We start from the raw sequence: 57,537 nt of genomic DNA, 5'->3' as shown, positions 1-57,537 counted from the left end.
TTCGACAGCACGTTGATTGGCGACGAATCGCTGTCCAGGCGGCCGATGCGCCGCGTCACCGACCCGCTGGCACTGATGGGTGCACGGATCGACAGCCAGGACGGCCTGCCGCCCCTGCAGGTGCATGGCGGGCAACCCCTGCATGGCATCCAGTACACGCTGCCGGTGGCCAGTGCCCAGGTGAAATCGGCGCTGCTGTTGGCGGGCCTGTATGCGCAAGGCGACACCGAGGTGATCGAGCCGCATCCGACGCGCGACTACACCGAGCGCATGCTGGCGGCCTTCGGCTGGCCGATCGACTTCGCCCCCGGGCGTGCGCGCCTCAGCGGCGGTCATACGCTGCATGCCACGGACGTGGAGGTGCCGGCGGATTTTTCCTCGGCCGCGTTCTTCCTGGTGGCCGCGAGCATCGTGCCGGGGTCGGAGCTGCGCCTGCCATCGGTGGGTTTGAACCCGCGCCGCACCGGCCTGCTGCAGGCATTGCGCCTGATGGGGGCGGATATCCGCATCGACAACCAGCGCGAGAGCGGCGGTGAGCCGGTGGGTGACCTGGTGGTGCGCCACGCGCCGTTGCATGGCATCGAACTGCCCGAGGCGCTGGTGCCTGACATGATCGACGAATTCCCGGTGTTGTTCGTGGCGGCTGCCGCTGCGAAAGGGCGCACGGTGGTGCGCGGCGCCGCCGAATTGCGCGTGAAGGAGTCGGACCGTCTGGCGGCCATGGCGACCGGCTTGCGCACGCTGGGCGTGGCGGTCGACGAGGCGCCCGATGGTGCGGCCATCGATGGCGGTGCCATGAGTGGCGGCATCATCGACAGTCATGGTGATCACCGCATCGCGATGAGCTTTGCGGTGGCCGGGTTGATCGCTGGCGGCCCCGTTCGCGTCAACGACTGCAACAATGTGGCCACCTCGTTTCCTGGTTTTCTTGAACTGGCCAATGGTTGCGGGTTCGCGCTGGCGACTGTTTGATGCGGGACGCGCTTCTGCCTGGCCTCGCTAGCGGTTAGGCTTCGCGCTTCGCACCGAGGTCGCCATGTCCACCGATACCCTGCCATTCATCGTCGCCATTCCTGCCCGCTACGGCTCCACGCGCCTGCCGGCCAAGCCGTTGCGCGAAATTGCGGGCGTGCCGATGGTGGTGCGGGTGGCGCAGCGGGCCTTGCTGGCAGGTGCCACGCAGGTAGTGGTGGCGGTGGACGATCCACGCATCGTCGAGGCGCTGGCCGGGCGGGGCGTGGACATATGCATGACGCGCAGTGACCACGCCTCGGGCAGCGATCGCCTGGCCGAATGCGCCGACCATTATGGCTGGGCCGATGACGCCATCGTGGTAAACCTGCAGGGCGACGAGCCTTTCGCACCCGCAGCAGGTATTCGCGAGGTGGCCCGCGCGCTGGCAGATGACGATGCCCCGATGGCCACGCTGGCGACGCCGATTACCGAAGCCCATGAGGTGTTCGATCCGAATGTGGTGAAGCTGGTGCGCAGCGCCAACGGCCGTGCCTTGTACTTCAGTCGCGCGCCGCTGCCCTGGGCGCGTGATGCGTTCGCGGTGCATCGCCATGCGTTGCCGGCCGATGTGCCGTTCCTGCGCCATATCGGCATCTATGCCTATCGCGCGGGCTTTCTCAAGCGCTATACGCAGCTGGCGCGCACGCCGCTGGAGCAGGCCGAGTCGCTGGAACAATTGCGCGTGCTCGAACATGGCTACCCGATCGCCGTGCGCCTGACGCCGGAGCCGTTTCCGCCGGGCATCGATACCCAGGCCGACCTGGAGCGTGCCGAGCAGTGGCTGGCCCAGCAGTGATCATCTAGCTCATCCCGCCCCGGCAAGACTTGCGCGTCACTTGGCTCAGCGCCGGCGCCGAACCAGTGCAACGAAAATACCCGCCAGCACCAGCCCTGTCGCCAACCCGATGCCTGCACCCCACAGTGCGCCATCGGTGCCGCCCACGGCGCGGCCGATCAGAAAGCCCAGCACGAAAAGTATAGGTAGCGGCAGACAGCCCATGGTCGATCCTCCGCCGCTATCGTCGCAGTGTCGAGTTGGACGCCGCAATGCTGCGCTTGCATCGTCGTACCGGCGCCCTTACTCATCATCGGTCGCGTCACTCGGGTTTATCGGCCATGCCAGCGAAAGATCGCCCCACCTCCATCTTGTTCGTGTGCTTGGGCAACATTTGCCGTTCTCCCCTGGTGGAGGCCGTCGCGCGTCAGCGGTGCGCGAAAGCCGGGCTCGCCGTGTCGCTGGCCTCCTGTGGTACCGGCAACTGGCATGTGGGCAAGGGCGCCGATCCCCGGATGGTGAAAGCCGCCGCAGATGCCGGATACGACCTCTCGCTGCACCGGGCACGACAGGCGCGAGCAACCGATTTCGAGGATTTCGATTGGGTGCTGGCGATGGACCAGGACAACCTGGAGACGCTGGAAGGTCTGCGACGTGGCCGCGGGGTGGAGCCCGTGCTCTTCCTGCCGTGGACAGGCATGGTCACGCCCGATGAGTTTCCCGACCCGTACTTTGGCGACGCGGGCGGCTTTCGCGAGGCCGTGGCCTTGGCGGAGCAGGGCGTGGATGGCCTGATTGCCCGTCTGCGCGCGGGCCGAAACGGCTAGAATCCACCGATGCAGCCATCATCGCCGCAAGCCTTCGACGGCAAGGCTTTCGTCAAGAACCTCACCACCTCGCCCGGCGTCTATCGTTATTTCGACGCAGACGGTGACCTGTTGTATGTCGGCAAGGCCGGCAACCTGAAGAAGCGCGTCGGCAGCTACTTCCTGAAGCCCAGGATGGAGCCGCGCATTGCCGCCATGGTGTCGCAGATCGCGCGGGTCGAGATTACCCTGACGCGTACCGAGGGCGAGGCGCTGCTGCTGGAATCGCAGCTGATCAAATCGCTCAAGCCGCGCTACAACATCCTGCTGCGCGACGACAAAAGCTACCCCTATATCTATCTGTCTGGCGGGGAGGATTACCCGCGGCTCGCTTTCCATCGCGGTGCGCGCAACATGCCGGGGCGCTATTTCGGGCCATACCCCAGCACGTTCGCGGTGCGCGAGAGCCTCAACCTGATGCAGAAGCTGTTCAAGGTGCGCCAGTGCGAGGACAGTTATTTCAAGAACCGCTCGCGTCCCTGCCTGCAGCATCAGATCGGTCGCTGCACGGCGCCCTGCGTCAAGCTGATCACGGTCGGCGACTATCGCAACGACGTGCGCCATGCCGAGATGTTTCTGGAGGGCCGCAGCAGCGCGGTGATCGACGAACTGGCCAGTTCGATGGAGCAGGCCAGCAAGGCGCTGGAGTTCGAGCGCGCCGCCGCCATGCGCGACCAGGTGGCCGCGCTGCGCAAGCTGCAGGCACAGCATCATGTGCAGGGCGCCAGTGCGGATATGGACGTGCTGGCCTGCCGCATCGAGGCGGGCATGGCCTGCGTCAGCGTGCTGTTCTTCCGCGACGGCATCAGCCTGGGCACGCGCGATTTCTTCCCGCGCCTGCCGCTGGATGCCGAGCCGTCGGATGTGCTGGAGCAGTTCATCGCGCAGTACTACCTGGACCGCCCGGTGCCGCGCGAACTGATCCTGGGCGAAACGCTGCCCGACCAGCAGATTCTCGGTGAGATGCTGAGCGGGCAATCCGGCCATGCGGTGGAGTTGAAATCCAGCGTGCGCGGCGAGCGCGCCCGTTTCCTGCAGATGGCCGAGCGCAATGCACAGGCCTCGCTCACCGCGCGGCTGGCCAGCCGGCAGACGCTGGGCGCGCGTTTCGACGACCTGCAGAAGTTGCTGGAGCTGGACGAACCCCCGCGTCGCATCGAGTGTTTCGATATCAGCCATACCCTGGGCGAGTTGACCGTCGCCTCATGCGTGGTATTCGGGCCGGAAGGTCCGGAAAAATCCCATTACCGTCGCTTCAATATCAGCGGCATCACCCCGGGCGACGACTACGCCGCGATGCATCAGGCGCTGGTGCGGCGCTTCCGCAAGGTGGCCGAGGGCGAAGGGGCCAAGCCGGACGTGTTGCTGATCGATGGCGGCAGTGGTCAGGTGGCCCAGGCGCTGGATGTGCTAAAGGAGCTGGGCGTCGCCGGCATCCATGTGGTGGGCGTGGCCAAGGGGCCGGGGCGGCGGGCCGGCGAGGAAACCCTGGTGCTGGCCGATTCCGGTCGCAGCTTGCATCCGGGGCCGGCCTCGCCTGCGCTGCATCTGGTCGCGGCGGTGCGTGACGAAGCGCACCGTTTCGCCATCAGCGGGCATCGCAAACGCCGCGAGAAGGCCAGGGAGCGCAGCGTGCTGGAGGATGTGCCCGGAATCGGCGCGCGACGTCGTACCGCCTTGCTCAAGGCGTTCGGCGGCCTGGCCGGGGTGGAGGCCGCCGGCGTGGAAGAACTGATGCAGGTGAAGGGCATTGATCGCGGCTTGGCCGAACGCATTTATGCTGTGCTACACGGTTAACCGGCGTTGATGCGGTTGCGCCACTGAATATCGACTCGGAAAGGATTTATGCGCATCAACCTGCCTACCTGGCTCACCCTGTTTCGCGTGCTGCTATTGCCGGTCATGGTGGTGGTGTTCTATTGGCAGTTTCCGGGTCACAACATCACCGCTGCCATCGTGTTCGTGCTGGCGGCGCTCACCGACTGGCTGGACGGTTACCTGGCGCGCCGCATGAACCTCACCTCGGCATTCGGCGCCTTTCTCGACCCCGTCGCCGACAAGCTGATGGTGGCCGTGACGCTGTTCCTGCTGGTGGAAACGCATCGCGGTGGCTGGCCGGGCATCCTGATGGCGGTGACGGCGGCGATTATCGTCGGTCGTGAGATCAGCGTTTCCGCGCTGCGCGAGTGGATGGCCGAGATCGGCATGCGCTCCACCGTCAGGGTGGCCTTCATCGGCAAGCTCAAGACGGTGATGCAGATGGTGGCGCTGGTGGTGCTGATCGTGCAGCACGAGAAAAGCGCCGAAGCCCTGCGTCTTTACCACATCGGCGAGGCGCTGCTGGTGATCGCCGGCATCCTCACCATCTGGTCGGGCCTTTACTATCTGCGCGCCGCATGGCCCAGCCTGCGCGGCGACGGGCCGATTCCGGCGCCTCGCGACGATGAATGATTTTTTTTACGAAGGCTTGACGGCGGTCCTTTAATCGCTAAAATGCGCGACTCCGATGCGGGAATAGCTCAGTTGGTAGAGCACGACCTTGCCAAGGTCGGGGTCGCGAGTTCGAGTCTCGTTTCCCGCTCCAAGATTTGGATAGACGAACCATCGGTTCGCGCATCGATAAAAAAAGAGGCTTCGGCCTCTTTTTTGTGCCTGGCATAGACGTCGTCCCTGGCGACGCGTAACGCCGACGGTGCTCGCTATCCCGCCATCGTCGAGCGCCATCGCGTTGGCGTCTCGCCTTCCCATTGCCGGAAGGCGCGGTTGAACGAGTTGAGCTCCTCGAAACCGAGCAGGAAGGCGATTTCGCCCGTATCCAGGTCGGTGGCATCGAGCAATCGGCGCGCAAGGTGGCGCCGTACCTGGTCCAGCAACTCCTGATAGCTGGTGCCTGCCTCGCCCAGCTTGCGCTGCAGCGTGCGCGGACTCAGGTGCAGGGCATCGGCTACCTGGGCCATGCGCAGATGACCGCCGCGCATGCCTCGCGCCAACACATTCCACACCTTGTCGCGCAACGAGGTGGTAGCCGTCAGTTCTTGCAGTGATGCTTCCAGCGTCGGCAGCAGGATCGCCAGGTGATCCTGGTCATGCGTGACGAAGGGCAGGTCGAGGTCGGCCCGGTCGTACACGATGCGATCCTGCGCGGCGTTGAAGCGCAGCTCGCAGCGGAAGTGCGCAGACAACACCTCGGGAGCGAAGGGGCGGCGCGTCAATTCCAGCCGGCGCAACCGGATGCCGCGGCCGGTGCCGCGCTCGGCCAGCGCCAGATGCGACGCGAACATCGCATCGATCAGGAAATGCGGCGTGTGACCTTCCGCCAGCATCCAGCGCATGCTCACGGCCGCCTCGTCGCGACTCAATTCGATGTTGATGTCCTCCGGGCAGGTAAGACGCTTGTAACGGGCCAGCTTCTGCATGGCCTCGCCCAGATTGGCCGAATGCAGTGCTGCCAGCGAGACGACGTCATAGACTTCCGTTCGCGTGTCGTCGCCCAGGCGCAAGCCCAGGGTCGGATCGCCATGCAGCGCTTCGACGGATCGCCACAGCGCGAAAAACTGTGCCGTGGTGAGCGTCGGGCGGGCTTGCCCGAACAGATCGTCGGGCAAACCCGCATGCGTCAGCACCGCGGACACATCCAGTCCAAGTGCCGTCATCCGTTCGAACGCGTCACGGCTTAGCGGGATCTGGTCGGCTCTCACGCGTATACGCTCACTTTCCGATGCTTCAGCCCAGCGATCGCAGCATGCGGAAGCGTTCCTCGATGGCCTCCGGCGTGCTGTCGAAGTCGGTCGACAGGCTGAGCGTACGCCACTTCGCATCTTCGTCCGCCATGCGCGCGGCTTGCTGCTCGGCGAGGAACACGGCGTCGGACCCCAGCAGCAGGCGCAGCGGGGGCTCGGGCGTGTTGGCGAGGGTGAGAATGGCCTGCGCGGCCTTGGCCGGATCGCCGGTCTCGTGTCCGGCGATGGCCTGCATCATGCCGATCATCGGGCCGAGGATCGGTGCATATTCCGAATCGGCGGCGGGTGCATGGATGGTCATGGACGGCCCAGCCCAATCGGTGCGAAAACCGCCTGGCTCGATCAGCGTCACATGGATGCCGAACGGTGCTACCTCCTTGGCCAGCACTTCGGAGAAACCTTCCACCGCCCACTTGGCGCCTTGATAGGCGGCCAGGCCCGGCACGCCGATGCGTCCGCCGATGGAGGAGAACTGGATGACGTGGCCGCTTCGCTGCTTGCGCAGCACGGGCAGGGCGGCGCGGGTGACATTCACCACGCCGAAGAAGTTGGTTTCAAGTTGCGCGCGGAAGTCGGCGCCGTCGCCTTCCTCGATGGTGGCCAGGTTGCCGTAGCCGGCGTTGTTGACCACCACGTCCAGCCGGCCGAACGCATCCACCGCTGCCTGCACGGCGGCATGGGCCGCGCTTGCGTCGGTGACGTCCAGCGCCACCGTGCGCACGCGGTCGCCGTAACGCTCCGCCAGCGAGGCGAGTTGGGCGGGGTTGCGCGCGGTGGCGATCAACGAATGGCCGGCGGCAAGTACCGCTTCTGCCAGCGCCTTGCCGAAGCCTCGCGAGCTGCCGGTAATAAGCCAAACCTGGGACATGGAAGTCTCCTAACGTAGGTCATGCGGGCGGGAGGGTAGCCCGGGATGTGCAGACCTTAGGAGGCTGGCGGCTGGAGCGAATAATCCGATGGCGCCAAAAACGCTGGAACAGAAAAATGGCGCCGTATCGCTACGGCGCCATTTTCACTTGCAGCCTGGCTGGGCCGATCAGAGCGCTTCGAACACGCCCGCCGCGCCCATGCCGGTGCCGATGCACATGGTCACCATGCCGTACTTCTGCTTGCGGCGACGCAGGCCGTGGATCAGCGTGGCGGCGCGGATGGCACCGGTGGCGCCCAGCGGGTGGCCCAGGGCGATGGCGCCGCCCAGCGGGTTGACCTTGCTCGGGTCGAGGCCGAGGTCGCCGATCACCGCCAGCGCCTGCGCGGCGAAGGCTTCGTTGAGCTCGATCCAGTCCAGCTGGTCCTGCTTGATGCCGGTCTGCTTGAGCGCCTTGGGAATCGCTTCCTTCGGGCCGATGCCCATGATCTCCGGCTTCACGCCGGCGACGGAGAAGCCGACGTAGCGGGCGATCGGGGTGAGGTTGAAGTCCTTGATGGCCTTCTCGCTGGCCAGCAGCAGGGCGCCGGCGCCGTCGGACATCTGCGAGGAGTTGCCGGCCGTCACGCTGCCGCCGAACTTGTCGTTGCGGAACACCGTGCGCAGCTTGCCCAGCACTTCCAGCGTGGTGCCGGCGCGCGGGCCCTCGTCGGTGTCGATCAGGCGGCTGTCGGTGACGATGCCGCGGGTGGCGAGGTTGGGATAGTGGTCGTCGAGCTGGAACGGGGTGATTTCTTCCTTGAACTCGCCGGCCGCGATGGCGGCGAGGGCGCGACGATGGCTTTCCACCGCGAAGGCGTCCTGCTGCTCGCGCGTGACCTTCCACTGCTCGGCCACCTTCTCGGCGGTGATGCCCATGCCGTAGGCGATGGCGCGGTCTTCGTCGTGGGCGAAGATGGCGGGGTTCATCGCCACCTTGTGGCCCATCATCGGCACCATGCTCATGCTCTCGGTGCCGCCGGCGATCATCAGATCGGCGACGCCCAGCTGGATGCGGTCGGCGGCCATGGCAATGGCCTGCACGCCCGACGAGCAGAAGCGGTTGATGGTGACGCCCGGCACGGTGTACGGCAGGCCGGCGAGCAGGGCGCCGATGCGGGCGACGTTCATGCCCTGCTCGGCTTCCGGCATGGCGCAGCCGACGATGACGTCTTCGATGCGATGCGGATCGATGCCCGGCGCCTGCGCCATCACGGCGCGGATCACGTGGGCGAGCATGTCGTCCGGACGGGTGTTGCGGAACACGCCGCGCGGCGCCTTGCCGACCGGCGTGCGGGTGGCGGCGACGATGTAGGCGTCTTGCACTTGCTTGGTCATGGTTTTGCTCCGTTACGTCGCGCGGTTCGCAGCGACGCTAGTGGTTTTTGATCGTCACTCGAATTGCAGTGAGTGACGAGCCATAGCGAGCTTCAGCTGTTTGCCCGTCATTCCCGCGAAAGCGGGAATCCAGTGCCGTTGAGTCGCTGGATCCCCGCTTTCGCGGGGATGACGGGCCTTGAAGCGATCAGTTCCTCAGCGGCTTGCCGGTGGTCATGGTGTGGGCGATGCGGGCCTGGGTCTTCTCGGTCTTGGCCAGCTCCACGAAGTGCTTGCGCTCCAGCGTCAGCAGCCATTCCTCATCGACCTGCGAACCGCGCTCGATCTTGCCGCCGCACAGCGTGTCGGCGATGCGGGTGGCGATCTGCACATCGTGCGGGGACGCGAAGTAGCCTTCCTGCAGGTTGGCCAGCGAGGCCTGGAACGTGGCGGTGCCCACGTCGCCGGCCACCGGGATGGTGCGTGCCGGCAGCGGCGGGCGATAGCCGCTCTCGGCCAGCGCCAGCGCCACCTTCTTGGCCACGTACAGCAGTTCGTAGGCGTTGAACACCACCACGTCGCTGTCGCGCAGCAGGCCCAGCTGCTTGGCTTCCATCGCGCTGCCGGAGACCTTGGCCATGGCGATCGTCTCGAACACCTTCTTCAGTGCCTCGAACGGATCTTCCGGGTTGGCCTTGGCGGCCCGCACAGCCAGTTCCTTCAGGCCGCCACCGGCCGGCAGCAGGCCCACGCCGGCCTCGACCAGGCCGATGTAGCTTTCCAGCGCGGCCACGGTGCGGGCCGAGTGCATCTGGAATTCGCAGCCGCCGCCCAGGGCGAGGCCGCGCACGGCCGACACCACCGGCACCAGCGAGTACTTGATGGTCATGCTGGTGCGCTGGAAGTTGGCGACCATCTTGTCGAAGTCGTCGAACTTGCCGGCCTGCAACAGGCCCAGCGCGCCCTTCAGGTCGGCGCCCGCCGAGAACGGCTCGCCGGTCTGCCAGATCACCACGGCCTTGAGCTTTTCCTCGGCCACACGGATGGCGTGCTGCACACCGTCGAGCACCTGGTCGTTGACCGTGTTCATCTTGGTCTTGAACGAGATGATGCCCACGCCGTCGTCGCCCAGCGTCCACAGGCGGATGCCGTCGTTTTCCCAGACGGTGGTGCCCTGGTCGAACTTCTCGCCCAGGATCGGATCGGGGAACAGCTGGCGCTGGTACACCGAGTGCTGCGAACGCGGCTTGTAGCTGCCCGACGCGGCGGACCAGGAGCCTTCCTTGCCGTGCACGCCGTTGCGGCCGTCGGTGACCCACGCCGGCAGCGGCGCCTTGCTCATGGCCTTGCCGGCGGCGATGTCCTCGGCGATCCAACCGGCCACCTGCTGCCAACCGGCGGCCTGCCAGGTCTCGAACGGGCCGAGCTTCCAGCCGTAGCCCCAGCGGATGGCGAAATCTACGTCGCGCGCGGTGTCGGCGATGTCGGCCAGGTGGTAGGCGGCGTAGTGGAACAGGTCGCGGTAGGTAGCCCACAGGAACTGCGCCTGCGGATCGGTCGAGGCGCGCAGCTTGCCGAACTTCTCGGCTGGGTCCTTGATGGCGAGGATGGCGGACACTTCGTCCGACGTCTTCTGCTCGGACGGGCGGTAGTCCTGCTTGGCCACGTCGAGCACGACGATGTCCTTGCCGGCCTTGCGGTAGAAGCCCGCGCCGTTCTTCTGGCCCAGCGCGCCCTTGGCGATCAGGCCCTGCAACCACACCGGCGCCTGGAAGTACGGGTGCCACGGGTCATCGGCCAGCGTGTCGGCCATGGTCTTGATCACGTGCGCCATGGTGTCCAGGCCGACCACGTCGGCGGTGCGGTAGGTCGCACTCTTGGGGCGGCCCACGGCCGGGCCGGTCAGCGCATCGACGGTGTCGAAGCCCAGCTTGAACTGCTCGGTGTGGTACATGGTGGCCAGCATCGAAAACACGCCGATGCGGTTGCCGATGAAGTTCGGCGTGTCCTTGGCGATCACCACGCCCTTGCCCAGCGTGGTGGTGAGGAAGGCTTCGAGGCCATCCACCACGGTCTGGTTGGTGAGCCGGGTCGGGATCACTTCGACCAGGTGCATGTAGCGCGGCGGGTTGAAGAAATGCACGCCGCTGAAGCGATGGCGCATTTCTTCCGGCAGCGCCTCGGCCAGGCCGTTGATCGACAGGCCCGAGGTGTTGGAGGCAAGGACGGCGGTGGGTGACAGGTGCGAGGCGATCTTCTTGTACAGGTCGAGCTTCCAGTCCATCCGTTCGGCGATGGCCTCGATCACCAGGTCGACGTCCTTGAGATGATCCAGGTCCTCGTCGTAGTTGGCGGGGATGATCGCCGCGGCGACGTTCTTGTCCGCCAGCGGGGCAGGCGACAGCTTCTGCAGGTTGGCGATGGCCTTCAGCGCGATGCCGCTCTTGGGACCTTCCTTGGCGGCAAGGTCGAACAGCACGGTTTCGACGCCGGCATTGGTCAGGTGCGCAGCAATCTGCGCGCCCATGACACCGGCGCCGAGTACCGCGGCCTTGCGGATACGTAGTGGTGTTGCAGTCATTGGCTTCTCCGTAGTGCGAGACACTTCAGGGTGAGACTGGCGGCCGTTACCGGCCGGGGGATGTTCAAGGACAACGAATTCAGGGTGACTTGAGGCCTGCGGCAGCGAAGCGGATCAGGTGCTGGGCGGTCTGCTCCCGGTGCTGTTGCTCGGGCACGTCGCTTTTGCGCTGGATCATGCCGAAGCCGGACATGGCGTGGGTCAGCGCGCCGGTTACCAGGTCCACCCGCCAGTACAGCTCCTCCTTGCTCAGGTGGGGCAGCAGGCGGGCGAATTCGGCGGTGAACTGGCGCATCACGTGGCCGTAGTTTTCCGATAGGAACCTGCGCAGGGTGTCGTCGTGTTCGGCGAAGGCCCGGGCCAGCACGCGCATGAACAGCGAACCGCTGCCATCGTGGGAAAGCTCCAGTGCAGGCACGATGAAGGCCGCCAGCACGCCCTCGATGGTGGTGTCCGGCTGGCCGGACACTTCCTGCAGGGCGGCCATGCGGCGACCGTTCAGCTGGTCAAGGCGGCGGCGGAACACCTCTTCGATGAGCCGGTCCTTGGAGCCGAAGTGGTAGTTCACGGCGGCCAGGTTGACCCCGGCGGCGGCTGTCAGTTGCCGTAGGGAGGCACCTTCGAAGCCATGCCGGGCAAACAACTCCTCCGCGGCGCCCAGGATGCGCTCCTTGGTCGGCAGGACGGCTTGGGATGCTGGCATGGTCCGTGGGCCTCGGCGAGGAATCAAACGATCGTTTGAGCATACGCGGGTCGATTTGCGCCCGTCAAACGAACGTTGGGTTTTCCCCTGCGTCCGGTTTGCGTATGGGTTAGAATCTGTCAAACTTTCGTGAGCTAAATCCGCATATCTCGGCGGGATTTGGCTTAACTTCGCCGGCATAGACCGGACCGCCCATTCAGATACCCGTTTTCCCGGAGCAGACCCTCATGGCGCTGGAGCGCACCCTTTCCATTATCAAGCCCGACGCAGTTGCCAAGAACGTGATCGGCGAAATCTATGCACGCTTCGAAAAGGCCGGCCTGAAGGTCGTCGCCGCCAAGATGAAGCATCTGTCGCGCCAGGAAGCCGAGGGCTTCTACGCCGTGCATCGCGAACGCCCGTTCTTCAAGGCGCTGGTCGAGTTCATGATCTCTGGTCCGGTGATGATCCAGGTGCTCGAGGGCGAGAACGCCATCCTCAAGCATCGTGACCTGATGGGCGCCACCAACCCGAAGGACGCCGCGCCGGGCACCATCCGCGCCGACTTCGCCGACTCCATCGACGCCAATGCGGTGCACGGTTCGGACGCCGCCGACACGGCGCAGGTCGAGATCGCGTACTTCTTCGCGACGACCGAAATCTTTACCAGGTAAGCGCGCTCATCCGTGAGCGCGAGAGTCAAGAAGCGGCCGTCCATGGCCGCACTCTTCACCAAAACCGCGTTCCATCGGATGGCGAAAGGAAAACGAGGGCGGCATTGAGCCGCAATATTTCAAGATGACTGATCAGGCAAATCCCACCATCACCGACAAGGTCAACCTGCTCGATTTCGATCGGCAGGGGCTGCGTGATTTCTTTGCGCAGCTCGGCGAGAAGCCGTATCGCGCCGAGCAGGTGATGAAGTGGATCTACCACCGCCTGGAAGACAACTTCGAAAACATGACCGACGTCGGCAAGGCGCTTCGAGCCAAGCTCGAAGCGTCCTGCTATGTCGGGCCGCCGAAGACCCTGTTCGACAAGGGCGCGGCCGACGGCACCCACAAGTGGCTGCTCGGCATGGATGGCGGCAACGCCATCGAGGCGGTGTACATCCCGGAGCCGACCCGCGGCACGCTGTGCGTGTCCTCGCAGGTCGGCTGCGGCCTCAACTGCCAGTTCTGCTCCACCGCGACGCAGGGCTTCAACCGCAACCTGTCCACCGCCGAAGTCATCGGCCAGATGTGGGTGGCGGCCAAACACCTCGGCAACGTCACGCACCAGAACCGTCGCATCACCAACGTGGTGATGATGGGCATGGGCGAGCCGCTGCTGAACTTCGACAACGTCACCAAGGCAATGAGCCTGATGCGCGATGACCTGGGCTTCGGCCTGGCCTCCAAGCGCGTCACGCTGTCCACGGCCGGGCTGGTGCCGATGATCGACAAGCTGTCGGAAACCATCGATGTGTCGCTGGCCGTGTCGCTGCACGCGGCCAACGACGAGCTGCGCACCGAGCTGGTGCCGCTCAACAAGCGCTACCCGATCGCCGAGCTGATGGCTTCATGCCAACGCTGGCTGGATCGCAAGCCGCGCACCTCGATCACCTTCGAGTACACCCTGATGAAGGGTGTCAACGACCAGCCCGAGCATGCTCGCCAGTTGATCAAGCTGATGCGCCGCATGCCTACCTGCAAGGTCAACCTGATTCCGTTCAATCCTTTTCCTGGCACGCGTTTCGAGCGCTCCGACGCCGAGACCATTCGCGCCTTCCAGACCCAGTTGCTCAACGCCAACGTGCTGACCATGCTGCGCCGTACCCGCGGCGACGACATCGACGCGGCATGTGGCCAGCTCAAGGGGCAGGTATTGGATCGCACCCGTCGCCAGGCCGAATTTCGCAAGCGTCTGGACGAAGGGGCGAGTCATGCGGCTTGATCGAATCCTGCTGAGCGCGGGCCTGGCCATGCTGATGGCCGGTTGCGTCACCACCACGACCACCGACGCCGGCGGCGTGTCCACCAAGATCCCGCGCACGACCAAGGCCGAGCAGGCGCAGGACGGCGCCCGCATCCATACCGAGCTGGCCCAGCAGTACATGGCCAACGGTGACCTGCAGGATGCGCTGGTGAAGCTCAACAAGGCGTTGCAGTTCGATCCCAACTACGTGCCCGCGCACACCGTGATGGCCGTGCTGTACGAGCGCATCAACGACATGCCCAATGCCGAGCTGCACTACCGCAAGGCCGTGGAGCTGGCGCCGGGCAAGGGCGACACCAACAACAATCTCGGCTGGTTCCTGTGCCGGGAAGGCAAGGCCGCCGAGGCCATGCCGTACTTCCAGAAGGCCGTGGCCGACCCGTTCTACCAGACGCCGGCGATGGCCTGGACCAATGCCGGCACCTGCCTGTCGACCACGCGGGACTATGCCGGCGCCGAAGTGGACTTCCGCAAGGCCATCCAGATCGACCCGCAGAACGGCGAGGCGTTGTATCAGCTGGCCAATGTGCTTTATCTTCAGAACGATGCGTTCCGCGCGCGTGCTTTCATCCAGCGTTTCGATGCGCTGGGCAAGCCCACGGCGCCGGCGCTCAAGCTAGGCCACGACATTGAATCCCGGTTGGGCAACAGGGATGCTGCTCTCAACTACAGCAGGCGACTGCAAAGCCAGTTCCCGGATTCGGAGCAGGCGCGCGCCCTCGACGCAACTGCAAGCCAATGACCTCTCAGCAGTCAAATTCGGCCGACAGCGGCAACCGAGCACTCACCTTTACTGAAACACCCGACGTCACCATGGATACGGAACACTCCTCGTTGGAAGCGATCACTGGCAGTCTGGGCGGGCGCTTGCGGGCTGCGCGCGAAAAGCGCGGTATCGATATCGAAACGTGCGCCAACGCCCTGCGCCTGCCTACGCGGGTGGTTCGCCAGCTTGAAGGCAACGAATACAACGGCATCGACTACCAGGTGTACCTGGGCGGCTATCTCACCAAGTACGCACGCTATCTGGGCATCGACGAAGCCGAGGTGAAGGCCGAGCTGGAGCGCATCAAGCCCAGCCAGCCCACCCTGGTGGCTACGGGCGGCATCTCGCATTCGCGTTACCTGCTGGAAAACTACGCACGCGCCGCGACCTATGTCGTGCTGACCGCCGCCATCGTGGTGCCCACCATCTGGCTTGGCGTGCGTGGCACGCTGGATCGTGACGTAAGCCATCTCGCGCCGCTCGATGCGACCCCGGTCGCCCAGGTGGATGCTCCGGCTGGTGCAGGCAGCGCGGCGGCGCCCGCGACGGCGTCGGTCGGCACGGATGGCACCCCTGCGGTGGCCGCCGCCGCTCCGGCTGCTGCGCAGTCCGTGGCCACGCCGCCGAGTCCGGCGCAGGATCAGCAGCCGCTGATGGCGTCCATGGCGCCGTTTCCCAGTCTTGGCAACGATGCCGCGCATGCGGCGCCGGCGGCCACGGATGCCGGCACCGGCGCCCATAGCCTGGTGTTGAGCCTGGAGAGTGCCAGCTGGGTGGAAGTCACCACCAAGGATGGCGCGCGCCTCGAATACGGCTTGCTGCCCGCCGGCAGCTCCAAGACCTACCACAGCGACCAACCGCTGGAAGTGCGCATTGGCAATGCCAATGGCGCCCAGGTCACGCTGGATGGCCAGCCGATGGCGCTGGACAGCTTCCGCCGCTCCAACGTCGCCCATTTCCGCATCGAAGTGCGCGACGGCAAGGCCGCCCCGACCGGCGCCTGATCCTCACGCCGGTCCTGTGCGGTCCGGCGCAATCGGTTATGCTTGCCCATTGTCCGCTCGCCAGCGAGCGGGCAGGTCGGGCTGATTTCTTTTTCCGCATGGCAGGCACGTTCGAAAGTGCTTTCGATGTGCGGTTCCCCAAGGGTGATTGCATGGCATTTGAAGCGTACGACGATTACGAACAGAGCGAACGCGTACAGCAGTGGCTGCGGCAGAACGGCCTGTCCATCATCGTCGGCATTGCGATCGGCCTGGTCGGTATCTTCGGCTGGCAGCAGTGGAACAAGCACAAGGCCGGCCATCAGGCCGACGCCGCCAACATCTACCAGCAGATCCAGTCCGCGGTGGCCTCGGGCAAGAACGACAGCGCCGACACGCTGACCGAGCAACTGGTCAAGGATTACACCGACACGCCGTACGCGATGTTCGCCATGAGCGATCGCGCCCAGCGCCAGGCGCAGGCCAAGCAGCTGGACAAGGCGATTGAATCGCTCAGCTGGGCCGAGGCCCATGCCAGCGACGCCTCGCTGAAGTCTTTGGCCCAGCTGCGCACCGCGCAGGTGTTGCTGGCGCAGGGCAAGGCTGCCGACGCGCTCGCTGCGCTCGATCGCATGCCGCCCAATAGCTATCCGAGCGTGGCGCAGGAACTACGCGGCGATGTTCTGGTCAAGCTTGGGCGTCCAGACGATGCCCGCAAGGCGTACATAGCCGCCAAGGCGGCGCTGGGTGAGAACGCGCCTCAGAGCGTGCAGATGAAAATTGACGATCTGGCCGTGGCCGGGAAGCAGGGTGCATGAAAGCGGAAGTGATGAAACGCGGCGCGATGAAGCGCGTCTTGCTGGTTGCGCTGACCTCCCTGGTGGCCCTTGCCGGCTGCCATTCGTTCAAGAAGGAAAACGTCCAGCCGCCGACGCCGCTGGCCAAGGACTTCAAGCCGACCGTTCAGGTGACCCGCATCTGGACGAACCGGGTGGGCGAGGGCGCTGGTGACAGCGGCGTGCGCCTGCGTCCGGCCTTTGCCGATGGCGTGCTGTATGCCGCCAGCACCGATGGCAAGCTGGCGGCGTTCGATGCGGCCAGCGGCAAAACCGTCTGGACCAAGAGTTCGCGTACCCATGGCTGGTTTGGCTGGGGCGACAAGAAGCGCGCCGACGCCCTCTATGCCGGTGGCCCGATGGTGGCGGGCGACCTGCTGGTGGTGGGCACGCTCGACGGCCACATCTACGGCATCAACGCGAAGGACGGCAGCCCGCGCTGGGAGTCGGTGGTCAATTCCGAGGTGATCTCCTCGCCGGTGGTCGCCGGCAACCTGGTCATCGCCCGCACCCAGGACGGCCGCCTCTACGGTTTCGATAGCTCCAACGGCGAACGTCGCTGGGTCTACGACCAGGACGTCGTGCCGCTGCTGAGCCTGCGCGGCAATGGTCCGCTGCTGGTGGCCAACGGCGTGGTGTTCTACGGCAGCGATGCCGGCAAGCTGGTGGCCCTGCGCCTGGACAACGGCGAGAAGCTGTGGGAACAGACGCTCGCCAGCGGCGATGGCCGTACCGAAATCGACCGCCTCGCCGATGCCGATGGCGCCATCCTGCTCGATGGCACCACGCTCTACAGCGCGGCTTACCACGGCAACCTGGCTGCCATCGACGGTCCCAGCGGTCGTCCGCTGTGGGGGCGTCCGTTCTCCACCTTCACCTCGCTCGACATCAGCAACAACGCCATTTACGGCGTCAACGATGATTCGCAGGTGTGGGCGTTCGACAAGAGCGGCGGCGCCGACATGTGGAAGAACGACGCACTGAAGTACCGCTGGCTCACCGGGCCGGCGGTGCAGGGTGACTACGTCGTGGTCGGTGATGTCGAGGGCTACGTACACTGGCTGCAGACCGGCGACGGCGCGCTGGCCGGGCGCGAGCGCCTCTCCAAGAAGCCCATTCGCGCCCAGCCGCTGGTCGTGGGTGACACCGTGTACGTCGAAGACGTGAAGGGCCGCATCGGCGCTTATCGTCTCGGCGCGCGCTGATCGCGCAAAGGTTGTATTCGCTCATGCTGCCCGTCGTTGCCCTGGTCGGTCGTCCCAATGTCGGTAAATCGACCCTCTTCAACGCACTGACGCGCAGCCGTGACGCCCTGGTGGCCGATATGCCGGGCGTCACGCGAGATCGTCACTACGGCGTGTGCCGCACCGGTGCGCGCCCGTTCGTGGTGGTGGATACCGGTGGCCTGTCCGGTGTCGAGGACGGCCTGGATGCGCTGACCGCGCAGCAGGTACGCCTCGCCATCGAAGAGGCGAACGTGCTGGTGTTCGTGGTGGATGCGCGCGACGGCCTGCTGCCGCAGGATCGCACCATCCTCGACGAGCTGCGCCGCAGCGGCAAACCCATCATCACCGCCGTCAACAAGACCGACGGCCTCGATATCCAGAACGCGCTGGCCGAGTTCTCGGTGTTCGGCATCGCCGCGACGCTGCCGCTGTCGGCTGCGCACAATCGCGGTACCGAAGAGCTGGTCGGGACGATCCTGCCGCTGCTGCCCGAGGAGGTCGAGGAAGTCCTCGATGAGGGCGAGGCGGGCAGTATCCGCGTCGCCATCGTGGGCCGCCCCAACGCGGGCAAGTCCACCCTGATCAATCGCCTGCTGGGCGAGGATCGCCTGATCGTCTCCAGTGTCGCCGGCACCACGCGCGATCCCATCCGCGTGCCGCTGGAGCGTGACGGCAAGCGCTACACCCTGATCGACACCGCCGGCGTGCGCCGCAAGGCGCGCGTGGAGGAGGCGGTGGAGAAGTTCAGCGTCATCAAGACGCTGCAGTCGATGGCTGCCGCCCAGGTGGTGGTGGTGCTGATCGACGCGCGCGAGAACCTGGCCGACCAGGATCTCACCCTGATCGGCCACGCCGTGGACGAAGGCAGGGCGCTGGTGATCGCCGTCAACAAGTGGGACGGCATGGACCAGTACCAGCGCGAGCAGTGCCAGCGCGCACTCGAGCGCCGGCTGGCCTTCGTCGACTGGGCCAAGACCGTCTTTATTTCGGCGTTGCATGGCTCGGGCCTGCGCGAGCTGATGAAGGCCATCGTGCGCGCGCACCATGCCGCGACGAAGGAGCTGGGTTCCTCCGAGCTCACCAAGACGCTCGAGCGCGCCTACGAAAGCTACCAGCCGCCGCTGGTGCGTGGCCACGCGCCCAAGCTGCGTTTCGCGCATCCGGGGGGCAGCAACCCGCCGACGATCGTGATCCACGGCAGTCGCACCAAGCATATTGCCCCGGCCTATCGACGCTATCTGGAGGGCTTCTTCCGCAAGCGCTTCAAGCTGGAAGGCACGCCGGTGCGCATCGACTTCCGCGACGGCGAGAACCCGTTTGCCGGGAAGAAGAACGTGCTGACCGAGGCCCAGGTGCGCAAGCGCCAGCGCATGATCCGTGAGATGAAGAAGCGCAAGTGACGTTTGGACGGCCCGCGCACGGTGGGCCGTCGGCCGGCATAGGTTCTATGCTAGCGGTATGAGTACGCGCAACGATCGTGACACCTGGCTGGCCGAACTGGGTCGGCGCATTCCTGGCGTGACCCCGGCCGAGGCGCTGGCGCGCCAGGCGCAAGGCGCCTTGCTGATAGACGTCCGTGAAGATAACGAGCGAGCCGCGGGTACGCCGGCCGGATCGCTCGGCTTGTCGCGCGGTTTCCTTGAACTGCGCATCGAACAGGTGGAGCCCGATCGCGCGCGTCCGCTGATCGCGCTATGCGGCAGCGGCCAGCGTTCGCTGCTGGCCGCCGAGGCGTTGCTTCGGCTCGGATACCGCGACGTCAGTTCGGTGGACGGTGGCTTCAATCGCTGGAAGGTCGAAGGGTTGCCGGTCGTGGCCGGGGCGTTGGATGCGGATGCGGCGGAACGTTACGCCCGCCAGCTGCGCCTGCCCCAGGTCGGCGAGGAAGGGCAGGCCCGCTTGTCCCGCGCCAGCATCGCGTTGCTGGGTGCGGGCGGCCTGGGTGCACCCGCGGCGCTCTATCTCGCCGCGGCTGGCGTGGGCCAGCTCACCCTGATCGATGACGACAGGGTCGAACGTTCCAACCTGCATCGGCAGGTGATCCATGCCGATGCGCGGGTCGGCATGCCGAAGACCGAATCGGCGCGCATCGCGCTGGCGGCGCTCAATCCGCGCGTGCGCGTCGAGACGCGCAACGAGCGTCTGCAGGCGGACAACGTCGAACGTCTGCTCGCCGGCCACGACCTGGTGATCGACGGCGCTGATAATTTCCCGGCGCGCTATCTGGTGGCGGCGGCATCGCAGCGCCTGCGGTTGCCGATGGTCTACGGTGCGGTCGAGCGCTTTAGCGGACAGGTCAGCGTGTTCGATCCCCGGCGCGCGGATTCGCCGTGCTACCGCTGCCTGTTTCCCGAACCGCCAGCGGCGGCCGAGGCGCCCAATTGCAGCGAGGCGGGCGTGCTGGGCGTGCTGCCGGGCATCGTCGGCCTGCTGCAGGCCACCGAGGCACTCAAGCTGTTGCTGGATATTGGCGAGCCACTGGTGGGGCGCTTGCTGAGCTTCGATGCGCTCGCCATGCATTTCCGTGAGACACGGCTGCCGCGCGACCCCGCTTGTCCGGGGTGCGGTGCGGGCGCCGCATTCCACGGTTATCACGATATCCAGCAACTGTGCGCCGCCGCGGGTTGAGCGCGCTCAACCCAGATCGGCAGCGATCAGCGAGTACATGGCCGCGTCCTGCGGCTGCCCATGCAAGGTAAGGCGACTGCGCGCGATGCCCTCGAAGCGCGCGCCGGCTTTCTCGGCCACCCGGCGGCTGGGCTGGTTGTCCGCGGCGGCGACGATCTCCAGCCGTTGCAGTTCGGTCGATTGCAGTGCGTGCCGCGCCAACATGCGTACGGCCAACGGCGCCGCGCCCTGGCCTTGGCGCGATTGGCGGATCCAGTAACCGATGTTGGCCATGCGATAGGCCGGCTGCCAATGGTTGATGGAGATGCTGCCGATCAGCTCGTCATCATGCCGGTCGGCGATGACCAGGGCGCATTCGTCGCCCACGCCGCGCCAGGAGAGACGCGCCTTGGCCATCCAGCGGCGGCCGTCCTCGTGGCTGTAGTCCGGCGTGCACCAGTCCTGCCAGCGGCCGATGCTGTCCATGGATTCGTGCAGCGATGCGACCAGCGCATCCAGGTCCCGGTTGTGGAAAGGACGCAACCGCAACGGGCCTTCCTCGAGAATGGGGCCGAAGGGGGGCGCGTCGTCATCCGGAGGCAGCAGCGAATAGACCGCCGCGGCGACCACCTCCCCCTGGTGCCAGAGACGATTGGGCGAGATGCCATCCAGATGGGCGCCGGCACGCTCGGCGGTGCGTCGGCTGGCCTGGTTGTCGACGTCCGCGACGATTTCGATGCGCTGCAGCCCCAGGGTCTGGAAGCCGAACTTGGCAATGGCGGCGACAGCGGCCGAGGCCACGCCTTGGCCTTGTGCCAGCTCGCGCACCCAGTAGCCGAGGTTGGCGCTGCGATGATCCCGGTCCAGCCGGCTCAACCCGATGCCGCCCAGCAGCCGGTCCTGGGTGTCGAGGATGGCAAAGGCATACGGTTCGCCGCGTATCCAGCCTGACTGGCAGCGCTCGATCCAGGCCACGCTGTCCTCCCAGCAGTAGCCCTCGTGGCACCAGGGCAGCCACCTGCCCACCGTCGCCATCGATTCGCGAGCCGCCTCGTAAAGCGCTTCGGCATGGCCGGGCTGCCAGGGGCGCAACCGCAGGGTGGGCGCCACGAGTTCCAGTGAAGCGGGCAGGCTTTTGATGGCGACCATGCGATCCCAAGTTTGTGTGCGTGCGGGTGAGCCGGGATAATACGTCTCTTTGCAGGCAGGGCCGCTCATGACCGCACGTATCCTCGACGGTAAACGTATTGCGCAGGAACTGATGGGGCGGATCGAGCAGCGCGTCGCCGATCGCAAGGCCAGGGGGCTTGCCGAGCCCGGTCTGGCCGTGGTCCTGGTGGGCGACGACGCCGCATCTTCGGTGTACGTGCGCAACAAGCGCAAGGCCTGTCACCAGGTGGGCTTCCGCTCGTTCGATTTCGACCTGCCGTCGAGCACCACGCAGGAAGAGCTGATCGCACTGATCGATCGCCTCAATGCCGATCCGGCCGTGCATGGCATCCTGGTGCAGTCGCCGCTGCCGGATCATATCGACGAAGACGCGCTGGTCGATCGCATCGATCCCAACAAGGACGTCGATGGTTTCCAGGCGGTCAACGTGGGTCGCCTGGCATTGCGTCGCTTTGGCCTGCGCCCGTGCACGCCGCGCGGCGTGATGACCCTGCTTGGGCACACCGATCGTCCGGTTCGCGGGCAGCATGCGGTGGTGGTGGGCGTGTCCAATCATGTCGGTCGGCCGCTTGCGCTCGAGCTGTTGATCGCCGGCTGCACCACCACCTGCTGCCATCGCTTCACGCGTGACCTGGAGCAGTTCGTGCGGCAGGCCGATATCGTGATCGTGGCGGTGGGCAAGCCCGGCCTGGTCAAGGGCGAATGGATCAAGCCCGGCGCGGTGGTGGTGGATGTCGGCATCAACCGCCTGGAAGACGGCCGGCTGGTGGGCGACGTGGATTTCGACGCGGCCGCCGAGCGCGCCAGCTGGATCACGCCGGTGCCCGGCGGCGTCGGCCCGATGACGGTGGCGACGCTGCTGGAAAACACGCTGGAAGCCGCCGAGGCACGCGCACTCCCGCATCGCGGCGGCTGATGCGGCGAGGCGATCGTCGCGCCTGCGGCAACCCACCGTTCATGCAACGTGTGGCGAGCGGGTCGGCTTCCGCGTATAATTTCCTCTTTGCAGCGGGACTTTCGCATGCGCATCCTCGCCGAGGCTCTCACCTACGACGACGTTTACCTCGTTCCGGCCCATTCGGCCGTTCTGCCCCGTGACGTAGACACTTCCACGCGGCTGACCCGAAACCTGCGCCTGAACATCCCCATCGTGTCCGCCGCCATGGACACGGTCACCGAAGCCCGCCTCGCCATCACCATGGCCCAGCAGGGCGGCATCGGCATCATCCACAAGAACATGACCGCCGAGCAGCAGGCCGCCGAAGTGCGCCTGGTGAAGAAATTCGAGGCGGGCGTCATCCGCAGCCCCATCACGGTCGGCCCCAACACCTCCATCCGCGAAGTGCTGCAGCTCACCCGCGCGCACAACATCTCCGGCGTGCCGGTGGTGGATGGCGAGAAGCTGGTCGGCATCGTGACCAGCCGCGACCTGCGCTTCGAGCGCAAGCACGAGGACCCGGTGCGCAACATCATGACGCGCCAGGACAAGCTGGTGACGGTGGGCGAGGGCGCCAGCCAGGACGAAGTGCTGCAGCTGTTGCACAAGCACCGCATCGAGAAGGTGCTGGTGGTCAACAGCGATTACCAGCTGCGTGGCCTGATCACCGTCAAGGACATCCAGAAAGCCCGTGACAACCCGAACGCCGCCAAGGATCGCCACGAGCGCCTGGTGGTCGGCGCCGCGGTGGGCGTGGGCGGCGATACCGAGCAGCGCGTGGAAGCGCTGGTCGATGCCGGCGTGGACGTGCTGGTGGTGGACACCGCGCACGGCCATTCGCAGGGCGTGATCGAACGCGCCGCGTGGGTGAAGAAGCACTACCCGCAGGTGCAGGTGATCGCCGGCAACATCGTCACCGGCGAGGCGGCGCGCGCGCTGCTCGATGCCGGCGTGGACGCGGTGAAGGTGGGCGTGGGCCCGGGCTCGATCTGCACCACGCGCGTGGTCGCGGGCGTGGGCGTGCCGCAGATCACCGCCATCGACCTGGTGGCCACCGCGCTGAAGGACGAGATTCCCCTGATCGCCGATGGCGGCATCCGTTATTCGGGCGACATCCCCAAGGCGCTGGCCGCCGGTGCCTCCACCGTGATGCTCGGCTCGATGTTCGCTGGCACTGAGGAATCGCCGGGCGAGGTGGAGCTGTTCCAGGGCCGCTCGTACAAGAGCTATCGCGGCATGGGCTCGCTGGGCGCGATGGCGCTGGGTTCCAAGGACCGCTATTTCCAGGACGAGGCGGATGCCGACAAGCTGGTGCCGGAAGGTATCGAGGGTCGTGTGCCGTATCGTGGTCCGCTGAGCAACATCATCCATCAGCTGATCGGCGGCCTGCGTGCCTCGATGGGTTACCTGGGGGCGGCCACCGTCGACGACGTGCGCCACAAGGCGCAGTTCGTGAAGGTGACCAGCGCAGGTGTCACCGAAGCGCATCCGCACGACATCCAGATCACGAAGGAAGCGCCGAACTATCGGCTCAATTCGTGAGTGATACGCGCCGGCCTCAAGGCCGGCGCATCGTTTCAACGGAAGGCGACGCTCCCCGGCGTCGCCTTTGCATTCCAAGATTCACGCGCAGGGCAGGCTAGTCCCGCCGCGCATCGGAGCCGGACCGTGACCGACATCCATAGCGACAAAATCCTCATCCTCGATTTCGGCGCGCAGTACACCCAGCTGATCGCCCGCCGCGTGCGCGAGATCGGCGTGTACTGCGAAATCTGGGCATGGGACCACGACCCGGCCGAGATCGCCGCGTTTGGCGCCAAGGGCATCATCCTTTCCGGCGGTCCGGAATCGACCACGCTGCCGGGGGCGCCCGCAGCGCCGCAGCAGGTGTTCGACTCGGGCCTGCCGATTCTCGGCATCTGCTACGGCATGCAGACGCTGGCGGCCCAGCTGGGCGGCGCCACCGAAGCGGCCGATGCACGCGAGTTCGGCCATGCGGAAGTGGATATCACCGCGACGAGCCGCCTGTTCGCCGGTTTGAGCGATCACGCCGGCTCGCATCGCCTGGACGTGTGGATGAGCCATGGCGACCATGTTTCCAAGGCGCCGCCGGGCTTCGTCATCACCGGCACCACCGACCGCATCCCGGTCGCGGTGATGGAGAACGAGGACAAGCGCTGGTACGGCGTGCAATTCCATCCGGAAGTGACGCATACCAAGCAGGGCACCGCGCTGCTCAAGCGTTTCGTCACGGAAATCTGCGGCTGCCGGACGCTGTGGACCGCCGCGCACATCATCGAAGACCAGATCGAGCGCGTGCGTACCCAGGTGGGTGGCGATCACGTGCTGCTGGGCCTGTCCGGTGGCGTGGATTCGTCCGTCGTCGCCGCGCTGCTGCACCGGGCCATCGGCAAGCAGCTGACCTGCGTGTTCGTCGACACCGGCCTGCTGCGCTGGAAGGAAGGCGACCAGGTGATGGCCACCATGGCCGAGCACATGGGCGTCAAGGTGATCCGCGTGAACGCCGCCGAGCGCTACTTCAAGGCGCTGGAAGGCGTGGCCGACCCGGAGGCCAAGCGCAAGATCATCGGCCGCCTGTTCGTGGAGATCTTCGACGAAGAGTCGGCCAAGGTCACCGCGGCGGGCGACGGCCATGTGAAGTGGCTGGCGCAAGGCACCATCTATCCCGACGTGATCGAGTCGGCCGGCAGCAAGACCGGCAAGGCCCACGTCATCAAGAGCCACCACAACGTGGGCGGCCTGCCTGAGCACATGAAGCTCAAGCTGATCGAGCCGTTGCGCGAGCTGTTCAAGGACGAGGTACGCCGCATCGGCGTGGAGCTGGGCCTGCCGCGCGAGATGGTCTATCGCCATCCGTTCCCGGGCCCCGGCCTGGGCGTGCGCATCCTGGGCGAGGTGAAGCCGGAGTACGCCGAACTGCTGGCCCGCGCCGACGCCATCTTCATCGAAGAGCTGCGCGCCTGGGACCTTTACGACAAGACCAGCCAGGCCTTCGCGGTGTTCCTGCCGGTGAAGTCGGTGGGCGTGGTGGGCGATGCCCGCGCCTATGAATGGGTGATCGCGCTGCGCGCGGTAGAGACCATCGACTTCATGACCGCCCACTGGGCGCACTTGCCGTATGACTTCCTTGGCAAGGTTTCCAATCGAATTATCAATGAGTTGCGTGGTGTTTCTCGTGTCGTTTATGACATCAGTGGCAAGCCACCCGCAACCATTGAGTGGGAGTGATCCCGGCTAACTGGCGTCTGCGCCGGCTTTCCCGGGAAAGCCGGTTATGGCGTTGATTAATCGGTAACTTTTTCTCGGCCCAACTCACCTGATGAGCGACGATACGCCCCCTTCGGCCACGGCCTTTTCCGCGGACGACGAATGCTACATGCGGCGCGCGCTGCAGCTGGCCGCGCATGCGCGCGATGCCGAGAATGAAGTGCCGGTGGGCGCGGTGCTGGTGCAGGGCGATGACATCATCGGCCTGGGCTGGAACCGCAACATCACGCTCAATGATCCCAGCGCGCACGCCGAGATCATGGCCTTGCGCGCGGCTGGCGAGAAGCTCTCAAACTACCGCATGCCCGGCGCCACCTTGTATGTGACGCTGGAGCCGTGCGCGATGTGTGCGATGGCGCTGGTGCATGCGCGCATCGGCCGGGTGGTTTACGCCGCGACCGATCCCAAGACCGGCGCAGCGGGCAGTGTGTTCGATACGCTGGTGTCCGATCGCCACAATCACCGCGTGGCAGTGGAAGGTGGGCTGCTGGCCGAGGCGTCGTCGACCATGTTGCGCGACTTTTTCCGCTCGCGCCGGTGAGCAGGCTTGTCGCCTGACTTGCGCCAGTAATGGCTGAGGTGGTCGAGTCGGGCCAGCGAATGCGTGGCTTTCTCCGAGGCTTCGTAAGCCGTGCGCTTGCCCCAGCGGCGGAAGGGCTTGGCCAGTGGCGCATCGTCTTCCGCGTTGGCGACCATCGCCCATAGCTGGCGTCCCATCATGCGGTCGTGGGCCAGGCCCAGGTGGCCCTGCAGGTCGGCCAACTGTTTCAGCCACGCATTCGATACCTGCTTGGGAAAAGCGTGCCGGTACAGGTCGATGCTGTAGCGCAGCTTCTTGATGGCGCTGCGCAGGCGGTGCAGCCGCTTCTGGCTGCCATCGAGCTTGGCGACGCGCTTCTTTACCGTGCCGTAGCGCTGCTCGATGGCGGCGGCAGCGGTCTTGCGCACGCGGTTGTCGGTGGGGGGCTCAAGCGTGGCCACCCAGTGTCGCCAGGATCGCAGTGGCATGGCGAGGCTGTTCTTCTTCAGTGCGGCGACGGCCAGCTGGTGGGCTTCTTCCTGTCGGCCGGCGAGTGACTTTTGCGCGGCGCTGGCCATGGTGGCCTGGTCACCGTTTTCATCGATGAATGCAGGAAGCGTTTCCTGCGCCAGGATGTCGATATCGCGGCACTGGCCGGTGGCTTCGCGGCAGTGGCGCAGGTAATCCCGGACGTCGCGCAGGTCATCGTCATCGGAGAGTCTTGCCACATCCTTGAGCGTGGCGGTGACGCGACGCAGGTTCACGCGCCAGGCGTGCAGCAGCTTGGTGTCGTAGGGCTCTTCCAGCAATCGCTTGCGGGCGTCGGCCGCCTTGGCGAGATAGCCCTCCAGCGCTTGGCGGACGTAGTCGAACTGGGAGTGCGGGCCGCTTGAGGCTGGGGCGCGGGCTCGTGAAACACGTGACGGCATGGCTCGATGCTGCAGCCTGGCATTCATGAAGTGACACCCAGATGACCGGGATACCTACTCTGCATCAATTTATGACAATGCGCGAGCGGCTCGCCACGGGGGCTCAGGCGATAAAGGCAAGTGCCTCGGCGCAGGGCTGTTCGATCTTCAGGCTGAGCAGGGGGTCGGCCCGCGTGCGGCCCAGGTTGACTGCCGCTATCGGCTTGCCTTCGCGCGCCGCGGCGGCCACGAAGCGATAGCCCGAGAAGACCATCAGCGACGAGCCCACCACGAGTACGGCGTCCGACTCATTCAGCGATGTGACGGCAGCGTCAACCCGTTCGCGGGGTACGCTCTCGCCGAAAAACACCACGTCGGGCTTGATGATGCCGCCGCAGTGCGGGCAGGGCGGAATGTCGAAGCGGGAAAAATCCTGCCCTTCCAGATCGGCGTCGCCATCGGGTGCGTCATGCGCATCCAGCGTGGCCCAGGCGGGGTTGCGTTGCTCCAGCAGGCGCTGGAAGGTTTCGCGTGGCATGCGCTGCGCGCAGCTCATGCAGCGCACTTCGTCCAGCCGGCCGTGCAGGTCGATGACCGCCTGCTGGCCGGCCGCCTGGTGCAGGCCGTCGACGTTCTGGGTGAGCAGGGTGGCCACGCGCCCCTGCCGTTCCAGGCGAGCCAGTGCGAGATGGGTGGCATTGGGCCTGGCCCTGCCGAAGCGACGCCAGCCCACCAGGCTGCGTGCCCAGTAGCGCTGGCGCGTGCCGCGCTCGCCCATGAAGGCCTGATAGGTCACCGGCTGGGGGCGCTTCCAGCCACCTTCGGCATCCCGATAGTCGGGGATGCCGGAATCGGTGCTGCAGCCTGCGCCGGTGAGCACGAACAAACGCGGATGCGCTTCGATGAAATCGCGAAGCCGCGTCCGATCATGCTCAAGGCTTGCCAGCCGAGGCGGCAGCGGCGCGGCGTCGACGGCGGTGACGGATTCAGGCGGCAGCACGGGCCTGCAGCTCCTCGACGGCGCGGGCGATGCCGCGCGGTTCTTCCACTTGCACCACGCGCGAGGCGCTGTCGACGAAATCCGTATCCTTTTCGTGCGCCCAGGTCACGTGGTACGGCATGTACACGCCCCAACCTCCCAGCTGCACCACCGGGGCGATATCCGAACGCAGCGAATTGCCCACCATGGCGAAGTGCTGCGGGCTCACTTCGCATTCGCCGAGCACGCGGCGATAGGCGCGATCGTCTTTTTCCGAGACGATTTCGATGCGATGGAACAGGTCGGCCAGGCCGCTGCTTGCTACCTTCTGCTCCTGGTGGAACAGGTCGCCCTTGGTGATCAGCACCACGCGCTGTCGTGCCGCCACAGCCTCCACCGCGGCGCGGATGCCGGGCAGCAGCTCCACCGGGTGGGCCAGCACCTGCTTGCCGATCTCGATGATGCGATGCAGGTCGGTGGCGCTGATGCGCGATTCGGTCATCTCGATGGCCGACTCCAGCATCGACAGGGTCATGCCCTTGGCGCCATAGCCAAACAAGCGGATGTTGCGTCGCTCGGTTTCCAGCAGGCGGTCATGCAGGCGGACATTGGCGAGGTCGATATAGTTGCCGACGATCCGCTCGAATTCGCCATGCGCCGACTGGTAATAACCCTCGCTGTGCCACAGCGTGTCGTCGCCATCAAAACCCACCAGCTCAATCACGTGCCTTACCTGCATGCATGGGGGCGGCACGACGATCCGGCCGCCTGGACGGGGCATTTTCCCAGAAAAGGCGTTAAGGCGTGCGAAGCCGCGCGCTCTACAGGATCAGCTGGGCACGGACGCCCCCGCATGCGTCCAGCCGCGGCCGGCGAAATTCAGCGGTGACCAGTCAGGCCGGTGCCGTCGGTGCCGGCCCCATAGCGTTCAACGAAATACTCCATGCGGTGTTGCACGGCGATGCCGCCACCCAGCGGTGCGATGCGTTCGAGGTGAAGACGTCGAGCGCACGGCTGATGGCTTGTAGAAGTGCGCGCCTGGCATCAGCCCGCTTCCAGCAGCGCCACCGTACCCTGTCCCCCATCGGCGCAGATGCTGACGATGGCGCGCGTACCGGGCGGACGGGCAGCCAGTTCCTTTACCGTCTGGCTGAGAATGCGCGCGCCGGTGGCGCCGAACGGATGGCCGAGGGCCAGGCTGCCGCCGTTGGGGTTCATCCGGTCACGCGGGAACGTGCCCAGGTCGCGATCCACGCCGGCCTTGTGGGTGAGGAAATCGCGGCTCTGCAAGGCCGCGATATGGAACAGCACCTGCGCAGCGAATGCCTCGTGGATTTCCCACAGGCCGATATCCTGGTAGCTCAGGCCGTGACGGGCGAGCAGGCGGGGAATCGCATAGGCCGGGGCCATCAACAGGCCTTCGGTGCGGAAGTCCACCGCGGCAATTTCCCAGTCCACCAATTTCACCCGGGGCACATGGTCGGGCAGGCGTTCCAGGCCGCGCTGGGTGGCCACCCATAGGCTGGCGGCGCCATCGGTCAAGGGCGATGAGTTGCCGGCGGTCAAGGTGCCCTGGCCGCTGGTGCGGTCGAAGCTGGGTGGCAGCTTGGCCAGTTTTTCCAGCGACGTATCCGCGCGCGGGATGCTGTCGCGGCGGAAGTCGCCGACCGGAATCACCAGGTCATCGAAGAAGCCCCTGTTCCAGGCCTCCACCGCATGGCGATGGCTGTCGTAGGCGAGCAGGTCCTGATCCTCGCGCCGCAGGTGCCATTCCTTGGCCGTGATCTCGGTGTGCTCGCCCATGCTCAGCCCGGTGGTGCGATTGACGATGCCGGGGATGTACAGGCTGATGTCGCCGAGTTTCAGGCTGAGCGCATGCGACACTTTTTCGCCGACCGAGCGCGCCTTCTGGAAGCGACGGATCCAGTCGGACAGCCGCTGATTGAGGCCCAGCTGGATGCGGCTGAGGCTGTCCACACCGCCGACCAGGGCGAGCTGCGAGCTCTCATCGTCGAGCATGCCGGCCGCTTCGATCATGCCGATCATGCTGGTCGAGCACGCCATGACGGTGGAGAACGCGGGGATGGTGGCCGGCGCGCCGGCATCCATCAGCACCTCGCGGGCAAGATTGCTCCAGGTCAGGTTGGGTACCACGGTGCCCCACACCGCGAAGTCGGGCGTCTTGCCGTTGGGCAGGCTGTCGAGCATATGCCGCACCACCGGTACCGACAGCGCAATGGCGTCGTGCGAAGCCAGTGCGCCGTCCACCTTGGAGAACGGCGTACGTACGCCGGCCGCAAGCCACACCGGATGTCGATAGCGCGAATGAAGACTCATGGCAGGTTCCCGGGAAGGTGGGTGGGGCGGTTTTACTCAGGTCGTAGGCAACGTCCATGCGGCGCCTTCGGGGGCGCCGCGGCCCAGCTTGTCCGGCAGCGGATCGGTGGCGGCGACGAACTCGAGCGAGACCGAGTTGATGCAGTAGCGCTGGTGCGTCGGCGGCGGGCCGTCGTCGAAGACATGGCCCTGGTGGCTGCCGCAGCGTGCGCAGCGGATCTCGGTGCGCACCATGCCGTAGCTGGTATCGCGCACATAGGTGAGATGACGCTCGTCGAATGGCTCGGTGAAGCTGGGCCAGCCGGTGCGGCTGTCGAACTTGCTGCCGGCCAGGAACAGCGGCAGCCCGCACAGCCGGCAGGCATACACGCCGGCACGCTTTTCGGTCAGCAGCACGCCGCAGAACGGCGACTCGGTGCCGTGCTCAAGCAGCACCGCACGCTCGTCCGGCGTAAGCGCCGAGCTCAACTGGTCGAACTGCAACGGCGAGGGTGGCGAAAGATCGAACGGGGCAGAAGTGCTCACGAGCTTTCCTCATCGACAATCACGGAAGATGCGCTGGCCGGTCGAGCATGGCGGTCGCGGGCCTGGCCCGCGCGTGCCCCTTGTCGCGGTACGGAACCCACCGCATGGCTGCCGGCATCACGGACCCTTAAGGTCGTGGCGGCTTGGGCCGATTCAAGGGCGAGCCTTCTCGATGGCCGCTTCTTCCTCGATGGTGAGGATGGCCTCGGGCGTGGCTTCCAGGCGAGCCTTGGGAATGGGCTCGTCGCTTGCGTCGGAGAGGCCGTAGGTGCCTTCCTCGATTTTCTGCAGTGCGCGTTCGATATTGCCCAGGCGCCCGCTGTCCACATCGTGCTGGGCCTGGCGCACTTCCTCCAGGGCCGCATCCTGCGCCTTGTCTTCGAATTCTTCCGCCTCGTCGCCGTGCTGCTCGGTAAAAGAGCGCTGGCGGGCGTTGCTGGCCAGCTCGCCGCCCAACACTTGGCGCCGCAAGGCTTCCAGCCGCTTGCGCTGTTGTTCGATGAACTGCGGGCTCAAGGGGGCTTGCTCAGCGGGCATGGATGCTTCTCCGGCGACAGATAGAGTCCCTTAGCTATCGCACAGGGCTCGTTCTGTCGCGGTGAAGGGCAAGGCATGCGGCGCTTACCCAAACGGGTAGGCGCCGCGCGCCCCGGGTGGGTTACCAGCGATAGGCCACCTTGCCGTACACATAGGCGCCGTTGAAGCCGAACGGCGAGAACACCGAATAGGGCAGCGTGCCGCTGTTGCTGTTGGCGGCGATGACCTTGTCCGGGTAGGTATTGAGCACGTTGTCGCCACCCACGGTGAAGGTCCAGCGGTCGAGGTGGTAGCTCACCGCCAGGTCGAGGATCCACTTGGCGCCGAAAGTCTGGTCCAGCGTCGCCGTGGTGGAGTTGTAGGACACGAAGCTGCCGTAGCGGGTCAGCGTGCCGTTGAAGCTCCAGTGGTCCAGGTTGTACAGCTCGTTGAGGATCAACTTGCTGCGCGGCGTGGTGTCGGCCAGCAGGCCGTACTGGTCGCGGCGGTCGATGCGCTTGAGGTTGACGCCCAGCTCATCGAGGATCGCCGGGTTGGGCTTGATGTCGATGACCTTGTTCTTGTTGTAGTTGTAGCTCAGCGTGCTCTGCAGCGTGCCGTCGTTGCCGAAGCTGGACAGGTAGCTGGCGACCAGGTCGATGCCTTGCGTGCGAGTGTCCACCGCGTTGGTGAAGTAGTCGATGCCGCTGTAGTTGGTGTTGGTGACACCGTTGGCGGCAAGGTAGGCCTGCACCGCCGGCGAACTGGTGGCCAGGTTGCTCGACAGCGTGATGCGGTTGTCGATGGTGATCTGGTACACGTCCACGCTGAGGTTCAGCGCGTCGAGCGGGTTCCATACCGCGCCCAGCGTGTAGTTGTGCGACTTCTCCGGCTGCAGCGGCTGTGCGCCCAGCAGCTGGCCGACCTGGCTGTTCACTGGCACCAGGCCAGTGTTGTAGATGCCGGCCGGCAGGCCCAGCGAATTGCCCGCGCCGTAGTACAGCGACGAGGTATACGAATAATGCTGCTGGGCCAGCGACGGCGCGCGGAAGCCGGTGGACGCGCTGCCGCGCAGGGCGAAGCGGTCGGTGAAGTCGAAGCGACCCGCCAGCGAACCCGAGGTGGTGTTGCCGAAGTCGCTGTAGTCCTCGTGGCGCAGCGCCAGCGAGGTGGCGAAGCGGTCGGTGAGGTTGGTTTCCAGGCTCACGTATTCGGCCACGTCGTGGCGGCTGTACGAGCCGGCGTCGGTCGGCTGGAAGCCGCCGAAGCCCTGGGCGCCACCGGCCACGCCGGAGGTGCCGGTGTACCACGAGCTGGGGTCGCCGGCCGTAATGCTGTAGGTCTGGCGCAGGTATTCCGCGCCGAACGCCAGCGTCACCGGGTTCGGTAGCCAGCTGGTGCTCAGCTCCTTGGCGATGTCCACGTCGAACGACTGCTGCGCCGCGCCAAGGATGCCGTCGTGGAACTCGGTGGGGCTGTAGCCGAAGTCGTGCAGGAACGCGCGATTGACGCTGTCCTCGGTGGCGTAGGAGACGCGATTGCCGCCGTAGTTGCCGCTCACATCCCAGCGCCAGCCGCCATCGGTCTTGCCGCGCAGGCCGATCACCAGCGACTGGTCGGTGGAGTCGGCGTGCTCCAGCGGCAGATAGCCGTTGGGATAGATCGACGGCACCGAGTTGCTGTTGGCCAGGTTGCGGAAGAACGCGGGCGAGGTGGTGTCGCGGTTGCCGTAGTGGCCGAACGCATACAGCTGCACGTTCGGCGTGATGTCGAACTGCGCGTTGACGAACAGGTTGTGGTCTTTCACCGCCGGGTCGCCGAAGCGCTGGGTGACGCCTTCCCACGGGCGCGTGGTATTGGGTTCGGCCCGGTTGGTGTAGTCCTGGTTGCCGTCCTGCAGGGTGAAGCGAATCCAGCCCCTGTCGTCGCTGAGCGGAATGCCGAAGTTGGCCGAGCCCAGCCACTGGCGGCCGTCGCCGGCGGAGTACTGGCCGCCGGTCACGTCGACTTCGCCGCCCGCGGCGCCTTTCTTCAGCACGATATTGATCACGCCGGCGATGGCGTCCGAACCGTATTGCGCCGAGGCGCCGTCGCGCAGCACCTCGATGTGATCGATGGCGCCGATCGGGATGGTGTTGAGATCCACCGCCTGCGAGCCGCGGCCGAGCACCCCATTGGTCAGCAGGATCGCGCCCGGATGCCAGCGCTTGCCGTCCACCAGCACCAGCACCTGGTCCGGCGACAGGCCGCGCAATTGCGCGGGGCGTTGCGAGTCGGCGGTGTCCGAGGCGGAGGGACGCGCGAAGGTGAGCGAGGGAATGATGCGGGCGAGCGCGGTGGACAGCTCGGTGGTACCGGTCTGCTGCAGCGTCTGCGCCGAGACCACGTCGATGGGCGTCAGCGAGCTGCTTTCGGTGCGGTTGTCGGCGCGGGTGCCGGTCACGATCACCGCATCGAGTTTCTTGGCATTGTCCGTCGCGGCAGGGGGCGCGTCTTGAGCGGAGGCATCGGTAAAAACGGCCAGGACAGCAAGGGCAAGCAAGGTCGGCGCGGCTTTGAAGCCGAGGTGGTTCTTAAGCATGTTTTGTGTGTTCCCCAGAGAAGTGTCGCAGTGCAGCAAATTCAGGCTAACCGTGGGCAAGTCATGGAGTCAACGGATGTATGGACGTCCAAATTTGTCCAATGAGGATTGGTTTTAGGCTCATAACCGTGCGTCATGAGCCTTGCTCCGGCCGGCCCGCGCCGGGACTGCGGTGGCTGCGTGGTCACCGCTCCCGTCAAGGCAGCCAAGTGCCGGAAAACACGGCATTTCACATAGCCTTGACAACCGGGCGGACGACTCTATGAGCCGAGTCATCGGGCAGTGCGCGGCAGGTCGCTATCGATCCCGCATGTTCGCCTGCTACGGAAGCGCATCACTGGGACAGGACCACATGGCACGTCAGAAGTCACTGCAGCTGTACCGCAACATCGGGATCATTGCGCACATCGATGCGGGCAAGACCACTACGACCGAACGGGTGCTCTATTACACCGGCAAGAAGCACCAGATCGTCGACGTGCACGACACCAAGGAAGGCAAGGGCTCGACCACCACCGACTACCTCGAACAGGAACGCAAGCGCGGCATCACCATCCAGTCCGCGGCGGTGTCCACCGAGTGGAAGGGCTATCGCATCAACCTGATCGATACGCCCGGGCACGTCGACTTCACCATCGAGGTGAACCGCAGCCTGCGCGTGCTCGACGGCGCCGTGGTGGTGTTCGACGGCGTGGCCGGGGTGGAGCCGCAAACCGAAACCAACTGGCGCCTGGCCGACCAGTACAACGTGCCGCGGCTTTGCTACATCAACAAGATGGACCGCATCGGCGCCAACTTTGCGCATTGCGTGCAAGGCATCCGCGAGCGGCTTGGTGCGAACGTATTGCTGTGCCAGGTGCCGCTGGGCAGTCACGATGAATTTGTCGGCATGGCGGACCTGGTGGCCGGCGTGGGCTATATCTGGAAGGGCGACGACAAGGACAGCCCCTGGGATACCGTGCCGTTCGATGAGCTTGCCGGCCGCGTGAATGTTTCCGAGGCGGCGGACAAGCAATGGCTGGCCAACCTGGCGACCTTGCGCGCGGAGACCATCGAGCGCGCGCTGGCGATGGACGATGCCGCCTTCGAAAAGCTGATCGAGTCGGGCGAATTCGACCAGGACACGCTCAAGCAGTGCATTCGCAAGGGCTGCGTGTCCGGCAAGCTGGTGCCGGTGTTCTGCGGTTCGTCCTATCGCAACAAGGGCGTGCAGCAATTGCTCGATGGCGTGGTGGATTACCTGCCGTATCCGGGCGAGAACGGCGGCATCGCACTGGTGGATGAGGACGGCCATGTCATCGGCGAGCAGGGCGTGGTCGACGACGCGCCGGCCCGGGCGCTGGCCTTCAAGGTCATCAACGACCCGTTCGGCACGCTCACCTTTTGTCGCGTCTACTCCGGCGTGATCAAGAAGGGCGACACCCTGCTCAACGTCACGCGCGGCAAGAAGGAGCGCGTGGGTCGCATCGTGGAAGTACAGGCCAATGCCACCAGGGAGATCGACGAAGTGCGCGCGGGCGACATCTGCGCCTTCGTCTCCATGAAGGAAACCGAGACAGGCGATTCGCTGTGCGATCCGGCGCACCCGGCGCTACTGGAGCGCATGCGTTTCCCCGACCCGGTCATCAGCGTGTCGGTGGAGCCCAAGCACCGCAACGACGTCGACAAGCTTTCCGCCGCGCTCTACAAGATGGTGAAGGCCGACCCGTCGCTGCGGCTGGAGGTGGACAAGGAAACCGGCGAGACCGTGCTCAAGGGCATGGGCGAGCTGCACCTGGAAGTCACCATCGACCGCATGCGCACCGAGCTGGGCGTGGACGCCAACATGGGCAAGCCGCGGGTGAGCTTCCGCGAGGCGTTTGGCAAGACGGTCGAGCACACCTATACCCACAAGAAGCAATCGGGCGGCTCGGGCCAGTTCGCCGAAGTGACCATGGTGTTCGAGCCGCAGGCTTCGGGCAGTGGCGTGGTGTTCGCCGACGAAGTCGTCGGCGGCCGGGTGCCGCGCGAATACATCCCGGCGGTAGAGCATGCCGTCATGGTGGAGTCGCGCGAAGGCCAGATCGCCGGCTATGAAGTGGTGGACTTCAAGGCGCGGCTGATCGACGGCAAATACCACGACGTGGATTCATCGGCGCTGGCCTTCGAGATCGCCACGCGCCAATGCTTCCGCGAGGCGCAGAAGCTGAGCAAGCCCAAGCTGCTGGAGCCGGTGATGCGGCTGGAGGTGGTGACCGAGGCGGATTATCTGGGCGACGTGATCGGCGACATCAACCGCCGCCGCGGCACCGTCAGCGACCAGGGCCAGAAGGGGGCGCAGGCGTTCGTGCAGGGTTTCGTGCCGCTGGCGGAAATGTTTGGCTACATCAACTTCCTGCGTTCGGCCACGCGTGGACGCGGCACCTTCACCATGGAGTTCGACCACTACGAGGAAGTGCCGCCCGGGCTGGTCGACAAGCTGATGGAGGGTGAGGCGAAGTAGGCGGCCGGCATGCCATCGTCACTGGGTGACCGGTGGCGTGCGGCGATCGGCGGGTTGCTTGTCCGTCTTGTAGGCGGCGCGACAGGGCACGGAGAGCTGCAGCTCCGTGCCGTGCGGTTGGCGACGATGCAGCACGAGCTGGGCGCTCAGTCGCTCGGCGCGCTCGCGCATGCCAATCACCCCCCAGTGGCCAAGCTCGGTGGCGGCCCGCAGCGTGGCATCGTCGATGCCGCCGCCGTCGTCGGAAACCACGATGCGCAGCACTCGCGTTTCGTAGGCGACATGCACGTCCACCCGGGTGGCCTGGGCATGGATGAAGGCGTTGCGGATGCCCTCGCGGACGATGTCCACGATTTCGTCGAACGCGCTGGGCAGCAGCGCGCGTGGCTTGCCTTCCGTGGTGATATGGAACGTGGTGGGATACAGCGACGCCAGGTTTTCGCCCACCGCCAGCAGCGACTGCACCAGCTCGGTGTATTGCGGGCCGTCGCCGCGCAACGAAATGATCTTGCCGCGCCCCTCGATCACCATCTGCCGGGCCTGTTCCACCGCGGCCCTGAGCACATGGGTGCGTTTGTCGTCCGGCGCCATGCCGGCCAGCATGGCTTGCAGGCGCAGCAGCAGTCCTTGCACGCCCTGCAGCAGCGTATCGTGGATATCGCGCGCGATGCGCTCGCGCTCGTTCATGCGCTCGGTAAGCTGCAAGTGCACGCGCTCGGCGGCCAGGCGCATGCGCCAGGCAAAGAAGATCGCTACCAGTGCGAGCAACGCCAGCGCGCACAAGGCGTAGAACCATGGGGTCTGGTAGAACCAGGGCTGGATGGTGAAGCGAAGCTCGGCCCCTTGGTTGTTCCAGACGCCGTCGTCGTTCGCGGCGATCACATGAAAACGATAAAGGCCGGGCGCGAGGTTGGAGTAGAACGCTTCGCGACGATTGCCGGCGTCCTGCCAGGCCGTGTCGACCCCATCGAGGCGATAGCGGAAGGTCACGCGTCCGGGCACGGCCAGGCTGGTGGCGGTGTATTGCAACTGCAGGTTGTTGGTGCCCTTGGGCAGTTGCAACACTTTTGCGGGCGCATAGTGCGTGCCGTTGGCATTGAGCCCCAGGATCAACACCGGCGGCGGCAGCCGGTTGCTGTGCAGATGACCCGGCGCCATCCAGGCCGGTCCCTGGCTGGTCAGAAACCAGATGCGCTGGCTGGGGTCGATCAATGCTGTGGGCACCTTGGCTGCTTGTACCGCGATGCCTGGCAGGCCGTCGCGATAATCAAACAGGCGATAGGCCGGCCGATAGCCGGGTTGCTGAAACGCCGCGTCCACTTCCTGGGCCGCCACGCGGACGACACCCTTGCCGGCGTTGAGCCACACGTCGCCGTTGGCGGTTTCGGCAATGCCCGTGATGCCGCTGAATGCTTCGCTGCCGTCGATCACCATCGATTGGATGTGGCCGGCGCGCAGTCGGGCCAGGCCAAGCTCGCCGCCGATCAGGACGTCCTTGCCGCTGACATTGAGGGTGGTGACATTGCCCACGCGCAAGCCATCCGCGGCGGTATAGATGCGCACGGTGTGGCCGTCGACATCGGCGATGCAGTTGTCGGGATAGCCGGCCCACAGGTGGCCGGCGGCGTCGGTCGCCAGCGCGGTGGGTGTCAAGCGATCCAGCGACGCATCCGGGCGAACGGGGAGCCATTGGTTGCCCTGCCAGCGGTAGAGCCCGTGATCGGCGAGCGCCACCCATGGATGACTCGCAGGATCCAGGGCCAGTGCGTTGACCTTGGACATCCCCTGCAGCGGCAGCGGAATGCTTTCGATAGCGTTGCCGCGCAAGGCAAAGATCAGGTTTCGCCCCACCATCCATAGCGTGCCGTCGCTGCCGAACAGCGCATCGCTCACGTCGTGCAGGTCGTGCCGTATGGGCTCGGCGCCTGCGTCGGTCATGCGAAACAGGGTGCCGTCGTTGATCACCCATACGGTGCCGCTGGCATCCATCGCCATGGCATAAGTGGCGGCCGTGCCCAGTGGCACGCCCGAGGGCACCACTACATTGTTCCGGTGGAAACTCACCAGCCCCATGTTGGTGCCAGCCCAGACGGTGCCTTCGGCATCCTGCAGCAGCGGTACCGTGCGGTTGCTCGCCAGGCCGCCGGCACGATCGATCTTTTCGGCGAAGTCGCCTGGCGTCAGTGCCCGGCCGTCATTGAAGCGTTCGGGCGATGCAACACGAAAGACGCCGCCCTTGTCGACGCTGGTGCCCCACAGGTTGCGGTAGCGGTCGAACAGCAGGCGATGGGCCCAGCTGGCATCGCTGTCCGGCAATACGGGCGTTGGGCCCAGCTGAGGATGATCGGCGCTGAGGCCGGGCAGGGCGCGGGTGCCGTGCTGGTGTTCGGACAGCCATAGCGTGCCATCGGGCGCCTGCGTGACGACGCCGTACTTGTATACGGGCAGTCCGGTGGCTTCGAAGCGATGCCCGCCCCGAGGCAGGAACACCAAGGTTTCGCCGGTGGTCACCCAGAGGGTGCCGTCGCGGCTGACGGTGAGCCAGTCGGCGCGGTGGGACGGGTAGTTCCAGTCGGTGCCGACGGTATGCCATTGCTGTCCGTCGAAGCGGGCCAGGCCGCCCTCGGTGGCGGCCCATACGGTGCCGTTGCCGGTTTGTGCAAAAGTGAGCACGGTGCCACTGGGGAAGGATTCGCCCGCCATGTAGTGACGCAGGTGCCCGGCACGCATCACGCTGGCGCCACCGTAGTAGAAACCTATCCACAGCGAGCCGTCGGGCAGCATGCTCAAGGCAGTGATGTCGTTGGAACGGAATTGTTCGCCGGCCAGCGGTTCGAACCGCTCGAAGCGCACGCCATCGAAGCGATACAGCCCATTGCCGGTGCCCAGCCACAGATAGCCGTTTGTTCCTTGCGCGAGCGCCCAGATGTCTGCGGGCGCGCCCGAGTCGATCGTCCACATGGTCCGGCGAAACCCGGCGGGGTCGTCAGGCAGGGCATTGGCACGCAGGCATGTCAGCACGCCAAGCAGCAAGACCGCGGCGGTACGGACCGGCTGCAGGAGCGCCCACACGCCGGCGTCGCGTGGCCGCCAGGCGCGCGCACGGATACCGGAAATCCATCTGCTCATTGCCGACATCATCACCGCTGCTGAACTGCCGTGTCCGTCGCCAGCATATCGCCCGCAGCGACGCTTCATAAGGTGTACGTCGCGAACGCATAATCACCCGATCGGGCATTGAACACGCCAGTACCGAGCAAGATAGTGTGGCGGGTGGCTCGTCTGGGGCGGGAGAAAAGATTGTGACAGGTCGGGCGGATGGCATCCGGGTACTCATCGCCGACGATCACCCCGTCATGCGCGACGGTATTGCGGCTGCCGTCGAGAGTGGCCATGACATGGTGGTGATCGGCCAGGCCGCCGACGGCGCCGAGGCCATCGTGAGGTTCCGGGAATTGCGGCCCGACGTCGCCCTGGTCGACCTGCAGATGCCCGGCGTGGATGGCCTGCAGGCCATTGCGGCCATTGGCGGCGAATTCCCCGACGCGCGGATCATCGTGTTGACCTCGTACCCCGGCGATGCCCGGGTCAAGCGCGCGCTGACCTTCGGCGCCAGCGCTTATCTGCTCAAGACGGCGACGCGCGATGAAATCCTGGCGGCGATTCGCTCGGTGATGAACGGAAGGCGTGTCGTGGCATCGGAAGTGGCGGGCGAGATCGCCTCGCATGCCTGGTCCGAGATGCTCAGCGACCGCGAACTGAGCGTGTTGCGCCTGGTGGCCACCGGGCATACCAACAAGCGCATCGCCGACATCCTGTGCATTTCCGAAGACACCGTGAAGGCGCGGCTGAAAAACATCATGACCAAGCTGGGCGCGCTGGATCGCACGCATGCCGTCACGCTGGCCAGGAATCGTGGCTTCTTCGATACCTGATCGGCATCGTTGCGGGAACATGGCGTGTGCATTTGTAACGGCGCTGAAACAAGTGCCTTGTCGTTTCCTGCATTGCTTTTTTTTGCCTGTCTCGCGTCGGTCGCCGCACTACCTGATCGGGTAGTGCAGATGTGCCGCGATAGGGCTACGCATCGTGCGCCATTTCGGAAAAATAGGCGGGGATTCACCGCTGTTTCGCACCTTCCATTCACGCAGCTCTTACGGACGCGAATGCATCGTCCCGCACGCACTCCGCGGGTAGTGGGGCTTCCGGAGAAGTCCGTTCGGTTTCGACTTACGTCAACCATCGGCTGCGTCATGCGCAGTCGACACATGCACTCATCAACAACGTTAGGAGAAAGCCCATGGCGATTACCGCAACCCCAACCCCGAGCAAGCAGCTGATCACGCCCAAGGATCATGCACTGATCATGATCGATTTCCAGTCGCAGATGTCGTTCGCGACGCATTCCATCGACGCCATCACCTTGCGCAACAACGCCGCGCTGGTGGCGCATGCGGCGGCCAGCTTCAAGGTGCCGACCATTCTTACCACGGTGGCGGAAAAGAGCTTTTCCGGGCCCATGTTCAGCGAGGTGACCGATCCGTTCCCCGGTCAGGCGTTGCTCGATCGCACCTCGATGAATACCTGGGAGGATGCGGCCGTCATCAAGCGGGTCAATGAAATCGGCAAGGGGCGGCTGGTGCTGGCCGGCCTGTGGACCTCGGTCTGCATCGTCGGGCCCACGCTGTCCGCGCTGGACCAGGGCTTCGAGGTGTATGTGGTGGCCGATGCCTGCGGTGATGTTTCGGCCGAAGCCCACAATCGCGCCATGGATCGCATGGTGCAGGCCGGCGCCCGGCCGATGACGTCGCTGCAGTATCTGCTGGAATTGCAGCGCGACTGGGCCCGCACCGAAAGCTATGACAGCACCACCGGCATCGCCAGGCGCTTCGGTGGCTCCTATGGCCTGGGCATCATCTACGCCAGGAGCATGTTCGGGGCGCACGAGGGTTGAGCATTGAGTGGCGGTCGCCCGGGCGCGCCACGAGGTATAGCCATGAAACTCTATTTGATCTCTCTCGCTGTCGGGGTGCTGGTAGGCGTGATCTACGGCGTGCTGAATGTCCGCTCGCCCGCGCCGCCAGTGGTGGCCCTGGTGGGTTTGCTTGGCATCCTGGCCGGGGAGCAACTGCCGCCGTTGGTGAAGAACCTCTGGCACCGCCAATCCATTTCGACCAGCTGGGTGGGGGAACAGGTCAAGCCGCATGTGTTTGGCGAATTGCCCAAGGCCCGCTGTGCGCCGCTTGAGCGCGATGACAAGGAGGCTAGTTCATGAGCAGCACGACGAGTACGCCTGACCTGATCCTGCACGGCGGTCGCTTCACCACGCTCGATCGCTCCCGTCCGGAGGCGGACGCCGTGGCCATCGCCGACGGCAAGTTCGTGGCCGTCGGCCAGGTAGCGGAGATCCTGCCGCTGGCCGGTCCGCGCACGCGCGTGGTCGACCTCAAGGGGCGGCGGGTGTTGCCGGGCTTGATCGACAACCACCTGCACATCATTCGCGGCGGGCTGAACTTCAATATGGAATTGCGCTGGGACGGCGTGCGTTCGCTGGCCGATGCCATGGCCATGCTCAAGCGCCAGGTCGCTATCACGCCGTCGCCGCAATGGGTGCGCGTGGTGGGCGGCTTCACCGAGCACCAGTTTGTCGAGAAACGCTTGCCGACCATCGATGAACTCAATGCCGTGGCGCCCGACACGCCGGTGTTCCTGCTGCACCTGTATGACCGCGCCATACTCAATGCGGCGGCCTTGCGCGTGGTCGGCTACACCAAGGACACCCCCGAGCCGCCGGGCGGCCAGATCGTGCGTGATGCTTCCGGCAACCCGACCGGGCTGCTGTTGGCCAAGCCCAACGCGAACATCCTGTATGCCACGCTGGCGAAGGGCCCCAAGCTTCCCTTCGACTACCAGCTCAACTCCACGCGGCACTTCATGCGCGAGTTGAATCGGCTGGGCGTTACCGGCGCCATCGATGCCGGTGGCGGTTTTCAGAACTATCCCGAGGACTACGCCGTCATCGAGAAGCTGTCCGCCGATGGCCAGCTCACCATTCGGCTTGCCTACAACCTGTTCACGCAGAAGCCGAAGCAGGAGAAGGACGACTTCCTCAACTGGACGCGCACCTCCAAGTACAAGCAGGGCGACGATTATTTCCGTCATAACGGCGCGGGCGAGATGCTGGTGTTCTCGGCTGCGGACTTCGAGGATTTCCGCCAGCCGCGCCCCGATATGCCGCCGCAGATGGAGGGCGAGCTGGAAGAGGTGGTGCGCATCCTGGCCGAAAACCGCTGGCCCTGGCGCATGCACGCCACCTACGACGAAACCATCAGCCGCTCGCTGGACGTGTTCGAGAAGGTCAACAAGGACATTCCACTGCAGGGTCTTAACTGGTTCTTCGATCATGCGGAGACGATCTCGGAACGCTCGATCGATCGCATCGCGGCGTTGGGCGGCGGCATTGCCGTGCAGCACCGCATGGCCTACCAGGGCGAATATTTCGTCGAGCGCTATGGCGCGGCCGCGGCGCAGGCAACCCCGCCGGTGGCGCGCATGCTGGAGAAGGGCGTCAAGGTGTCCGCCGGTACCGATGCCACCCGCGTGGCGTCCTACAACCCATGGGTGTCACTAGCCTGGTTGATCACCGGCAAGACGGTGGGTGGCTTGGGGCTTTACCCGCGTCGCAACTGCCTGGACCGCGAAACGGCCTTGCGCATGTGGACCGAGTACGTCACCTGGTTTTCCAACGAAGAAGGCAAGAAGGGGCGTATCGCGGTGGGGCAGCTGGCGGACCTGGTGGTGCCCGATCGCGATTTCTTCGGTTGTCCCGAGGACGACATCGCCGACACCACTTCGCTGCTGACCATCGTCGGCGGACGCGTGGTGTACGGCAGCGGCGAGTTTTCCTCCCTGGACGAAGTGGAGGTGCCCGCGGCGATGCCGGAATGGTCGCCGGTGCGTGTCTATGGCGGCTACGGCGCATGGGCGCAGCCGCGCGTTGCCACCGCGGCGCCGGCCGCCTGTGGATGCGCGCATGCCTGTGGCCTGCATGGGCATGACCACGCCGGAGCCTGGGCCAGCAAGCTGCCCGTCGCGGACCTGAAGTCGTTCTGGGGTGCGCTGGGCTGCGCCTGCTGGGCCCTGTGAGGGAGCACGTGGTGAACAGTGAACAGCAAGCGCGAGGAAGTGCTTTGACGGCGCGATGGGCATCGCTCTATGCGACGCCTGTGGTGCATTGGCTGGCCTTGCTGGGCTTGTGTGCGGCCTATCTGCAGGGCGGCCTGCAGAAAGCGCTGGACTTCAGTTCGGCCACGGCCGAAACGGCGCACTTTGGCTTGTCGCCAGCGGCGCCGATCACCCTGGCGACCATCGTGCTTGAGCTGGGCGCTTCGCTGCTGATCCTGCTGGGTTTCCAGCGCTGGCTTGGCGCCTTGCTGCTGGCGGTCTTCACGCTGGCGGCGACCTTCCTGGCCAACCGCTTCTGGACCATGGCGATGCCGGAGCGCTTCGCCACCGCCAATGCGTTTTTCGAACATCTGGGACTGGTGGGCGGGTTCATGCTGGTGGCGTGGCATGACTTGCGCCGCCGTGTGAACCAAGCACGGTAACCCACGCGGCCGCGCGGCGATGGTTTTCCATGGCCGCGCATTCTTCTAATCCGGGGTACGTTTTCAAGGAGTCATCCATGCGCATTTCTTCAAGGTTTCTAAGCGTCATCCTCGGCCTGGGGCTGGTCGGTACGGTGTCGTTGACGGCGCTGGCGCCGGTTCACGCCAAGGAGGCCGCGACGTCACCGGTGGTGGCGGTGGGTTCGCAGTACGACACCACGCATGTCTATGTGGCGCCGGAGGATGTCGATCGTTTCGTCGGCAGCTTCCTGGCTACGTTCGGCGGGCAAAGCACCAAGCAGGGCATCGCCACCGTTACCCCGACGCCCAGCAGCACCAGCACGCAGTTGCTGCAGACGCCGGTGGGCACGGTGTCGCTGTTCGGCTTCCGCACGCCGATTCCTTATCCGTTCGGGCTGGAGCGCACGGGTTATCTGGTCACCGACCTGGACGAGGCGATTCGCGCCGCCCGCGCGGCCGGTGCGGACGTGATCGTGCAGGCCTTTCCCGATCCGATCGGCCGCGATGCGGTGATCCAGTGGCCTGGTGGCGTGAACATGCAGCTGTACTGGCACACCACGCCGCCGTCCTACACGCCTTTCCAGACCATTCCCGAGAACCGCGTGTATGTGTCGCCCGATCGGGCCGATGCGTTCGTGCGCAGCTTCGCGAAGTTCTCGCATGGCAAGGTAGTGTCCGATGAGGCCAGGGCGCCGGGTGTGGAAATCGGTCGGCCCAATGATACGTATCGCCGCATCCGCCTCGAGTCGACCTTCGGCAAGATCATCGTGCACGTCACCGATGGCCACCTGCCGTATCCCTATGGCCATGAGCTGACCGGCTACGAAGTGGCCAATCTCGGCGAGACGTTGGACAAGGCAAAGGCGCACGGCGCGAACGTGCTGGTGGCGCCCTTCACCAGCGAGGGGCGCGAGTCGGCCATCGTGCAATTCCCTGGCGGCTATGTCGCCGAGATCCACGCCAGCGCCGGCAAGTAGGTTCATGAGGGCAGCGGGGTCGTCATCCCGTCGTGAGCAACGACGCGCCGGCGGCTCCGTTCGCCATGCCGGATCGGGCGTGGCATGCCTCGCACTCGCGGTGACCCTGTTGCTGTGGTCGTGCCGGGCCATGGCGCAGGAGGCCGATGATGAGCCGGCGCCCGATGCGACCATGCGTCCCAAGCTCAGCAGCAATCGCTGGCAGGAAGACTGGTCGGTGCTGGCCGATCCCGCGTTGCGTACGGAGCCGGGCGACTCGCTCAAGTACATTCCGTTGAATGCGGCCGATCCCAAGAGCTACCTGTCGCTGGGCATCAATCTGCGCGAGCGGATGGAGTCGGTGGATGACCCCAACTTCGGGGTGAATGGTTACGCCGCCAACACCTATCTGTTGCAGCGCCTGCAGATCCATGCCGATCTTCATCTGGACGAGCACTGGCAGGGTTTCGTGCAGTTCGAGGACGCGCGCACCGTCAACAAGCGCGTGATCACCGGGGCCGATCGCAACCCGTGGGATCTGCGCCTGGCGTTTGTCGCCTATACGCGACGCTTCGATGCCGGCACGTTCAAGGCACGCGTGGGACGACAGGATTTCGCTTTCGACCTGCAGCGTTTCGTGTCGCTGCGCGACGGGCCGAACGTGCGCCAGTCGTTCGACGCCATCTGGGCCGACTGGGAGACGGCCAAGTGGCGCTTCATCGGTTTTGTCAGCCAGCCGGTGCAATACAACGACGAGCATCCCTTCGACGACACCTCCAATCGCCACTTCCGTTTCAGCACGTTGCGTGTGGAGCGGCTGGTGTTCGGGCGCAACGAGCTGTCCGCCTACTACTCGGTCTACAGCAAGGACAACGCCAGATACCTCGATGCCGCGGGCAATGAGCGGCGCGATGTCTACGACATGCGCTTTGCCGGCTCCGCCTTCGGCCTGGACTGGGATCTGGAGGGCATGGCCCAGCGCGGCAATGTCGGCCCCAAGCGCATCAGCGCCTGGGGTTCCGGCGCGCGCCTGGGATACACCTGGGAAGGGTGGGCCTGGCATCCACGGCTGGGTATCCAGCTCGATGCAGCCTCGGGCGACCGGCGGCCGAACGACCAGACGCTGGGTACCTTCAATCCCCTGTTTCCCAATGGCTATTACTTCACCCTGGCGGGGTTTACCGGCTACACCAACCTGCTGCACGTCAAGCCCACCGTGACCGTCAAGCCGGTTGCCAGGCTGTCGGTGACGGGCGGGGTGGGTTTTCTGTGGCGCGAAGCCACCAGCGACGCGATCTATGTGCAGCCCAATATCCCGCTGCCAGGCACGGCCGGGCAGGGTGGGCACTGGACGGGCGTCTACGGGCAGCTGCGCGCCGACTATGCCTTCAACGCAAACTTCACCGGCGCAGTGGAAGCTGTGCGCTATGACGTGGGGCGGGCCATCCGCACGGCGGGCGGTCACGACAGCGACTACCTGGGGCTGGAACTGAAATTCATGTGGTAGCCGATGCCGATCTGCACGGCTGGATTCATTCTGCAAAAGGACACCGTTTCATGGCCGACAAGCCCATCCTGCCGACGATACTCAGCGTCAACGCGGGGTATGTCGACACCGCGGGCTTCCTGGCCCTGCATGGCCTTTTCACGGCGCATGTCACCGGCAACTTCGTCACGCTGGGCGCCGCCCTGGTGCTGGGTACGTCCGGCATCGTCGCCAAGCTGCTGGCGCTGCCGGTGTTCTGCGTGGTGGTGATGCTGGCCCGCTTGTTGCGCTATCGCCTTATCGAGCGAGGGCGGCCGGTGGTGAGGAGCCTGCTGCTGCTCAAGCTGGCGTTGCTGGTGCTGGCATCCGCGATGGCCTTGAGCTATGGCCCCTTTGGTACCGGCGACAGCATGGCGGCCATCGTGACAGGCATGACCCTGGTGGCTGCGATGGCGATCCAGAACGCGGTGCATCGCGTCCACCTTGCCGGTGCGCCGCCTTCCACGCTGATGACGGGCACCACCACCCAGATCATGCTGGATGTCGCCGACTGCATTCATGGCGTTGCGCCCGACCAAAAAGACGCCATCAACACACGGCTCACGCGCATGATTCGTGCGGTGCTTGCCTTTGCGGTGGGTTGCGCGGCCGGCGCGGTGCTTTATGCGTTTGCCGGCATGTGGTGTTTTGCCGTGCCGCCCGTGCTGGCGCTGGGCGCTTATTTCCGCAACGAAGATGCCGCGGTGGCCGAGGCGCCGAAATGATGAGCCCCGATCCTCAAGCCCTCCACCCACGATGACCGGAGAACCACGATGAGCGATACCAGCAAGACCAAGACCCGCCGCAAGGCCAACCTGGCCACGCCATCGCCGCTCGGCGAGGCGGCGACCCGCGACATTTCCGGCGAGCTCAATGCGCTGCTGGCCGACGTGCTGGCGCTGTACCTGAAGACCAAGAACTTCCACTGGCACATGTCGGGTCCGTATTTCCGCGACTACCACCTGCTGCTGGACGAGCAGTCGGACCAGATCTACAACACCGTCGACCCCATCGCAGAACGCGTGCGCAAGCTGGGCGGCACCACGTTGCGCTCCGTGGGGCAGGCCTCGCGGATGCAGCGATTGCTGGATAACGACGCCGATTTCGTCACGCCCGACGACATGCTGGCCGAGTTGCGCGAGGACAATCTGCAACTGGCCGCCTACATGCGCGCAACCCACGAACTGTGCGACGAACATGGCGACGTCGCCACCGCCAGCCTGCTGGAGAACTGGATCGACGAGGCCGAACGCCGCGTGTGGTTCCTGTTCGAAACCGGGCGTCGCGCGTAACGCTGCGGCCGTGATGGCGCAGGGTGGTCATCGCCACCCTGCGCTATGGTTTCTGCCGGTCCGCTTCAGGCGAACCCGCGCCAGCGCGCCACCATGCCCACCCCCGCCGTGACGGCGCGCGACAGCAGTCGCAGGTCCAGCGGCATTTCCGGGCGGCGCACATCGAGCAGCAATGCGATGCGCGTCTGGTCGCTGTGGTTCCACACCTCGTGCGGATAGGTGTCGTCCCACAGCAGGCATTCACCATTGGCCAGGCGGTGCTCCTGGTGGTCCAGCCACAGCACCGCGCCGGGGCGGCCATCGGCATCCACGGGGGCCTCGAGGTTCAACTGGAAGCGCAGGATGCCGCGGAAGGGGCCGCTGTGGCGGGGAATGTGCTTGTGCGGCGCCAGGAACGATAACGTGGCCGACAGCACCTCCGGCGTGGATGCCACCAGTTCCGTCAGCACCGGGCATGCGGCCTGGTTGGCCCGCACGTCCTGGCCGTAAACCTTGAGCAGGAACATGCGCCAGTCCTTGCCGTCGCTGGCGGAGATCTCGGCCTGGGCCGGCATGATCTCGTGGAACCGCGGTATGTCCTGGGCGTCTTTCATCACCGCCAGGGCTTCCTGGCGGATCTGCCTCCACGCCGACTGGAAGCGTTGCGCGCCGGGGAAATAGGTGTCGGTGTCCAGTACCGATGGCGTCTTGATACGTGCGTCGTAGATGCGGCGAATCGCCCGCGATGACAGCTCATAGAGCGAATCCATCTTCGGCTTTCCCTCAGTGCGTGTTGGGCATGGGCGCTCCGGAGCCGCACGGGTCACCTGATCCGGGTGGCCCGTGCCATTCACGGTAACGGCTGGAATCTCCTCGGCACGTGAACGCGCGGCAAGGCGGATGGAGGACATCCCGCGTGTGCTGCCGTTCATCAAGAAAACCGCGTGAGTGCTTGTGTTTACAGAAAATTTCGCTTGCCTATTTTTCGTTACGTCACGTAAAATAGGCCTCAGCTAACGGAGGATGAGCCATGGTTGACCCACTCGATCCAGGAACCATTGCGTTGCCCTTGATCTTCAAGCGTTCACGCGGCCGCCCCAGAAAGGCGAATGCGCTGAGCCCGGCCGAGCGCGCGCGCCGCTACCGCGAGCGGCAGAAGGTGCTGTCCATGCATGTCGTCCCTGCGGGGCTGCATGGCCAGGTGGTGCGTGAGCGGGATGAGGCGCGGGCGCAAGTGGCGCTGCTGCGCGCCGAGCTGGAGCACTTGCTTCGACAGCTCGGTCGTTGATGGGCGTTGGCGGTCACCGTGCGGTGGCTGCCCATGTGTCGGCGGCGAGTGCGCTCGCCGCCGTTATGCCCTGGGTGCGTTCGCGCGGACCCAGGCGACGATCTGGGCGCTGTTCATCGCTCCCGATTGCCGTGCGATTTCACGACCGTCACGAAAAAGCAGCATCGTGGGGATGCTGCGGATACCAAAGCGCGCTCCCAGCGCCGGCTCCGCATCCGTATCAACCTTGGCAAGCCGTACGTGCGGTTCGAGCGTCTTCGCCGCTGCCTCGAATTGCGGCGCCATCGCCAGGCAGGGGCCGCACCAGGGCGCCCAGAAATCGACCACCAGTGGCAGTTCGCTGCGCGCGGCGTGCAGGTCGAAATGAGCCGTGGACAAAGCGATCGGCTTGCCGGCAAACAGCGGCTGGTGGCAATGGCCGCAGTTGGGTGCCTGATCGAGGCGCTCGCGGGCCACGCGGTTCAGCGCGTGGCAGTGGGGACAGGCTACCAGCATCGGTGTGCCGCTCATGCCGTCTCTCCTTTCGCTTCCATCGTGTCGTCGCGATGGGTGGATGGGGGGGGGCTCAGCCCTGGCCGCCGCCTCGCACGCGCAGCGTCAATCCCTTGAGGAAGTTGCGCAACAGTTGGTCGCCGCAGAGGCGGAAATTCTTATGGCCGGGCTGGCGGAACAGGGCGGTGAGCTCCGGCTTGGAAATCGGAAAGCCGGCATCCTCGAATGCCTGGTGCATGTCCACATCCTTCAGCTGGAAGGCGACACGAAGCTTCTTCAGCACCACGTTGTTGGTGATGCGCTTTTCCACCGGGCGGGGCGGAACGCTTTCGTCCCTGCCGCGATAGTGGACGATCAGTCCATCGAGGAAATGCGCGAGCATGCGATTGCTGCACTCGGCATAGCCCTCTTCCTCGTCCTTCTTCAGGAAGGCCTGTACATCCGCCTTCTCGATCGGGAAGTCCGCATCGGCCAGCTTGGTGATCTCGACCACCTTGTTGTCGCTCAGGTCGAGCATGTAGCGGACACTGCGTAGTACGTCGTTGTTTATCACTGCTTATCCCGTCATGCCTTGCCTGGTGGGGTCCAGGCATGACGCATTCTAGTTCATGCGGCTCGGCGGATTACGCCGAGCCGCTGAGCCGGGCGCTTGGGCGGCCTACGAATTCAACGTCGCCTTCAACGCCGCTACCTGCTTGGGGAACCACGGGCCATTGGTGTCCAGTACGTCGGCGACCAGCTTCTTGGCGTCGTCGTCGCGATGCAGGGCCTTGAGCGCCTTCACCTGCAGCGATGCCACCGCCAGGCGATTGGCGCCATAGGCCTTGCCGGCGGCCTGGGTCAGATAGGGCAGCGCTTCGGACGGCTTGCCGGCTTCCAGCAGGCTGCGGCCGTAGCGGTAGGGATAGACGTAGTCGTTGGGATAGGCGGCGATCAACTTGCGCTGATAGTCGTCCAGTTCGGTGGTGCGCTTGGCGCGGATCAGATAGACGCGCAGGTTGTCGGCCAGATTGCGATCGCTGGCGAGGTTGTTGCCCAGGCGTTGCCGCGTGAGCGTGATCGCGCGGTCGAGAATGGCCGCTTCGGCGGCCTGGTCGCCGAGCGCCTCGTCCAGGTCGGCACTGGCCAGGATGGCGCTGCGCTGGTCGGCGCAGGCCGGCGTGGCGATCAGCACCTGCGTGTCGATATAGCCGTCCAGTGGCTTGCGCTGGGTCGCCAGCAATGCCTGGCGTTGCGGGCCTGGCAGCTTCTCGCTGGCCTCCAGCAGATTGTCCAGCACATAGGGGCGCTGGCAGCCGATGTCCTGCGCCAGCACCTTGCGGGCGTTGGCGATGATGGCGGCCTGGTCGTTGGCTGTCCTGGCCTTGGCCAGGGCGAGCTGGTCGAGGGCCAATGCAATGCGTGGCAGCTTGCGCCCGGCCTCTTGCTGCGACGTGGGCAGCGTGGCGAACCAGGCCAGGCCAGTGTCCCCATCGGATCGGGCCTGGTAGGCCTCCAGCACACCGGCCACGGCATCGGTCGAGCCCTTGGCCGCCTTTGCCTTGAGTTCGTCCAGGGTGTTGCCATGGGCAAGGATCGCGTTGACCTGCGGATAGAACTTTTCGCGCGGCTGCTCCGCGGCGATGCGGCCCAGTTCGTTGCCGTGCTCATCCAGCACGACGTAGCTGGGCAGGAAACTTACGTTGAGCTTCTTCATCCACTCCTGGCCTTCCGGGGAGTCCGCGTCGGCCTCCACCACGATGGCTTTTTGCTCCACCGCCGCCCAGTCTTTTCCGGTCAGCACGTGGCTGGCCATGTAGTAGCAGGAATAGCACCACACGGCATGGAAATCGACCAGCACGGGACGATGCTGCCGGGCCGCTGCCTGCAAGGCGTCGGCGATGCCGGGCTCTTTCACTTCCGTGGCATGCAATGGGGCGATCAGCAGCGCCGTGGCGGCCGCCAGTGACTTGATTCGTGAAGACAGGCGCATGAGGGTGTCCGGGCGATGGGGTCTGTCGAGGATAGGCTGCGGACGGATGGACGTCCATCCATCCGTCCGTGACGATGTTAATCCACCGTGGTCAGTAGTCGTACGTGGCGCTCAGGCGGACGTAGCGCGGCTGCTGGCGTACTACCGCTGATCCGAAGAGAGGGTCGGGCGTGCCCGGCGAGATCTGGAAGTACGGGTACGCATTGAGAATGGTCTGCGAATTGAACAGGTTGAAGACATTGAGCGAGAAGCCCAGCTTGCCGGCGGCGAATGCCGGTCGATAGGTGGCGCCCACGTCCAGCTGCTTGTTCCACGGCAGGCGATAGGTGCCCGGAGGCGAGGGCTGGCCGCCGCACCAGTGGTAGTAGCTGCCGTAGCCGTCCGGGTCGGTCTGGCTGGGGCCGTAGAAGCCCAGGCAGTTGCGCGGATTGCCGGAGACGAGCGACAGGTTGCCCGACACCTGCCATTCCGGGGTGATCTGGTAGTAGCCGAACAGCTTGATCTGGTGCGTGTGGTCGTTGCTCTGCGCGCCGTTGCTGGAGGACATCAGTTCCGGGAAATCCCAGTCGATGCTGGTGGAGGCAGCGGTCTGCCGGATGTCCGAGCGAAGCTGGCCCTCCGTGTCGCCATAGCTGCGCGAGAACACATAGTCGATCTTGCCGTACCAGCGGCCGTCGAACGGATGCTCCAGGAAGGTTTCCAGTGCGTAGTACTGGCGCTTGAGCGGCGGGAAGCCCATTTCCGCATTGCTCAACGTCACGCTTTGGTAGGCGCCGCTGGTGTCGACCACGGTAAACGTGTTGGCGCGGCCCGGGTTGATCAGGTAGCAGCTGTTGGTGGCGCTGACGTCATAGCCCAGCGAGGCGGCTTTGTTCTCGATGGCGGGAACATCGCAGTAGTCATCGATACCGTTGCGCAGGATGCGCTGGGTGAGCTTGGCGCCGTACACCCAGTGGTCGTCGATGGCCTTGGTGAGGCCCAGGATGAACTCGTCCTGGTATTCCGGCTTGATGTTCTGCGCCGTCACCGTCTTCGGGTCGGGCAGCACGCCATAGGTATTGTTGGGCGACACCGCGCTGGAGAACGGCACCAGCCCGGTCGGGGTGCCGTCGGGGGCGATGCCGCTATAGGTGAAATACTGCTGGGTGGCCACATAAGCACCCGCCGCATTCAGCGCGGGGTTCAGCGGCAGGCCCAGGTAGTAGCGGCCCGCATTGCCGTATACCTTGAAGCTGGCATCGCCATTGACGTCCCAGCTGAAGCCCAGGCGCGGCGCCCATTGCGCGCTGCGCTGGCGGATATAGGCCTGGCCGTCGGCGTTGTAGTCGGTGAACTGGTCGTTGCGCAGGCCCAGCGAGAGCAGCCAGCGATCGGTGAGCTGCCACTTGTCCTCGATGTATTGGGCGCGCTGGGCCGAGCGCACGCTGGCGATGGAGCTGTCGATGGTCTGGATGGCGTAGTAGCCCGTCGCACCACCGGGATAGTTCGCCGGCGCACCGACGCCGAGGTTCGGTATCAGCGCGACATTCGGCGTGGTCGTGCGGCCGTAGTCCCAGTAGTAGCCCGGCCCGGAGGTTTCGCTGCCCTGGTCGATGGCGCGCGAGTTCTGGTTGTCGACACCCAGCGAGATGGTGTGCGGCCCGAGCTGGTAGGACAGGTCGATGCGCAGGTTGTTGCTGGTGTCGTGGCGGTTCGGGTTGTACAGCGACTCGGTGACCTGGTTGTTGCCGATCGGGCTGCCGCCATTGAGCGCCGGGTTCTGGTTCTGCGTATGGGCCAGATAGGTGAGGCTGCCGTCGTAGTTGCCCGGCACGTCGTAGTTGACCGACTTCATCTTGCCGTAGAGGGCCGTCAGGGTCAGGCTGTCGGTGATATAGCTGGTGAACTTGGCGCTGTAGACATCGCCGCCGGTCTTGGTGTTGTCGTCGTAGTTGATGAAATTGCCGCGCGACAGCGTGGTGTAGTCGTAGCTGTAGACCGAGCCGGAGGTTTCCTGCTTGTTGGAAGCGCCAGTCAGCTCGAGGATATTGCTGTCGGTGATGTTCCAGTCGAGCTTGGCGTACCACTTGGGCAAGGTGTAGTGGTAACTCACGTACGGCTTGGCATCGGCCACGTTGTTGACCGTCGTGCCGTTCTGCGTGGAAGCCTCAGCGGCGAGGAACAGGAACAGCTTGTCCTTGATCAGCGGGCCGCCCAGGTAGGCGTCGTAGGTCGTGGTCCACTGGCGGTTCCTGCTGTTGGGGTCGTACAGGTTGCCGGCGACGGGCGAGGCGGGCAGGCCGTTGGTGTAATACGTATTGGTGCCATCGGCCTGGGCGAATGCCGGCTCCCACAGCACCTGCGCGCCGAAGTGCCAGTCATTGGTGCCGCGCTTGCCCACCATGTTGATCACGCCGCCGTCCGAGCGGCCGTATTGCGCGCTGTAGCCGCCGGTATAGATCTCCTGCTGCTCGATGGCGCCATAAGGCAGCGTGATGCCGCCCAGGCCGCGCTGCGGATCGGTGGTGTTGAAGCCGTTGAGATAATACGCATTCTCGCTGGCTGCCGAACCGCCGAAACTCACCAGGGATTGCCCGGTGGGCCCCACATAGCCGCCGCTGTTGCCGACCACGCCCGGCGCAAGCTGCGCGATGGCCTCGGCCGAGCGGCCCAGCGGCAATTGCGCGAGCTCTGCGGCGGTGATCACGGTACGCGAGTCCACGCTGGTGACGTCGATGGGTGGCGTGGTGTTGGCCGACACGTTCACCGCGCCAAGGTTCCTGGCGCCAGCGGCTTCGAAGGATACTTCGGTACCCGAGCCCACGCGCAGGCTGACGTCGTTGCGCGAGTCGACCACCTGGCCGCCGCGCAGCAGCGACACGGTATAGGTGCCCAGCGGCAGCTCGGCGGCGACGTAGCGGCCGCTCTTGTCGATCGCCACGGTTCGGGCGATGCCCGTATTGCTCTTGATCTGCACGGTGTCGCCGGTGCTGGCCGTGACCTGGCCGAAGATGCTGCCGGTGGTGGACTGGGCGAAGGCGGGCGTGGCGGCAACGCTCAGCGAAGCGGCGATCGCCAGGGCGATGGCCTGGGCGGGCAATGCAATGGGCTTGTTCAAATCTCGGTTCTCGACATGCGCGGGTAGCAGGGGGAGTTGCGCATCCATGCGCGCCGCGGGAGGGGTCCGCGGTGATACTTCATCCCATTCGGTGGTGAACCCCTGGGCCTGGGCCGGACACTCCGGTACCCAGTTCCCTGTCATGGCAGGGTTGGCGCTAGTCTTTGCGGAAAGTTCGGTTTCGCGAAATGAAGGTTTCGCATATCGCTAGAACGTGCGGTTATGAGCGCGCCGGGCCAGCCGGCGCGGGCAAGTGCGCCAAGTCGTGGACGTCTAGAAGCCCAAATCGGACAGCGATGGATGGTCGTCGGGGCGACGGCCCGCGGGCCAGTGATACCGGCGCTCGGATGTTGCGATGGGGGCGTCGTTGATGCTGGCGATGCGCCGGCTCATCAGCCCGGATGCATCGAATTCCCAGTTCTCATTGCCATAGCTGCGGAACCACTGGCCGCTGTCGTCATGCCACTCGTAGGCGAAGCGCACGGCGATCCGGGCATCGCGGAAAGCCCACAGTTCCTTGATCAGGCGATAGTCCAGCTCGCGCTGCCATTTCAGCGTGAGGAATGCCTCGATCGCTTCACGTCCCTGCAGGAACTGGGCGCGATTGCGCCAATGGCTGTCGGCGGTATAGGCCTGGGCGACCAGCGCGGGATTGCGCGTGTTCCAGGCGTCTTCCGCCAGTCGCACTTTTTGCGTGGCGGTTTCCAGCGTGAAGGGTGGCAGTGGCGGGCGTGGCATGGCGCGATCTCTCAGCATCCGCCCCCAAGGGCGCGCGAGCGCAGCTTAGCCTTCATCCCATGCAGAGGAAGTGAGGGTGCGGCTTGCGCCTCGCTTTGCCCGCACCCTCACTCGGTGGCCTGATGCGATCAGGCCACCGCCTCTTCGTGCGCTTCGGACACCACCGGCAGGCGGATCAGGTAGTCGAAGGCGCTGAGCGAGGCCTTGGAACCTTCGCCCATGGCAATCACGATCTGCTTGTACGGCACGGTGGTGACGTCGCCGGCTGCGAACACGCCGGGAATCGAGGTCTCGCCGCGCACATCCACTTCGATCTCGCCACGCGGCGACAGCTTCAGCGTGCCCTTGAGCCAGTCGGTGTTCGGCAGCAGGCCGATCTGCACGAACACGCCTTCCAGCGGCACCTGGCGGCTTTCGCCGCTGCTGCGGTCGGTGTAGTGCAACCCAGTCACCTTCTGGCCGTCGCCGGCCACTTCGGTGGTCTGCGCACTGACGATCACCTCGACGTTCGGCAGGCTGCGCAGCTTGCGCTGCAGTACTTCGTCGGCGCGCAGCTTGCCGTCGAATTCGAGCAGGGTGACGTGGCCCACGATGCCGGCCAGATCAATGGCCGCTTCCACGCCGGAGTTGCCGCCGCCGATCACCGCCACGCGCTTGCCCTTGAACAGCGGGCCATCGCAGTGCGGACAGTAGGTCACGCCCTTGTTGCGGTATTCCTGTTCGCCCGGCACGTTCATGTTGCGCCAGCGGGCGCCGGTGGAAAGGATCACCGTTTTCGCCTTGAGCGATGCACCGTTGGCCAGGCGTACCTCGTGCAGGCCGCCTTCGCGATCGGCGGGGATCAGCTGCTCGGCGCGCTGCAGGTTCATCACGTCCACGTCGTATTCGTGCACGTGCTGCTCCAGCGCCGCGGCCAGCTTCGGGCCCTCGGTGTACGGCACCGAGATGAAGTTCTCGATGGCCATGGTGTCGAGCACCTGGCCGCCGAAACGCTCGGCCGCCACGCCGGTGCGGATGCCCTTGCGGGCGGCATAGATGGCGGCCGCGGCGCCCGCCGGGCCACCACCCACCACCAACACGTCGAATGGCGCCTTGCCGCGGATCTGCTCGGCGGCACGCCCGGCGGCGTTGTTGTCCAGGCGCGCGGCGATCTGCTCGATGGTCATGCGGCCGGTGTCGAACAGCTCGCCGTTGAGGAATACGGTGGGCACCGACATGATCTGGCGCGCGTTCACTTCGTCCTGGAACAGCGCGCCGTCGATCGCCACGTGCTTGATGTTGGGATTGAGCACGCTCATCAGGTTCAGCGCCTGCACGGTGTCCGGGCAGCTGTGGCAGGAGAGCGACATGAAGGTCTCGAAGCGGAAGTCGCCATCGAGGCTGCGCACCTGCTCGATCACTTCCTGCGTGACCTTGGGCGGGTGGCCGCCCACCTGCAGCAGGGCCAGCACCAGCGAGGTGAACTCGTGGCCCATGGGGATGCCGGCGAAGCGCACGCCGATGTCCGTGCCCAGGCGGTTGATCGCGAAGGAGGGCTTGCGCGCATCCTGGCCGTCGAGGTTCAGCGAAATCTTGTCGGACAGCGCAACGATGTCTTGCAGCAGGCTCTTTAGCTCCTGCGACTTCTCGCCCTGGTCGAGGGACGCCACCAGTTCGATCGGGTGGACGACCTTTTCGAGGTAGGCCTGCAACTGGGTTTTCAGATCGGCATCCAACATGAGCGGCTCCATCAGTTTCTTCGGGGTGAGCGTCACCGGCGCGCAGCCAGGCCGCACGGGGATGACCCTCGGGATTCGGGGAGCGGACCCGGCGGCGCGCCGGGTCCGGGGCGGCTCGATGCAGCGAGCCGCGGCGTTGCTTGGACAGCGAGCGGGCGGGTCGTCACCGGGATGACGACCCGGGCCACGCTTAGATCTTGCCGACCAGGTGCAGCGACGGCTTCAGGGTCTGGTCGCCTTCCTTCCACTTGGCCGGGCACACTTCACCCGGGTGGGAGGCAACGTACTGGGCGGCCTTGACCTTGCGCAGCAGTTCCGACGCGTCGCGGCCG

At 65.4% G+C, this 57,537-nt stretch carries 51 protein-coding genes and 1 tRNA gene (2 of these 52 cut by a window edge); 29 read left to right on the top strand and 23 right to left on the bottom strand.

Going from position 1 to position 57,537, the window contains the following annotated elements; translation table 11 throughout:
* A protein-coding gene (aroA, locus tag MJ606_RS07805; protein WP_243048923.1) for a 3-phosphoshikimate 1-carboxyvinyltransferase crosses the window boundary here: on the top strand, positions 1–972 show its 3' portion. Its footprint begins 333 nt before the window's first position; the window shows 972 of its 1,305 coding nt (coding positions 334–1,305); the start codon falls outside the window, past its left edge; its stop codon occupies positions 970–972.
* 64 nt (positions 973–1,036) lie between these two features.
* On the top strand, positions 1,037–1,810 hold the full coding sequence (gene kdsB / locus MJ606_RS07800) for a 3-deoxy-manno-octulosonate cytidylyltransferase (RefSeq protein WP_243048922.1): 774 nt from the start codon (positions 1,037–1,039) through the stop codon (positions 1,808–1,810).
* Positions 1,811–1,855: 45 nt separating this feature from the next.
* Here kdsB and MJ606_RS07795 read toward each other — a convergent pair whose 3' ends face one another.
* Positions 1,856–2,014 carry a hypothetical protein gene (locus tag MJ606_RS07795; protein WP_243048921.1) on the bottom strand — a complete coding sequence of 53 codons (159 nt, stop codon included), beginning with the start codon at positions 2,012–2,014 and terminating at the stop codon, positions 1,856–1,858.
* A gap of 116 nt (positions 2,015–2,130) precedes the next feature.
* Between MJ606_RS07795 and MJ606_RS07790 the strand changes: the two genes are divergently transcribed.
* The 4 genes from MJ606_RS07790 (at position 2,131) to MJ606_RS07775 (ending at position 5,239) form a co-directional block, all read left to right on the top strand.
* Entirely contained in the window at positions 2,131–2,616 is a 486-nt protein-coding gene (locus MJ606_RS07790; RefSeq protein WP_243048920.1) for a low molecular weight protein-tyrosine-phosphatase, read from the top strand.
* A gap of 9 nt (positions 2,617–2,625) precedes the next feature.
* Positions 2,626–4,452, top strand: coding sequence for an excinuclease ABC subunit UvrC (gene uvrC / locus MJ606_RS07785; RefSeq protein WP_243048919.1), 1,827 nt, complete (start codon positions 2,626–2,628; stop codon positions 4,450–4,452).
* A gap of 48 nt (positions 4,453–4,500) precedes the next feature.
* Positions 4,501–5,106 carry a CDP-diacylglycerol--glycerol-3-phosphate 3-phosphatidyltransferase gene (gene pgsA, locus MJ606_RS07780; RefSeq protein WP_243048918.1) on the top strand — a complete coding sequence of 202 codons (606 nt, stop codon included), beginning with the start codon at positions 4,501–4,503 and terminating at the stop codon, positions 5,104–5,106.
* A gap of 57 nt (positions 5,107–5,163) precedes the next feature.
* Positions 5,164–5,239, top strand: a tRNA-Gly gene (locus MJ606_RS07775).
* 115 nt (positions 5,240–5,354) lie between these two features.
* On the opposite strand, the gene MJ606_RS07770 is transcribed toward MJ606_RS07775, so the two are convergent.
* The 5 genes from MJ606_RS07770 to MJ606_RS07750 form a co-directional block, all read right to left on the bottom strand.
* A complete protein-coding gene (locus tag MJ606_RS07770; RefSeq protein ID WP_243048917.1) occupies positions 5,355–6,308 on the bottom strand; it encodes an AraC family transcriptional regulator in 954 nt (317 codons plus the stop codon).
* Between the two features lie 70 nt (positions 6,309–6,378).
* Positions 6,379–7,263, bottom strand: a complete 885-nt coding sequence (locus MJ606_RS07765) for an oxidoreductase (protein ID WP_243048916.1) — start codon at positions 7,261–7,263, stop codon at positions 6,379–6,381.
* Between the two features lie 168 nt (positions 7,264–7,431).
* Positions 7,432–8,640: an acetyl-CoA C-acyltransferase gene (locus MJ606_RS07760; protein WP_243048915.1), complete on the bottom strand. Its 1,209-nt coding sequence runs from the start codon at positions 8,638–8,640 to the stop codon at positions 7,432–7,434.
* 187 nt (positions 8,641–8,827) lie between these two features.
* Positions 8,828–11,200 (bottom strand): 3-hydroxyacyl-CoA dehydrogenase/enoyl-CoA hydratase family protein, encoded by a 2,373-nt coding sequence (locus MJ606_RS07755; RefSeq protein WP_243048914.1) that lies wholly within the window; start codon positions 11,198–11,200, stop codon positions 8,828–8,830.
* 79 nt (positions 11,201–11,279) lie between these two features.
* The gene (locus MJ606_RS07750) at positions 11,280–11,903 is read right to left on the bottom strand and encodes a TetR/AcrR family transcriptional regulator (protein WP_243048913.1); all 624 of its coding nucleotides are present in this window, start codon (positions 11,901–11,903) and stop codon (positions 11,280–11,282) included.
* Positions 11,904–12,130: 227 nt separating this feature from the next.
* Here MJ606_RS07750 and ndk point away from each other — a divergent pair, with 227 nt between their 5' ends.
* From ndk to moeB, 8 genes are all read left to right on the top strand, one after another.
* On the top strand, positions 12,131–12,556 hold the full coding sequence (gene ndk / locus MJ606_RS07745) for a nucleoside-diphosphate kinase (protein WP_243048912.1): 426 nt from the start codon (positions 12,131–12,133) through the stop codon (positions 12,554–12,556).
* A 124-nt stretch (positions 12,557–12,680) separates the two neighbouring features.
* On the top strand, positions 12,681–13,817 hold the full coding sequence (gene rlmN, locus MJ606_RS07740; RefSeq protein WP_243048911.1) for a 23S rRNA (adenine(2503)-C(2))-methyltransferase RlmN: 1,137 nt from the start codon (positions 12,681–12,683) through the stop codon (positions 13,815–13,817).
* Positions 13,807–14,601, top strand: coding sequence for a type IV pilus biogenesis/stability protein PilW (pilW, locus tag MJ606_RS07735; protein WP_243048910.1), 795 nt, complete (start codon positions 13,807–13,809; stop codon positions 14,599–14,601). The genes rlmN and pilW overlap by 11 nt, the downstream gene beginning before the upstream one ends.
* 71 nt (positions 14,602–14,672) lie before the next feature.
* Complete coding sequence (locus tag MJ606_RS07730) at positions 14,673–15,629, top strand: helix-turn-helix domain-containing protein (protein ID WP_243048909.1); 957 nt, start codon at positions 14,673–14,675, stop codon at positions 15,627–15,629.
* A 152-nt stretch (positions 15,630–15,781) separates the two neighbouring features.
* Positions 15,782–16,426 (top strand): tetratricopeptide repeat protein, encoded by a 645-nt coding sequence (locus MJ606_RS07725; protein ID WP_243048908.1) that lies wholly within the window; start codon positions 15,782–15,784, stop codon positions 16,424–16,426.
* A 26-nt stretch (positions 16,427–16,452) separates the two neighbouring features.
* Positions 16,453–17,649 (top strand): outer membrane protein assembly factor BamB, encoded by a 1,197-nt coding sequence (gene bamB, locus MJ606_RS07720; RefSeq protein ID WP_243048907.1) that lies wholly within the window; start codon positions 16,453–16,455, stop codon positions 17,647–17,649.
* Between the two features lie 23 nt (positions 17,650–17,672).
* Positions 17,673–19,070, top strand: a complete 1,398-nt coding sequence (der, locus tag MJ606_RS07715) for a ribosome biogenesis GTPase Der (protein WP_243048906.1) — start codon at positions 17,673–17,675, stop codon at positions 19,068–19,070.
* A 58-nt stretch (positions 19,071–19,128) separates the two neighbouring features.
* Positions 19,129–20,298, top strand: coding sequence for a molybdopterin-synthase adenylyltransferase MoeB (gene moeB, locus MJ606_RS07710; RefSeq protein ID WP_243048905.1), 1,170 nt, complete (start codon positions 19,129–19,131; stop codon positions 20,296–20,298).
* A 6-nt stretch (positions 20,299–20,304) separates the two neighbouring features.
* Here moeB and MJ606_RS07705 read toward each other — a convergent pair whose 3' ends face one another.
* Positions 20,305–21,426 (bottom strand): GNAT family N-acetyltransferase, encoded by a 1,122-nt coding sequence (locus MJ606_RS07705; protein WP_243048904.1) that lies wholly within the window; start codon positions 21,424–21,426, stop codon positions 20,305–20,307.
* Between the two features lie 67 nt (positions 21,427–21,493).
* Between MJ606_RS07705 and folD the strand changes: the two genes are divergently transcribed.
* The 4 genes from folD to tadA all read left to right on the top strand — a co-directional run bounded on the left by folD (position 21,494) and on the right by tadA (position 26,213).
* Positions 21,494–22,363: a bifunctional methylenetetrahydrofolate dehydrogenase/methenyltetrahydrofolate cyclohydrolase FolD gene (gene folD, locus MJ606_RS07700; protein ID WP_243048903.1), complete on the top strand. Its 870-nt coding sequence runs from the start codon at positions 21,494–21,496 to the stop codon at positions 22,361–22,363.
* 105 nt (positions 22,364–22,468) lie between these two features.
* A complete protein-coding gene (gene guaB / locus MJ606_RS07695) occupies positions 22,469–23,926 on the top strand; it encodes an IMP dehydrogenase (protein ID WP_243048902.1) in 1,458 nt (485 codons plus the stop codon).
* 126 nt (positions 23,927–24,052) lie between these two features.
* Complete coding sequence (guaA, locus tag MJ606_RS07690; protein WP_243048901.1) at positions 24,053–25,633, top strand: glutamine-hydrolyzing GMP synthase; 1,581 nt, start codon at positions 24,053–24,055, stop codon at positions 25,631–25,633.
* 91 nt (positions 25,634–25,724) lie between these two features.
* Positions 25,725–26,213, top strand: a complete 489-nt coding sequence (gene tadA / locus MJ606_RS07685; RefSeq protein WP_243048900.1) for a tRNA adenosine(34) deaminase TadA — start codon at positions 25,725–25,727, stop codon at positions 26,211–26,213.
* Here tadA and MJ606_RS07680 read toward each other — a convergent pair.
* The 7 genes from MJ606_RS07680 to MJ606_RS07650 all read right to left on the bottom strand — a co-directional run bounded on the left by MJ606_RS07680 (position 26,132) and on the right by MJ606_RS07650 (position 34,038).
* The gene (locus MJ606_RS07680) at positions 26,132–27,121 is read right to left on the bottom strand and encodes a CHAD domain-containing protein (protein WP_243048899.1); all 990 of its coding nucleotides are present in this window, start codon (positions 27,119–27,121) and stop codon (positions 26,132–26,134) included. The genes tadA and MJ606_RS07680 overlap by 82 nt on opposite strands.
* Positions 27,122–27,224: 103 nt before the next feature.
* Positions 27,225–28,046, bottom strand: coding sequence for an NAD-dependent protein deacetylase (locus MJ606_RS07675; RefSeq protein ID WP_243049192.1), 822 nt, complete (start codon positions 28,044–28,046; stop codon positions 27,225–27,227).
* 40 nt (positions 28,047–28,086) lie between these two features.
* Positions 28,087–28,803: an HAD family hydrolase gene (locus MJ606_RS07670; RefSeq protein WP_243048898.1), complete on the bottom strand. Its 717-nt coding sequence runs from the start codon at positions 28,801–28,803 to the stop codon at positions 28,087–28,089.
* 320 nt (positions 28,804–29,123) lie between these two features.
* Complete coding sequence (locus MJ606_RS07665; RefSeq protein ID WP_243048897.1) at positions 29,124–30,416, bottom strand: acetyl-CoA C-acyltransferase; 1,293 nt, start codon at positions 30,414–30,416, stop codon at positions 29,124–29,126.
* Positions 30,417–30,452: 36 nt separating this feature from the next.
* Entirely contained in the window at positions 30,453–30,941 is a 489-nt protein-coding gene (gene msrB / locus MJ606_RS07660) for a peptide-methionine (R)-S-oxide reductase MsrB (RefSeq protein WP_243048896.1), read from the bottom strand.
* A 153-nt stretch (positions 30,942–31,094) separates the two neighbouring features.
* Positions 31,095–31,478: a TraR/DksA family transcriptional regulator gene (locus tag MJ606_RS07655; protein WP_243048895.1), complete on the bottom strand. Its 384-nt coding sequence runs from the start codon at positions 31,476–31,478 to the stop codon at positions 31,095–31,097.
* A gap of 121 nt (positions 31,479–31,599) precedes the next feature.
* Complete coding sequence (locus MJ606_RS07650; protein WP_243048894.1) at positions 31,600–34,038, bottom strand: TonB-dependent receptor; 2,439 nt, start codon at positions 34,036–34,038, stop codon at positions 31,600–31,602.
* Between the two features lie 352 nt (positions 34,039–34,390).
* Here MJ606_RS07650 and fusA point away from each other — a divergent pair, with 352 nt between their 5' ends.
* Entirely contained in the window at positions 34,391–36,520 is a 2,130-nt protein-coding gene (gene fusA, locus MJ606_RS07645) for an elongation factor G (protein WP_243048893.1), read from the top strand.
* A gap of 18 nt (positions 36,521–36,538) precedes the next feature.
* Here fusA and MJ606_RS07640 read toward each other — a convergent pair whose 3' ends face one another.
* Positions 36,539–39,649, bottom strand: coding sequence for a sensor histidine kinase (locus tag MJ606_RS07640; protein WP_243048892.1), 3,111 nt, complete (start codon positions 39,647–39,649; stop codon positions 36,539–36,541).
* A gap of 173 nt (positions 39,650–39,822) precedes the next feature.
* On the opposite strand from MJ606_RS07640, the gene MJ606_RS07635 reads away from it, so the two are divergent.
* From MJ606_RS07635 to MJ606_RS07595, 9 genes are all read left to right on the top strand, one after another.
* A complete protein-coding gene (locus MJ606_RS07635; protein WP_343214803.1) occupies positions 39,823–40,455 on the top strand; it encodes a response regulator transcription factor in 633 nt (210 codons plus the stop codon).
* 365 nt (positions 40,456–40,820) lie between these two features.
* Positions 40,821–41,474, top strand: coding sequence for a hydrolase (locus tag MJ606_RS07630; protein WP_243048890.1), 654 nt, complete (start codon positions 40,821–40,823; stop codon positions 41,472–41,474).
* Between the two features lie 42 nt (positions 41,475–41,516).
* The gene (locus tag MJ606_RS07625; RefSeq protein ID WP_243048889.1) at positions 41,517–41,795 is read left to right on the top strand and encodes a XapX domain-containing protein; all 279 of its coding nucleotides are present in this window, start codon (positions 41,517–41,519) and stop codon (positions 41,793–41,795) included.
* Positions 41,792–43,666 carry an amidohydrolase gene (locus tag MJ606_RS07620; RefSeq protein WP_243048888.1) on the top strand — a complete coding sequence of 625 codons (1,875 nt, stop codon included), beginning with the start codon at positions 41,792–41,794 and terminating at the stop codon, positions 43,664–43,666. Before MJ606_RS07625 ends, MJ606_RS07620 begins: the two co-directional genes overlap by 4 nt.
* Positions 43,667–43,710: 44 nt before the next feature.
* On the top strand, positions 43,711–44,127 hold the full coding sequence (locus MJ606_RS07615; protein WP_243048887.1) for a DoxX family protein: 417 nt from the start codon (positions 43,711–43,713) through the stop codon (positions 44,125–44,127).
* Between the two features lie 77 nt (positions 44,128–44,204).
* Positions 44,205–45,125, top strand: coding sequence for a glyoxalase (locus MJ606_RS07610; RefSeq protein ID WP_243048886.1), 921 nt, complete (start codon positions 44,205–44,207; stop codon positions 45,123–45,125).
* A 79-nt stretch (positions 45,126–45,204) separates the two neighbouring features.
* On the top strand, positions 45,205–46,611 hold the full coding sequence (locus MJ606_RS07605; protein WP_243048885.1) for an alginate export family protein: 1,407 nt from the start codon (positions 45,205–45,207) through the stop codon (positions 46,609–46,611).
* A gap of 50 nt (positions 46,612–46,661) precedes the next feature.
* Positions 46,662–47,354: a YoaK family protein gene (locus MJ606_RS07600; protein WP_243048884.1), complete on the top strand. Its 693-nt coding sequence runs from the start codon at positions 46,662–46,664 to the stop codon at positions 47,352–47,354.
* A 48-nt stretch (positions 47,355–47,402) separates the two neighbouring features.
* On the top strand, positions 47,403–47,921 hold the full coding sequence (locus tag MJ606_RS07595; RefSeq protein WP_243048883.1) for a DNA starvation/stationary phase protection protein: 519 nt from the start codon (positions 47,403–47,405) through the stop codon (positions 47,919–47,921).
* A 65-nt stretch (positions 47,922–47,986) separates the two neighbouring features.
* On the opposite strand, the gene MJ606_RS07590 is transcribed toward MJ606_RS07595, so the two are convergent.
* Entirely contained in the window at positions 47,987–48,670 is a 684-nt protein-coding gene (locus MJ606_RS07590) for an aspartyl/asparaginyl beta-hydroxylase domain-containing protein (RefSeq protein WP_243048882.1), read from the bottom strand.
* 260 nt (positions 48,671–48,930) lie between these two features.
* Here MJ606_RS07590 and MJ606_RS07585 point away from each other — a divergent pair, with 260 nt between their 5' ends.
* Positions 48,931–49,188, top strand: a complete 258-nt coding sequence (locus MJ606_RS07585; protein WP_243048881.1) for a hypothetical protein — start codon at positions 48,931–48,933, stop codon at positions 49,186–49,188.
* A gap of 63 nt (positions 49,189–49,251) precedes the next feature.
* Here MJ606_RS07585 and trxC read toward each other — a convergent pair whose 3' ends face one another.
* From trxC to ahpC, 7 genes are all read right to left on the bottom strand, one after another.
* Positions 49,252–49,698 carry a thioredoxin TrxC gene (gene trxC / locus MJ606_RS07580; protein WP_243048880.1) on the bottom strand — a complete coding sequence of 149 codons (447 nt, stop codon included), beginning with the start codon at positions 49,696–49,698 and terminating at the stop codon, positions 49,252–49,254.
* Positions 49,699–49,753: 55 nt separating this feature from the next.
* On the bottom strand, positions 49,754–50,233 hold the full coding sequence (locus MJ606_RS07575) for a DUF1456 family protein (RefSeq protein WP_243048879.1): 480 nt from the start codon (positions 50,231–50,233) through the stop codon (positions 49,754–49,756).
* Between the two features lie 105 nt (positions 50,234–50,338).
* Positions 50,339–51,652 (bottom strand): thioredoxin family protein, encoded by a 1,314-nt coding sequence (locus MJ606_RS07570; RefSeq protein WP_243048878.1) that lies wholly within the window; start codon positions 51,650–51,652, stop codon positions 50,339–50,341.
* A gap of 91 nt (positions 51,653–51,743) precedes the next feature.
* Complete coding sequence (locus MJ606_RS07565) at positions 51,744–54,749, bottom strand: TonB-dependent receptor plug domain-containing protein (protein WP_243048877.1); 3,006 nt, start codon at positions 54,747–54,749, stop codon at positions 51,744–51,746.
* Positions 54,750–55,022: 273 nt separating this feature from the next.
* A complete protein-coding gene (locus MJ606_RS07560; protein ID WP_243048876.1) occupies positions 55,023–55,487 on the bottom strand; it encodes a nuclear transport factor 2 family protein in 465 nt (154 codons plus the stop codon).
* Between the two features lie 128 nt (positions 55,488–55,615).
* Positions 55,616–57,205 carry an alkyl hydroperoxide reductase subunit F gene (gene ahpF, locus MJ606_RS07555; protein WP_243048875.1) on the bottom strand — a complete coding sequence of 530 codons (1,590 nt, stop codon included), beginning with the start codon at positions 57,203–57,205 and terminating at the stop codon, positions 55,616–55,618.
* A gap of 190 nt (positions 57,206–57,395) precedes the next feature.
* Positions 57,396–57,537 carry the 3' end of an alkyl hydroperoxide reductase subunit C gene (ahpC, locus tag MJ606_RS07550; RefSeq protein WP_243048874.1) on the bottom strand. The gene runs 422 nt beyond the window's last position, so only the last 142 of its 564 coding nucleotides appear in the window; its start codon lies off the right edge, out of view; it ends in the stop codon at positions 57,396–57,398.

Origin of the sequence: Dyella sp. RRB7 (assembly GCF_022761115.1) — a bacterium.
GTDB lineage: Bacteria > Pseudomonadota > Gammaproteobacteria > Xanthomonadales > Rhodanobacteraceae > Dyella.
Note: the sequence above shows the minus strand (reverse complement) of the source record. Positions and strands in the feature narration are given on the sequence as shown.

Excerpts from the sequence above, each read along its gene's own strand:
- rlmN (WP_243048911.1), top strand. The coding sequence starts at position 12,681 with ATGACTGATCAGGCAAATCCCACCATCACCGACAAGGTCAACCTGCTC.
- MJ606_RS07755 (WP_243048914.1), bottom strand. The coding sequence starts at position 11,200 with ATGACTGCAACACCACTACGTATCCGCAAGGCCGCGGTACTCGGCGCC.
- bamB (WP_243048907.1), top strand. The coding sequence starts at position 16,453 with ATGAAGCGCGTCTTGCTGGTTGCGCTGACCTCCCTGGTGGCCCTTGCC.
- MJ606_RS07570 (WP_243048878.1), bottom strand. The coding sequence starts at position 51,652 with ATGCGCCTGTCTTCACGAATCAAGTCACTGGCGGCCGCCACGGCGCTG.
- MJ606_RS07750 (WP_243048913.1), bottom strand. The coding sequence starts at position 11,903 with ATGCCAGCATCCCAAGCCGTCCTGCCGACCAAGGAGCGCATCCTGGGC.
- MJ606_RS07760 (WP_243048915.1), bottom strand. The coding sequence starts at position 8,640 with ATGACCAAGCAAGTGCAAGACGCCTACATCGTCGCCGCCACCCGCACG.
- MJ606_RS07610 (WP_243048886.1), top strand. The coding sequence starts at position 44,205 with ATGCGCATTTCTTCAAGGTTTCTAAGCGTCATCCTCGGCCTGGGGCTG.
- pgsA (WP_243048918.1), top strand. The coding sequence starts at position 4,501 with ATGCGCATCAACCTGCCTACCTGGCTCACCCTGTTTCGCGTGCTGCTA.
- MJ606_RS07705 (WP_243048904.1), bottom strand. The coding sequence starts at position 21,426 with ATGGTCGCCATCAAAAGCCTGCCCGCTTCACTGGAACTCGTGGCGCCC.
- MJ606_RS07590 (WP_243048882.1), bottom strand. The coding sequence starts at position 48,670 with ATGGATTCGCTCTATGAGCTGTCATCGCGGGCGATTCGCCGCATCTAC.
- MJ606_RS07595 (WP_243048883.1), top strand. The coding sequence starts at position 47,403 with ATGAGCGATACCAGCAAGACCAAGACCCGCCGCAAGGCCAACCTGGCC.
- MJ606_RS07655 (WP_243048895.1), bottom strand. The coding sequence starts at position 31,478 with ATGCCCGCTGAGCAAGCCCCCTTGAGCCCGCAGTTCATCGAACAACAG.
- ahpF (WP_243048875.1), bottom strand. The coding sequence starts at position 57,205 with ATGTTGGATGCCGATCTGAAAACCCAGTTGCAGGCCTACCTCGAAAAG.
- moeB (WP_243048905.1), top strand. The coding sequence starts at position 19,129 with ATGAGTACGCGCAACGATCGTGACACCTGGCTGGCCGAACTGGGTCGG.
- MJ606_RS07650 (WP_243048894.1), bottom strand. The coding sequence starts at position 34,038 with ATGCTTAAGAACCACCTCGGCTTCAAAGCCGCGCCGACCTTGCTTGCC.
- MJ606_RS07585 (WP_243048881.1), top strand. The coding sequence starts at position 48,931 with ATGGTTGACCCACTCGATCCAGGAACCATTGCGTTGCCCTTGATCTTC.
- MJ606_RS07765 (WP_243048916.1), bottom strand. The coding sequence starts at position 7,263 with ATGTCCCAGGTTTGGCTTATTACCGGCAGCTCGCGAGGCTTCGGCAAG.
- der (WP_243048906.1), top strand. The coding sequence starts at position 17,673 with ATGCTGCCCGTCGTTGCCCTGGTCGGTCGTCCCAATGTCGGTAAATCG.
- MJ606_RS07600 (WP_243048884.1), top strand. The coding sequence starts at position 46,662 with ATGGCCGACAAGCCCATCCTGCCGACGATACTCAGCGTCAACGCGGGG.
- MJ606_RS07640 (WP_243048892.1), bottom strand. The coding sequence starts at position 39,649 with ATGAGCAGATGGATTTCCGGTATCCGTGCGCGCGCCTGGCGGCCACGC.
- MJ606_RS07620 (WP_243048888.1), top strand. The coding sequence starts at position 41,792 with ATGAGCAGCACGACGAGTACGCCTGACCTGATCCTGCACGGCGGTCGC.
- MJ606_RS07730 (WP_243048909.1), top strand. The coding sequence starts at position 14,673 with ATGGATACGGAACACTCCTCGTTGGAAGCGATCACTGGCAGTCTGGGC.
- kdsB (WP_243048922.1), top strand. The coding sequence starts at position 1,037 with ATGTCCACCGATACCCTGCCATTCATCGTCGCCATTCCTGCCCGCTAC.
- uvrC (WP_243048919.1), top strand. The coding sequence starts at position 2,626 with ATGCAGCCATCATCGCCGCAAGCCTTCGACGGCAAGGCTTTCGTCAAG.
- MJ606_RS07795 (WP_243048921.1), bottom strand. The coding sequence starts at position 2,014 with ATGGGCTGTCTGCCGCTACCTATACTTTTCGTGCTGGGCTTTCTGATC.
- guaB (WP_243048902.1), top strand. The coding sequence starts at position 22,469 with ATGCGCATCCTCGCCGAGGCTCTCACCTACGACGACGTTTACCTCGTT.
- MJ606_RS07625 (WP_243048889.1), top strand. The coding sequence starts at position 41,517 with ATGAAACTCTATTTGATCTCTCTCGCTGTCGGGGTGCTGGTAGGCGTG.
- tadA (WP_243048900.1), top strand. The coding sequence starts at position 25,725 with ATGAGCGACGATACGCCCCCTTCGGCCACGGCCTTTTCCGCGGACGAC.
- folD (WP_243048903.1), top strand. The coding sequence starts at position 21,494 with ATGACCGCACGTATCCTCGACGGTAAACGTATTGCGCAGGAACTGATG.
- MJ606_RS07790 (WP_243048920.1), top strand. The coding sequence starts at position 2,131 with ATGCCAGCGAAAGATCGCCCCACCTCCATCTTGTTCGTGTGCTTGGGC.
- MJ606_RS07630 (WP_243048890.1), top strand. The coding sequence starts at position 40,821 with ATGGCGATTACCGCAACCCCAACCCCGAGCAAGCAGCTGATCACGCCC.
- ndk (WP_243048912.1), top strand. The coding sequence starts at position 12,131 with ATGGCGCTGGAGCGCACCCTTTCCATTATCAAGCCCGACGCAGTTGCC.
- MJ606_RS07665 (WP_243048897.1), bottom strand. The coding sequence starts at position 30,416 with ATGAGTCTTCATTCGCGCTATCGACATCCGGTGTGGCTTGCGGCCGGC.
- MJ606_RS07560 (WP_243048876.1), bottom strand. The coding sequence starts at position 55,487 with ATGCCACGCCCGCCACTGCCACCCTTCACGCTGGAAACCGCCACGCAA.
- MJ606_RS07725 (WP_243048908.1), top strand. The coding sequence starts at position 15,782 with ATGGCATTTGAAGCGTACGACGATTACGAACAGAGCGAACGCGTACAG.
- pilW (WP_243048910.1), top strand. The coding sequence starts at position 13,807 with ATGCGGCTTGATCGAATCCTGCTGAGCGCGGGCCTGGCCATGCTGATG.
- MJ606_RS07770 (WP_243048917.1), bottom strand. The coding sequence starts at position 6,308 with ATGACGGCACTTGGACTGGATGTGTCCGCGGTGCTGACGCATGCGGGT.
- fusA (WP_243048893.1), top strand. The coding sequence starts at position 34,391 with ATGGCACGTCAGAAGTCACTGCAGCTGTACCGCAACATCGGGATCATT.
- trxC (WP_243048880.1), bottom strand. The coding sequence starts at position 49,698 with ATGAGCGGCACACCGATGCTGGTAGCCTGTCCCCACTGCCACGCGCTG.
- MJ606_RS07680 (WP_243048899.1), bottom strand. The coding sequence starts at position 27,121 with ATGCCGTCACGTGTTTCACGAGCCCGCGCCCCAGCCTCAAGCGGCCCG.